The following is a 55,117-nucleotide window of genomic DNA, read 5'->3' as shown; positions in this document are numbered from 1 at the left end:
CGATAAATCCCTGTTGGACAATGAGACGCTGGCATTGTTCTGCGAACGCCTCCTGGTGCGATCGGACGGCTGCCGGACCGGCAAGCTGCAAGACTTCGGCCCCGACTTCGGGCTGACCGCGGCACTACTGGGGTTCACCCGATGAGCAATCGAATCGCCCGCGCCGCAATGCCTTTGGCGCTCACCGCCGCACTCACCGGATGTGCCGTCACCGTCGACAACGTACCGCTGCCCAAACCCGGGGTGGGCGGACCCAGCTACACCCTGCACGCGGTCTTCGACAATGCGCTGAACCTGCCCGAACGCGCACACGTGAAGATCGGCGGCACCGATGTCGGGATCGTCACCGCGATCGACACGCTCGACTACCGCGCGCTGGTGGATCTCCAGATCCGCAGTGATGTTCAGCTGCCGGACGGCACGCGCGCCGAGCTGCGACAGGGCACACCGCTCGGCGATATCTTCGTCGCCCTCACCCTGCCCGAAGATCACGGTGGCACAAAGACATTGGGCGATGGAGACACCATCTCGCGCGAGCACACCTCGGCCGGAGCCTCGGTGGAGGAGTTGATGTCCTCGATCGCCATGCTGCTCAACGGTGGTGCGCTGGAACAGGTCGCGCGCATCACCACCGAGATGAACTCCATGTTCGCCGGGCGCGGACCACAACTGTCGCACCTGCTGGTCGAGTTGACCTCCGCACTCGGCGCGCTCAACCAGCGCACCGACCAGCTGGACGGCGTCCTGCTCGGCCTGTCATCGCTGACCACCACCCTGAATCAGCGCAAGGCCGAACTCGGACAGGCCGCCGACACCTTCCCGCCGCTGATCGGTGTGCTGGCCGAAAACAACCAGGCCATAGCGGATCTCGCGGGCAAGGTCTCCACCGCCATGGCCGCGCTCGGCGACTTCGCCGACACCACCGGACCGCAATTCCTCGGTCTGTTCACCAGCGTGCAGCAACTCATGGACGGCTTCACCCGCATGGGTGACAACCTCGCCGGCACCCTCGACGGACTGCACACCCTGTATCCGTCGCTGCTGGCCACCACCGAGGGCACCAGTCTCGCGGTCGCCGCGAAGGTGTCCTATCTGAGTATCGGAGCCCTGACCGACCCGCAGGGCAGCCGGCTACCCGACGGGACCGATATTCCCGCGTTCATCGGAAGCCTCGCCGAGGTGCTCGCCCGGGTGATCGGCCGACTACAGGGCGGCAACAGATGACAGACAATCCCAAGTCCCCCTTGATTGTCCGCGGGTCCGAACGAGCAATGACGCTCCTGGACCGCGGCACCGCCCGGGCCGCCACCCTCGCCGTGCGCGGCGGCGAGTGGGCGGCCCGGCGGCGGCTTACCCTGGCGACCCTGGGCATGGTCCTGATGCTGCTGCTCGGCGGCGCGTACCTGGCCCTGGATATCGTCCGGGTGAATCCGCTGCACCGCACCTTCTCCGTCCGGGTGCTCATGCCCGTCTCCGGCGGTCTGCTGCCGGGCAACGACATCACCTTCCGCGGATCCCGGATCGGGATCGTGCGATCGGTCGACCTCGGTGACACCGGAGTGGTGGCCGTCGGCGATATCGACGCTGGAACGAAGATCTCGGCGGCGAGTAAGGTTGCGGTGCAGCGCCTTTCCGCCGCAGGTGAACAGTTCCTCGACTTCCGACCGGACACCGACGCCGGTCCGTATCTGGCCGAGGGGGCGGTGATCGACGCCGCGCGCGTCAGCACGCCGGTCAGCATCGAATCCTTCCTGTCCAATACCGGCGGGCTGATCGGCGGCCTCAATCCCGCACGGCTCACCGTCATAGTGGACGAACTGGATAAGGCCCTCGCGGGCGGACCGGATCAGCTGCGCGATGTCATCGGCGGACTCAGCCAGGCCATGGCGGGGCTGACCGGACTACTGCCGCAGACCCGGCAACTCATCGCCAATCTCCAGGTGATCGCGGAGACCACCGGTCACGCACAACCCGATCTGTCGACCCTGGTGCACGGGTCCGGTGAATTGTTCACCCAGCTGACCGCCGCCGACCAGGAGGTGCGGCGACTGCTCGAACAGGGACCGGGTCAGCTGGACACCCTCGGCGGCGTCATCGCCGAAACCTCCGACCCCATCACCAATCTGGTCACCAACTTCGTGGCCATCACCCGCGCCGCCCGCCTGCGCACCCCCGCCCTGATGGCGTTGTTCCCGGCATTGCGGACCGGCTCCGCCGCGATCGGCGTACCCGCACACGACGGCGCGTTCAACACCATGGTCGATATCTGGCCGCGCCCCACCTGCGAATACGAGACCATCCCGGTATCGCCCGCACAGGTCGCCGACGGCCGGGTCCGCCTCTACAACTACTGCGTCACCAGCGATCCCGGCCTACAGGTTCGCGGCTCGGCCAACGCCCCGCGCCCCGATACCCCGGCCAACGGCGCCGCCATGCCGCCGGGTGTCTCCGGCGACGAGTTGTCCGTACCCCTGCCCGGCCATTGACCCTCTCCCCTACCCCTGAACGGACCGGCACCATGACCGAAACAAGCGAACCACCCACCGATACAGCGACCACCGAGATCGCGGAATCCACTCCACCACAATCGAAATCGCGCCTACGACGCTATCTGCCGGTCGGCGTGGCAATTGCCGGGCTGGTCGTCGCGGCCGCCGTCGCAACGCATTCCACTCTCACCAGCCGGGACCTCACCGATCGTGAACATGCCCGCGCCGACGCACTGCGCGCGGCCTGTGACTACGCGCCCGTACTCGCCGACTACGACGCCAAGAACATCGACGCGTACTTCCGGCAGGTGCTGGCCGGAGCCACCGGCGCGTGGCAACAGGAATTCGACAGCACCAGTAAGGATTTGCGCGATGTCCTCATCCAAGGTCAAGTCACCTCGAAGGCCGGCGACATCCAGTGCGCCATCAAATCCTCCGGCCCCACCGACGCGCAGGCCTTGGTAGCCATCACTCAAACCATCACCAGCGCGGGCACTTCGGGACAACCGCACACCGGCCAGTTGACCATCGCACTGTCCCTCCAGCAGACCGGCGGCCGCTGGCTGGTGAACAAGGTCGACTCACCCCTGATCCCCCGCACCAGCGGCCCGGCCCGCTGACCGGCCCTGCGCCGGTGCACTATTGGATCTCCCTACCGGCTGGTTCCGAGCCAGGTCAGGGCCGCGGTGGTCATGGCGCTGACACCGGCGGTGATGGACGGTTCGACGACCGGTGCGTAACCGGCCGTGTGCGGGCCCGGAATCGTCGCGAGATCGACCTGCCCGCGCGCGATGTTCCCCAGGCCGCGCACCGGGTCCGGGTCGCCGAAAAGGGCCGGGTCGAGCACGCCGAACATCCAGTAGCAGATCGGAACTCGGGCAGCGGTGGCGAAAATGCCCGCGTCCTCACTGCCGGTGACCGGACCCGGGTCGAAAACCCGGTCATCACCCAGGGTTTCACGCAGCGCGGCGACCGTGCGGGAGAGGGCGTCCGGATCGTTGTTCAGCACCGGGAAGGTATCGATGACGGAGGTTTCCGGCGGCTCGGGCGCGCCCGCGGCTGCGGCCTCCGCCTTGACGATCCGGTCGACGGAGTCGAGCACTTTGGTTCGCACGCCCGGGTCGAAAGTCCTTATGTTGAGCCGCAATTCGGCATCATCGGGGATGATGTTGTCCTTCGTCCCGGCGCGCATCATGCCGACCGTGACCACGGCCGCGTCGGCGGCGGGAATCTCGCGGGACACGATGGTCTGCAGGCGCATGACGGTGGCCGCGGCCATCACCACCGGATCGATCGTCACCTCGGGGCGCGAGCCATGGCCGCCGCGGCCGTGCAGTACCACCCGCAATGCGTCGGTGGCCGCCATGGCCGGGCCGGGGTGGGCGCCCACGACGCCGACCGGCAGCGGCGCGGTGTGCTGGGCGAGCACGATATCGGGCGTGCCGAAACGGTCGTAGAGACCGTCCTCGACCATGGCCTGCGCGCCCTGACCGGTCTCCTCGGCGGGCTGGAAACACGCCATGACGGTGCCGGACCAGGACGCACGCGCGTCGGCGAGCAGTTTCAGCGCACCCATCAGGCAGGTGACATGCATATCGTGGCCGCAGGCGTGCATCACGCCCGGAGTCTGCGAGGAGTAGGGCAGACCGGTGGCCTCGGTAATGGGCAAGGCGTCGAAATCGGCGCGCAGCAACACCGTCGGCCCGTCGCCATTGGCGAGTATCGCCACCACGCCGGTGCCACCGACCCCGGCGGTGACCTGATATCCGAGCGCTTTCGCCCGGCGTGCGACCTCCTCCGAGGTGCGCTGCTCGGCCCGCGACAGTTCCGGGTGCGCGTGCAGATCGCGATAGAAGTCGGCCAGATCGTCACCGATCGCGGGTAATCCGGATAGTGCCGAGGTAATTGCGTTGGTTTTCGACGTCACATTCGCCTCCGTCATCAACGGGTTCGGTAGGACTGCATCCCAATCATGACAGCTAATAACCCGCTAATCTGTAACCGATCGGTTTCCGCCATCCCCGCCGAACTCAACGTGCTCTGCGCCATCGGCGACTTCAGCCCGCGAAGCGATCAGCCGCCGGTGGCCCGCTGTCCGGATTGGCGCTGGCCGACCTGCGTTGATCTCATGTCGCGCCGCCGCAACGCGGGAGTGCGGTCGTAATCTCAGGCGGTGACCGAAAAGGGGCCCCTGGCCACTGAATCCGGAGAACAACGGGTCTGGCGGGCATTGGGGTTCTTGGCGCGCCTCGCGGTCGCCATGCTCGAATCCGGTTATGCCACCGACTCGGTGCTGCGGACGACGCGAATCTGCGCCGCAGCGATGGGGTTCGCGAACGTCACCGTCGTCGGTACCGGCCGCACACTCACCGTGCAGTACGTCCGCGATGACGAGTATCCGCTGAGTCGTACCGAAGTCGCCGCCACGCTCGACAGTTTCGACTGCGACCGGATGAAGCGGTTGAAGAACCTCGCGCACGAGGTCGCTTCGGAGAGCTGTGACACCGCCGCCGCGACCGAACGGCTCCGGCGAGCGGACCGAGGGCCCGGGCCGTGGCCGTGGTGGGTGACGGGATTCGGCGGAGCCCTGCTGGCGCTGTGTATCGCCTTGCAGGTCGGCGGCACCGCGTTGGCGGCGCTCGGCGCGGCGGTGGTGCTGCTGCCGGTGTGGGCCCTCGGGCGCGGATTGGGTGTGGCCGGCGTGCCACGGCTCTATGCGGTCGCGGTGCAGACCACGGTCGCAGGAGCGCTGGGCGGCCTCGCGCATCTGGTGGGCGCGGTGACGGTCACCGATACGGCAGTGCTGATCGCGACGGTCTGGGTGCTGCTGGTGCCGATGCCCCAATTGATCTCCACCGCCACCGATGCGGTGAGCGCCGATACCGTGACCGCCACCGCCCGCGCGGCCTCCGCACTGCTCACGGTTGCGGGCATCGTACTCGGCGGGGCACTGGTTGTGACTGTGTCACAACGCATTTCCTTCGGCCCGTCGATCGATCCGCGGCTGCTGCCGCTCCCGATATGGCTGGCCTTGGGCTTCTCGGTTCTCGGTGCGATCGGCAATGCGGTCTTCAACGGCGGCGGCCCCGATCTGCTGCTACCCGCTGCGGGCGCCGGACTGCTCGCCGCCGCGACCAACCAATTCCTCATCCATACGGCGCACCTGTCGCCGGATTGGACCGGCTCTATCGCCGCCGTAGTACTCGGATTCGCCGCCGCGGCGGTCTCCGAACGCCTGCGCGTGCCGATGTCGGCCTTGATCCTCGTCGGCCTCACCGGCGCTCTACTCCCGGGCCTGGTGCTGTATCAAGGACTGGTCGTGGAGTTGTTCCACACCTCCGGCATCGGCTACTTCGTCCGCGCTTTCACCATCTGTGTGGGTCTGGGTGTCGGTGCGGCACTGGGGGTTCTGCTGTTCTACCTGACCCAGTCCTCGCGCCGCCGCGAGCGCTGACCTTCCGGCTAGTCGTCGGGAGAGGCGCGTCGATTGCGTTTGGTGACACCACGACGCTTCTTCGCGGCGATACGACGTTCCTTGGCTCCGCGAGAGGGCTTGGTAGCGCGGCGAACCGGCGGCGGCGCGGCGGCGGCATCACGCAGCAATGAGACCAGTCGCTCGCGGGCGGCCGCGCGATTCTGCAACTGGGCGCGATGCTCGGATGCGGCGATCGTGAGCACCCCGTCAACCAGCCGGTTGGCCAGACGGTCGAGCATTCGGCTGCGCAGCCGCTCCGGCACGGAGGGCGAATTGGCGAGGTCGAACGACAGCTCGACTCGGCTGTCCGCGGTGTTGACACCCTGCCCTCCCGGACCGGACGACCGTGAGAACCGCTCGCGCAACTCGGACGCGGGTATCACCAGCGCCCGACTCACAGTCAAGTCCTCGGCCATATTCACCCCCTGAACTCACTTCTCCACCGCACCCGCATCATCCTCGCCGCCGGAACCGCGCTCGACACGCGGGCCGGGATGGCGGGCGAAGTCACGGGTGATGGTCATGCCGCGTGATCGAGTTTCGCCGAGCCGCGTTGCTCGGCGATGCGGTGGCCGATCTCGGCCCAGGATTGGCGCCTCTCATCCGCCGCGGCGGTGAAGAACACGAAAGTCGCGTCCCGCATGACCTTTCGCTTGCGGGCCACGGTCGACCGGTGCGGCTCGGAACCCGCGTAGGCGTAGATCGCCGCTTTGTCGTCCCATACCGAGTAGGTCCAGAAGACGCCTTTCAGCATTTCCGCCGTCAGGGTCAGTCCGAGCACTCCCGGCGAGCGGCGAGCCTGCCACCACAGCGTCAAGGAAGCGATGAGGAAGCCCGGCGCTTGACGCAATGAATTGACCTCGAGACGAGCGGCCATGCATTGCACCTCGGGGGTGGTGGGGGTACGGACTGTCATCCACGGAATCGTTGGCATGCTCCAAGCGCCGGGTATTGATCAACGACGACTTGCGTATGATGCGGTTAGCCGCCGTGATTGATAGGAAGACCGCATTGGACCTGCGCGATCTGGATTTGCGCGATATCGAGATCTTCCTGGTGTTGTCAGCGGAGCTGCATTTCGGCCGGACCGCCGAACGATTGCACCTCTCACCGGCTCGGGTCAGCCAGGTGATCGGGAAACTGGAACGGCGCATCGGCGGCAAACTCTTCGAACGAACCAGTCGCACAGTGAATTTGACGCCGATCGGGCTACGGCTGCGGGACGATCTACAGACCAACTATCGCGATCTGCGGGCCAGCCTGGGCCGGGCGGCCCGCGCAGCCCGCTACGGCGACGCCGGAATACTCCGGCTCGGAATCACCAGCAGCAACCTCGACGATGTCCGACCGCTGCTGAACACCTTCCAATCCCAGCATCCCGACTGCACCGTGCACATCGAACACGTCCATTTCGGCAACCCCTTCGGTGCGTTGCGCGGCGACGATATCGACGCGCTGGTGAGCTGGCTGCCCATCGAGGAACCCGATCTGGTGGTGGGCCCGACCCTGTCCGAAGAACCCTTCATGCTGCTCGTCGGAGCGGAACACCCACTGGCACAACGGGAATCGGCCTCCTACGAGGATCTGGCCGACTACGGCGTCTTCGGCGTGCCCCCGACCGATCCGGTGAACTCACCCCCCGATTACTGGACCGCCGCCGCCGTCCCGTACTTCACCCCCAGCGGCCGTCACATCCCCCGCATCGCCCACGCCGCCAACTTCCAAGACCTCATATTGCTCGTGGCCGCGGGCAAGGCCATCACCCCGGTGCACGCGCACGCCGCCCGCTACTACTCCAGACCCGATGTCGCCTACATCCCCATGCCCGATGTCCCGCCCGCCCGCTGGGCCCTGATCTGGCGCCGCTCCGCCGAAACCGACCTCATCAAAGACCTTGCCGCGAATGCCAGCCGAGCGCTGCGTTAGCTAGCCAGGACGGCTGGAATTTGAAATGAACGAGGCGGCACCCTGGGACATATCGCCGTGCAAGGCGGCAGCAGCGCAGCGGGCGCCGGATCCGATGCCTTACATATCCGCACCGAGCCGCGGGGCCTGGACGCCATCGATGTGAAGGCCGTGCACGGAACCGCGGTCATCCGAACCGGATAGCCACTCGGGACATCGGCAATCGCCCGCAGCCCGAGAGCCGAATAGCCTGGGACGCCGGACATGTCGTCACACTGCTCGCGGCGATCGACCGAGTGCCCTGGGGTTCGGGCACTTAGGTCCCTACCCCTCGAGAGTCGCGCAGCGCAGGCTGAGGGGAAAGCTCCCCCGACCGAGGATGTGAGCGGACGTGAGTATCACACGACGTATCGCCCTGCTATTTCATGTGAAGGCAAACAAGCTGCTCGACCGCACTGAGAATCCACGCGAGGTCCTCGACTATTCGTATCGGCGTCAGCTCGAAATGCTCGCCCAGGTGCGACGCGGACTAGCCGATGTGGCCACCAGTCGTAAGCGAATCGAGTTGCAGGAGAATCAACTTCGGCAGTCCGCCGAACGACTGCAGGGCCAGGCCACCGATGCGGTGGGACAGGGGCGCGACGATCTGGCCCGCGAGGCGTTGACCCGGCGTGCCGCCGCGCTCGCCCAGCTCGACCAATTGCGGCCGCAGCACGACGAACTCGCCGCCCAGGAAGCCAAACTCACTACCGCCTCGCAGCGCCTGCAGGCGAAGGTGGAGGCGTTTCGCACTCGCAAGGAGACCATCAAGGCCACCTACACCGCCGCGGAGGCGCAGAGCAAGATCAGTGAGGCCGTGACGGGAATCTCCGAGGAGATGGGCGATGTCGGGCTGGCGATCCAGCGCGCGGAAGATAAGACCGCCCAGATGAGTTCGCGTTCCCAGGCTCTCGACGAGCTGATCGCCTCCGGTGCGCTCGAGGACGCGACCGCGCCCATCGGCCAGCGCGACGACATCCAGGCCGCGCTCGACGCCGGTCGAGACAGCAGCGTGGACGCTGAACTGGCGCAACTGAAAAGCAAGCTCGCCCCTGCGATCGAGGCACCCGCGCGGAAGGGGCCGCAGTCATGATCATCCGAATTCTCGGCGAAGGCCAATATGCCGTGGACGAGGCCGATATCGACAAGCTCAACCGGCTCGACGGACTGCTGCTGGAAGCGGCCGATGACAGTGACGACGAGGGTTTCGCGGAAATCCTCGGCCAGCTGCGCGAGGCCGTCCGCGACAACGGCCGCCCGCTCGCCGACGAGGATCTCGTCGCCTCCGATCTCGTATTGCCCTCGGCCGATACAGATCTCGTGGAAGTACAGGCAATGCTAGGCGACGACGGATTGATCCCGGGGTAGCGCCATGCGTACTCGATTCCGGCCGGATCACCAGCTCACGGCCCGCATGGCGCTGACCATGTTCCTGCTCGGACTGGTGTACGTCATATTCATCGCGGCACTGGTGGTGTTGCTGAAGTCGGTGTTCGCGATTGTGGCAATCGTGGGTGCGCTGCTTTTCGCGCAGTTCTGGTTCTCCGACCGAATCGCCCTGTACGCCATGCGCGCCCGCATCGTCACCCCCGAGGAAGCGCCGCAGCTGCACGGCATCGTCGACCGGCTGTGCGCGGCCGCCGACATGCCCAAACCCCGGGTGGCGATCGCCGATCTGGACATGCCCAATGCCTTCGCCACCGGTCGCAGCCCCGGCCGCGCGGTCCTGGCCGTCACCACCGGCCTGTTGCGGCGACTCGACACCGAGGAACTCGATGGCGTGCTCTCCCACGAGCTTTCACATATCGCGCATCGCGACGTCGTGGTGATGACCACCGCGTCGTTCCTCGGGGTGCTCGCCGGGCTGATCGCGCGTTTCACCCTCTATTCCACCATGTTCGGCGGCGGCCGCGACCGCCGCAACGGTGACCAGCTGTTCCTGATCGTGCTGGCTGTCATGGCGGTCTCCGCGGTCGTATACGCGGTCAGCTTCCTGCTCATCCGGGCGCTGTCGCGATACCGCGAGCTGGCCGCCGACCGCGCGGGAGCCATCCTCACCGGCCGACCGTCGGAACTGGCATCGGCCCTGACCAAGATCAGCGGTGACATCGCCCGCATCCCCAGCCGGGACCTGCGCGCCGAGCAGCCGTTCAACGCCTTCTTCTTCGCTCCCGCCTTCGGCGCGGGAGCGAGCCTGTCCACGCTGCTGTCCACGCACCCCAGCCTTGAGCAGCGGTTGGACCAGCTGGCCGAACTGGCCACCGAACTCGGCCAGCAGAGCTGAACGACCATGGGATTCCTCGACGCGCTGCTGGGTCGCACGAAACCCGTGCAGCCCAATCTCGATGTGCTGTTCGCGATTCCGCCCGCCGCCTACACCCTGCAGGCCGCGCTCGACACCCGGCCGACGGGGGCCGGTGCCGTGTGCTTCAAACACGCCGAGGGGGCCGGCGCTCGGCAGGCCGAGACCGAGTTCCTCGACCTGCTGCATCTGGACCCGAGCATCGCGGTGGCGGTCACGACCGACGAGTTCGGGTTCACCTGGATCACCTGCCGTCAGGAGGTCCCCGATCTGGCCGCGCTGGTGACCGCATTGCACGCGATCAATACCACCCTGTCCGAAAACGGATTCGGGCCCAGCCTGCTGTGTACCGTCATCGCCTTCGCCACCACCGGCGACCACGCGCCGCGGCGGCTGGGGCTGGTGTACCTGTTCAAACGCGGAACCTTCTACCCCTTCGCTCCAACTGGTGGACAGCGCCGCGACAGCGGCTTCGAATTGCAGTCCCGCGCAGCCCTTTCCGGCGAACTACCCATCGAGCCCGACCTGCAACGCTGGTTCCCCCTCTGGGACGCCCCGGTCCCGTGACCCGTCGGACTCGCGCACCAGCAGATGCCGAGGTCGTCAGCGCCCTCGTCTACCCGAGGCGGCGCCACCGCTCCCGGGGCCCCGTCGCGGACTTCGAACAGGATCCACCTCACGAGCACCGTCGATGCACCCTTCATATGACGCGCGTGCGAAGGGTGCACATTGAAGTATCAGCTTTTCAATTGGGACACGCGAGGCCTCGCTGCGCGGTTACCGTCGGAGCGGCACTCAGGTGCCGACAACGAAACTCCAACGGGAAAGTACAGATGAGGCAAATGAGTTGGGCCGCAGTCACAGTGGCCATGCTGGCGATACCGGTCGCCGCGGCGGCATCGGCGTCGGCCGCGGTCGACAACGTGAATCTGACACAGATCTACACCGGCATCGGCGGATGTGAGGGCGTAGGCAATACGTGCACGATCTTGGTGCTCACCAGCGGCGCGGACGCCCTGGCACCGGTCACGGTCACCTTGGCCGGGCAGAACGTCGGCACGTTCACCCCGCAAGCCGGATCCAAGCCCGGTACGGGGACCATCCAATACGTCTATCGCTCAAAGCTTCCCGAAGGCGTCTACAACCTCACCGCCACGCAGGGCTCGTCAACCAAGTCCATGACGATGCAGAACTGCGGCAACCAGCCAACCGGCAGCTCCAGCGCCTCGGCCCAATGCACCGGAAACGATATCCTCGGCGCGCTGCTGATGCCGCTGGCCATCCTGAGCGGATCCGGGCACACCCAACTCTGACCGATCAACCGGCACAGTGCGATATCGCACGAAAAACGGCCGGTCATCACGGGGATAGCGATAACCGGCCGTTTCATCGAGTCACCTACGGCAATTATCTTGTGTCGGTGAAGATCTCGGCTTGGACTCGACCTCAATTGTCGGCGTCGAGGTCCGGGTGGTGCTCGAATCACCTGTGCCCACTGCCTTTTCAGCACGGTGCGCCGCTTCCCGAAGGCGGCCGCTCCCGCATCGAGGCAAGCCCATTGCCCACTCCGTGCCGCGGCACCGGTAGGAGCACCACGAGGTGCCACTTGTCCCGGACAACCGAAACGTCTTCGCACGGCAAGTTTCCGGCAATCGTGCGGCTCATCCGCATTCTTCCCGGGAGCCCGGGGGCGAAATCAACAGTTTCTCGAAAACGCATCTAGAACACGTTTCACTCGAGGTAGCGTCTGCCCGCAAGATCGACGCGAGGTTCGCACGGCTGTGGGGCAGCCGGAGCCTGCGGATGGTCGTCAAGGGGAGTGACGAAGAGCCGCAAGGAGGTTCGATGTCGACGGTGGAAGAATTCGAGCGCCCGGAAACAACGGAGTTGTCCGGCACGCAGATACTGAGACGAAATTTCGGCGCGACGGTGCTGTCGAGCCTGGGGACGATGGGACGCTCGCTGCGCATCGGGTCCGATGCCTTGCGAGTCGGCAGCGGGGATATCCTGCGCATGCGGTTCCCGGTACATGAAACACTCACGCAGGCTTGGTTTCTCATTCGAGTCACCGCGCTGCCCAGTGTGCTGATGGCGATTCCGTTCGGCGTGATCGTATCCGCGCAGGTCGGCAATATCGTTTCGCAACTGGGCGCGGATTCGATGATCGGCGCGGCAGGCGGACTCGGAGTCATCAAACAGGGTGCGCCCTTGGCGACCGCCATGTTGCTCGGCGGGGCCGGTGCGGCCGCGATCGCCGCGGATCTGGGTGCGCGCACCATCCGCGAGGAGGTCGACGCCATGCGGGTGATGGGCGTGGATCCCGTTCAGCGCCTTGTTGTTCCACGCATCGCGGCCATGATGCTGGTCGCCCCGCTGCTCAATGTTCTGATCATCTTCATCGGCATCGCCTCCGGCTTCGCGGTCGCGGTCACAGCGCTCGGGGTGACGCCGGGTTCGTACTGGCAGTCGTTCGGATCGTTCACCGCGCCCATCGACATCTGGGTATCGCTGATCAAATCGTTGATCTTCGGATTCCTGGTGGTGGTCATCGCCTGTCAGCGCGGACTCGAGGCCAAGGGCGGACCGCGCGGAGTGGCAGACGGCGTCAATGCCGCCGTGGTGATGTCGATAGCGTCGGTCACGGTGCTGAACACCGCGATCACACAGGTGGTCACCATGTTCATCCCGGTTCGGATGGCATGATGGCGGCCCCCTACACCCCACCGGGGTGGCGACGCCTGCAACCGCTGGGACCGATCGAATCCCTGGGATTCGTCATAGGTTTCGCGTGGCAGGTGCTGTCCTCGGTGCCCTACACGCTCAGGCATTATCGCCGCCAGACCGCCGCGGTGATCACCGATATGACCTGGGGTCGCGGTTCGGTGATCATCGGCGGCGGCGTGGTGCCGCTCATGCTGCTGATGGGCGCGGCCATGGGCGCGTCGATCGGCATCGAGGCGTTCAGCGCGCTGAATCTGCTGTCGCTGGGCCAGCTCAGCGGTTTGATCTCGGCGTTCGGCGTGACCCGCGAACTGGCGCCGATCGCGGCGGGGATCGGTTTCGCCGCGCAGGCCGGATGCCGGATGACCGCCGAGATCGGATCCATGCGCATCTCCGAGGAGATCGACGCCCTGGAGTCACTGGGAATCCGCTCGGTGCCGTTCGTGGTGACGACCCGGGTGATCGCCGGAATCGTCGCGGTGGCACCGGCTTTCGTAGTGGCGCTGATTCTGAGCTACGCCTCCTGCGAGCTGATCGTGACCACCGTGCACGGCACGCCCTCGGGCACCTACGACCACTATTTCGATCAGTTCGTGGTCGCCTGGGATGTAGTGGCCGCGACCATCAAGGTGATGCTGTTCGCGGTGGCCGTCGTCCTGATTCATTGCTATCAGGGATTTTTCGCCACCGGTGGGCCCGAGGGCGTTGGCATCGGTTCGGGCCGGGCGATTCGCGCCAGCCTGGTCGCGATCATCGCCCTGGACATGCTGGCCACCATCGTACTGTGGGGCTTCCGCTCCCCGGTCTCGTTCACGGGGTGATGACATGCCCGAATATGCCCTGCCCGGAACCGAAGTGGGACCGCGCCGCGCGCGTGTACTCGGCGTGTGCGCACTGGTGCTGTCCCTGTTGACCGTGGTCGGCTGGCGAGCCTGGCCCGACACCACAGACCCCGATAACCTCCGCGTCGCCCTGCTGGTGGGCAATGTCGGCGCGGGCGTCGCGCCCGGCACCGATGTTCGACTGGACGGCGTACGCGTCGGCACGGTCGACGACATCGACGCCAGCAGTATCGGACGCGCCCGAATCACACTGAACCTCAACAGTTCACAGCTCTTCGGTCTCACCGATGCGCTGCGGCTGGACTACGCGCCCGGCAACCTCTTCGGCATCAGCTCGGTCGAATTACATCCGGACGCAGGCGGTTCGGCACTGGTCGACGGTGCGACAGTGGACCTCACCGGCAACTCCGACCGAGTCCGCGACGCCACCCTGGCCACTCTGCTGGCGTCGACCGGCACCCTCACGGATAAAGTCCTGACTCCGCAGCTGGTCGAGCTTTTACACCGATTCGCCCACGATCTGGACGGTTTCGTGCCGCTGCTCCAGGCCATCGGCGCGACCGCCCGGTCCTTCGCCGAAACGCAGCAGCTGCCGCCGTCACTGCTGTTCGACCGCTACGGAGCCGCGCTGGCCGGACTGCCGCCCATGCTGACGGGCGGGCTGGCGGTGCTGTGGGCGTCATACTCCAATGAACACCTCCAGACCGCCGAGCAGGTACAGCGCTACGGCGAGATGTTCGACCGGGTGAGTAGTGAACTGCTGCCGGTGGCTACCGGCATGCTCGGCACCGCGCAGCAACAATTCCAGGGATTGATGCCCATGGGCGGCATGATCCTGGACCGGATCAGCGCTTCGGTGAGCACACCCGAGCGTTCGGCGCTGCAACTCACCGACCTACTCACTCGCCTCGGCGCGGCCTTCCATGACACCCCGGACGGGCCGGTGCTCGACGCCGCGGTCGAGTTGGTTCCCGCACTGGCGCAACCACTTTCCACCCAGCTCGGCCTGGCCACGACGGAGGGTCCACGATGAGAACCCCTGCCCTGCTGCTCCGTGTCGGCACCGCGGTGGTGATCATGACGCTGGTACTGATCGGCGTGTTCCGGGTGGTGCAGCGCCCGGTCAGCGGTGAAACCGACACCTACACAGCGCTTTTCACCGACGCCAACGGGGTGCGCACCGGTGACGATGTGCGGCTGTACGGGGTCCAGGTCGGGAAGGTGGAGGCGGTGGGGTTGTCCGGCACACTGGCCCGGGTACGGTTCACCGTCAGCCGCGACCATCCGGTCTTCGCCAATACCAAGATCGCGGTGCGCTTCCAGAACCTCACCGGTTTCCGATATCTGGATCTGGAACAGCCCGCGCAGCCCACCGGCCGCCGCGCCCCGCGGGACACCTTCACCACCACCGAAACCGTGCCCGCCTTCGACATCACCACCCTGTTCAAGGGTCTGCAACCGGTGCTGGCGCAGATGGCGCCCGATGACCTCAACCAGTTCGCGACCTCGCTGCTGGCCCTCATCCAGGGTGACGGCACGGGCCTGGGGCCGGCGCTGGGCGGTATCGAGAAGCTCAGCCGCTACGCCACCGACCGGCAGGCGGTGCTGTCCACACTGGTCGCGAATCTGTCCCAGATCTCCGATCACATGGGCGACAAGTCGGGCAGCGCCATCAAACTGCTCACCAATATGACCGATCTGTTCGTCACCATCAGCGACAAACTGCCCGGTCTGATCACCTTCTCCGTCACCATTCCGCCTGTGCTGCAACCACTTCGGGACCTGCTCACCGTGCTCGGCCTCACCGGAACCCCCGACCGCGACCTGGACACCGTGCTGAAACAGGCGTTCCCGAACCCGCAGCAGGCGGTGGCCGTCTTCGACCACCTGCCGGGCCTGATCCAGGCCATGACCGCCGCGGTGCCGACCGGCGGCCCCGACACCGCACTCACCTGCTCGCACGGCCCGGCCACCGCGCCCGAGCCGCTGCGGCTGCTCATCGCCGGACAGGGGATCACGCTGTGCCAGAACTGAGACCGTGGCGGCGGCGCACCGACCGCCGTGAACCACGCGACGACATCCGCTGGGGGCTGGCCGGATTGGCCGCCGTCGTGCTGCTGGTCATCGCGATCGGCGCGGTGTACGTCACCGGAACAACCCCCGAACACACCTACCGCGCCGACCTGGCCCAAGCGGGCAGCATTCGCACCGGCGACGATGTGCGGGTCGCCGGAATCCCGGTGGGCAAGGTGAAATCGCTGACCCTGCTGGCCGACCGGGTCCGGATGGAGTTCACCGTCGACGCGGAGACCTTCGTCGGCGATCAGAGCACCCTCGACGTGCGCATGCTGACCGTGGTCGGCGGGTACTACCTGTCGCTGTCGCCCGCAGGCACGCAAGCGTTGGGCGACACCGTGATTCCGCAGCAGCGGGTGACGCTGCCCTACAGCCTGACCCGGGCCTTCCAGGACGCCGTCGAGCCGGTGGCCAAGATCGACGGCGATATGCTGCGCCAGGATATGGCCGCGGTGTCCCAATCGATCAGCGGCAGCCCGGATTCGGTGCACGCGGCCCTGAACGCGGCCGGCACTCTGGTCGGCATTCTCGACAAACAGAACGCCGATATCTCGCGCACCATGTCCATGACCGACGAGTATCTGTCCGCGCTCAATGCGAACTCCGATGTGCTGGCCCGGTTGCTGAACACCTTCGGCACCCTGGAGGAGCTCATCCGCCACAACAAGCTGGTGGTGTCGCAGGCGCTGCGCGATCTCGCGGCCGTGGCCACCGACTTCACTCCGCTGGGCCGGGCCTGGGACGCGGGCCTGAAGGATCGCGCGCGATCGCTGACCGATGCCAATCCGATATTGACCGAGCTCGGCGATCGGCTGGGCACACTGCTGGATTCGCTGCGCGGCCTGGAACAGAAGCTGCTGCCGCTGCTGCCCGCGGGCGGCGGCGTGCAGGTGGATCAGTCCGCCGCAACCGTTCCGGTGGCCCCGGTGTGCGTGCCCGTGCCGGTGCCCGAAGGAGGTTGCTGATGTTGAAACGAGTACTGGGTTCTCGCGGGTTCATGTCGATCACGGTGGTGCTGACGCTGGTGCTGGCGGCCGGAATCGGCCTGCGCCTGAGCAAACCCGAGGTCCCGACGCGTAGCTACTGCGCCGAAATGCCCGACACCATCGGCCTGTACCGGGGCAGTGCGGTCGCCATTCTCGGTATGCCGGTCGGACGGGTCACCGAGATCAGTGCCAACGGCCCCACGGCCCTGGTGCGATTCACCGTCCGCGCCGACCGCAAGCTGCCGCTCGATGTGGGCGCGGTGACGGTCAGCGACACCCTCGTCGCCGACCGCACCCTCACCCTGATCGGGGCCGAACCGACCGGACCCGCCTGGAATCCGGCCACCTGCATCACCAAAACCGTGACGCCCAAGAGCCTTTCGCAGACCTTCGCCGCACTCACCGGGCTGGTCGACCAATTGAACGGGGGCGGGGACGCCACCGCGCGCACCGCGCTGGCCAACGGTCTCGACGCCCTCGACACCGCTACCAGCGGCACCGGCGACGAGATCAACGCCCTCATCCGGCAACTGTCCACGGCGCTGACCGCACCCGACGCCGCCATCGGACATCTCGGGCGGCTACTGGACGCGCTCACCGAACTCGCCCACCGCGCCCGCAATGGCTGGCCACATATGCGGGAAGTGGCGACCGGTCTGCCACAGGCGTTCGCCGATATCGTCAATCTGGCCTTCCCGCCCATCATCGATCTGGTGGCAGCGCTGACCAATGTGCTGCCGCAGGCCAATGACGCGATCATGATGCTGGCCGCACCGGTACTGAAGAATCTCGACGGCGCGAATCTCTCGCGACTGATCGCCGCGGGAGTCGGTTCGCTCACCGAGGTCATCCGGATGACCCCGGCCGTGGCGACCGGTTTCGCCACCGCGCTCGACCCCGACACCGGGCAGTTCACCGTCGCATACGCGCCACCGAAAATCGCGCTCGCGCAAGCTGATTCGGACCGATACTGTGCGGCCGTGCAGGCTCTGACCGGGACGGGCTGCCAGAGCGGCGACGGCGTCGTCACCGTTCCCGCGATGCCCGCGCTGCTGGCGGCGGTGAGCGCGCGATGACCACATGGCGGCGCACCCGCGCGTACGCAATCACCTGTCTCACAGCACTTTTCGCCGTCAGTGGCTGCGATATGCAACCCGGTGACATCCCCGTCCCGGGCGCGGGTGTCTCGGGGCCCACCTACACCCTGCGCATCGAGTTCGCCAATGTGCTCAACCTGCCGCAGGGCGCCAAGGTGATCGCCGACGGCGTGCGGGTCGGTCAGCTCACCCACGTCACCCTGGTGGACCCCTCGCCCGCGAACGGTGACCAGCCCGCCCGGGCCGGTTACGCCATCGCCGACATCGCGGTGCGGACCTCGATGCGGCTGCCACTGGGCACCACCGCCGAACTACGTCAGGACACCCCGCTCGGCGACGTCCACATCGCACTGGCCGGACCGGCGAATTCCGGTGCGGGACAGCTGCAACCGGGCGCCACGATCCCGCTCGCGAACACCACCCGGTCACCCTCGATCGAAGACGTACTGGCCGGGCTGTCGACCTTCATCGGCAGCGGCGCGATCGCGGACTTCCAGGACATCGTGCGCAAGGCGAACGGGGTGATGCCGCGCGATCCGGCCGATACCGCGCGCATCGCCGGGGTGCTGGGGGCGGACCTCACCGATCTGGGCGAGCACCTCGCCTCCGCCGACACCCTGCTGGACGGGATCCAGGCCACCGTGAACGAGGGGCTGATCAAGAACGAGCCCATGCTCGACGGCCTGCTCACCCCATACGGCGTGCAGCACACCACCGACGCCGTCAACGCCGAGATCGGCGTCATCTTCGTACTCACCGCACTCGGGCCGCTGGGTCCGGCCGCCGCCTGGCTCGGCCCGCTGGTCGGCTCGCTGGACGGCGCGGCGCGCGCGGTGGTGCCGATGCTGTTCGGCAGCCATCCGCTCGACAGCGATTCACCGTCGAACATGAAGCTGCTGACCGATCTCATTCAGAACAAACTGATTCCGTTCGCCGAACGCGGACCCAAGGTGAACCTGGTCGGGGTGCAAGTCGCGGGCCTGTCGGCGACCGACCGCACCGACCGGATCGTTGAGACCCTGCGCATGATCGGAGCGGTGCGATGAATCCGCGTACGCTGCTGTCGTTCTCGGCCATCGCGGCGGTGCTGCTGCTGGGCATCGCCTATATGACCATCGGTGTCCTGCACCTGGACCCGCGGCGCGACTACCTCACCACCGAACTGCGCCTGGACAATTCGGGTGGACTCGGGCCGAATTCGCCGATCCTGTTGACCGGCATCCAGATCGGTCGCATCGAATCGGTCGACAAACAGGCCCACGGGGTGCGGGTGCGGCTGCGTATCGACGACACCTACCGCGTCCCCGCCACCAGCGATGTGCGCATCGAGCAGCTCTCGGCGCTCGGCGAGCCGTACCTCGAGTTCGCACCGAGATCGGCGGCCGGGCCGTATCTGGTTGACGGTCAGGTCATTTCGGCCGATCGGGTGCACGCCCCGGCCACCGTGACCGATCTCGCGGCACGGGTGGTGGATCTGATGAACCAATTGCATCCCGAATCCATCGGCCGCCTGGTCGGTACCTTCGACCGCGCCCTGGCCGGTACCGACGACGCCGTGGCGGTGCTGCAACGCTCCACCAGCCTGCTGGCCGCCACCCTGCTCAGCCGCACCGCCGCCATCCGGCAGCTCTTCACCGACCTGCAAGCCATGGGCGGCGATATGGACTGGCTCGGGCCGTCCCTCGCCGCCGCGGGGCCCCAGCTCGGCCAGTTCGGCGTCACCCTCAACGACATCGTCGCCAACGGTGCCGCGCTGACCGAAAGTCGGCCGGTGGACTCGTATTTCACCGGCGACGGCCTGGTTCCGTTCCTGAAGTCGCTGGACTCGCTGATGGCCCAGATCGGTCCCAGCCTGGCCCCGCTGGGACCGGCGCTGGAACCGGTGGTGCGGGACGCGGTACAGCGCACCCCCGCCCTCGATATCAGCGCGCTCATCGATCAGGCACTGCGCGGCGTCGGCGACGACGGCGCGGTGCACTTCCGAGTCGGCCTCAAATAGCCACTCCCCCAGCCGATTCGGCGAAAGGACAACTATGACCACCACCACGGAGCCAGTCGAGGACGTCGCACAGGAGTCGTCCGACACCGCCGCGCCCCTGTCTCACCCCACTCCCACTGCGGCGAAAGAGCCACGCGCCGTGTCGATTCGACTCTCCACCGTCCTGGTCGCCGCCGGGATCGCGGCATTGCTGGCTCTGTCGGTCACCTTCGGCGTGCTCTACGCCTCGGCGTCCTCGGAACTGTCGGACCGCGATGCGACCGCCGCCGACGACCGCCACGCCGAACAGATCGCCACCGACTACGCACTCGGCGCGTCCACCATCGACTACCACGATGTGAAGGCCTGGCTCGGCCGCCTGCAAGCAGGCACCACCCCCCAACTCTCGGCCAAATTCGAAGCCACCGCACCCCAGCTCGAACAAATCCTGCTGCCACTGCAATGGACCTCCAAGGCCACCTCCCTATCGGCGGCGGTGACCTCTGAATCCGGCGGCATCTACAAGGTCAACGCCTACCTCAACGTCACCTCGACAAGCGCGCAGACCCCGAACGGCGCCCAGAGCACAATCACCTATTCGATGACCATCGACCGCAATTCCGGATGGAAGATCACCGAGGTCGGCGGGATGCAGAACGCGTTGCCTATCAAATAGATCGACACCGGAACAATCCGAACGCGATACCCGCGACGAATGAGCCTCCGCTACTTCCTAGATACGAGGGAAAGCCATCACTGCGTTCCGCGTGCCGACCGTGACGTACACGGAATTGGATGGTTCGTCGACCAAGAGTCCATATAGATAGTTCCCATCGATCGGAATAGTCTGGCTGATCTTGTTCGTTCGGGTATCGACCGCAGTGACGACATCGGTGGGCGCCTTCCACACAGGTTCCGTCGCGCAGTAGAGGATGTGCCGAGCACCATCGAGCGCCAAGGCGCCCACCGTCCGATCGAATTCGATTGACGCGATGACCTTTCGGGCCACGGTATCGATCACCGACACAGTCTTGCCGTGCCCGTCCGTCACGTACAGGCGATGTCCGGCGGCATCGAGAATGAGCAGGCCAGGATCTTCGGTTCCTGGAATCGTCGTAGTAATAGAGTTTATGGCGAGATCAACGACAGCGATCGTATCTCCACTGCTCACATAGACAATTCGCTGATCAAGGTCCGCCACCATGGCACCGGAGCTGTCCGGGATCGGGAGGGTGCCGATGACTTTCCGCGTCACGGTGTCGATGGTGGCCAGAAAGGACTTCCGTCCTTCCAGTGCAACATAGAGCCGATTGTTGTCTGGGTCGACGGATACCGAAGCAGGCGAGGCTGTGAGCGAATCCGCATCGAAGGTGAATCGTTGTGTCACCGTGCGTGTCTCGGTATCGATAGCGATCAGACGAGGGCCCTTCTCATGCGTGATCAGGTACAGCGTGTCCGTCTTGGGGTTCACCGCCATCTGGGCCGGGTAATAGCCGACCGCCAAGGTGGCGATCACCTGCCTGGTCGCGATATCGACCCATGACACCGTCTCCTCGTCGAAGTCCGTGACGAAAAGTATTCGAGTTGCGCGATTCAGGGCTAGATCGCGGGGACTCTCTCCCACCGCGATCGCGTTCACCAACGGCGCGTAAGAGGTGGTGATGGGGTTCGTGCTGCGAAGCACGCGTGTGTAGCTCGACACCGAGATCGAAGCGTCGTTGCCCGCCTCGTCGTCGCTTTGGCCGCACGCCGAAGCAGCGACCAGCGCCGCCGCCAGTATCCCGAACAATCCCCGGCCCCACAATTCAGCTCCCCCTCTTGATCTTTCCATCCGACCAGATGTACGGCGTGGAAGCCAACTCCTGCATCGGCGCGGTGGCGAAAGGCTGGCCATTGTTGTCAATTCGCCGCGTCACAGGCTTCCCTGCGACCTCCATTACCAGTTCCAGATGCCATTCCACATACGACTTGCTGGTCGACGCCGCCATATAGATACGGTCGGCCTTGCCCGGTTCGATGAGGAGAGAGAAGGGGTAGGCCGCAGTCTTGGAGGAAGGATCATTCGGATCCTTGGGGCTGGTGAGTTCGGCCTTGCGCTCATCGAGGTCGATGGTCAGGATCTGGTCGGCGATCGGTCCGCCCTCGGCACAACTGAGCAGATCGACCGCACGCGGCATGGGCACAACCCTGTCGATGACGATTCGTCCGGTATCTACGATGACGGTTTTGGATTGAGCGGCAATTATGAACGCGGCCACCGTGTTTCCGACATCGACACCGCCGTTCTTGTGCGCCCACTCGTAGGCACCATCACAATCTTTTTCCGGCGCTCCGGAAATCGTCGCGAGTGTCCCTGCGGGGAAAATGTAGTCGAGCCCCGTGACGTAGTTTCGCCCAAACTGGGCATCTGCCGGATTTGTGAACACTCGGATCGTGTATCCCGATCCACTGTCCTTGGCCGAGTTGATAGCCATGGGTATCAAAACGGCGATGAGTGCTCCGATAACACCGAATACACTGACTACCATCGCCACTACTGCAGCTAGCTGCTCACCTGGCCTGGCCCTGCCCCACCAGCGCTTGAAGCGTTCTCGACGGTTCGAGGGAACTGGCGGCGGGTGACGGCGACTGGCGGCGGACACGGCCCACTCCTAGTTGCGTAACACATCAAACTGATAATAGTTCTCGGACCGCAAACCCCGATGCGTCACACAATCCTATCGCCGAATAGTCGAACCCACACCAAGATTCGGGAGTGCGCAACTTCTAAACCAGTTGGTTTGCAACGGATTGCGTCACCATGCGAACAAAATCGCGCTCGGGCAAGGCGATCTGGCCCTCTACGGCACCCCTGACAACGTCCACCACGTCGGCCTCTACCTCGGCGACAGCAAACAGATCACCGTCTGCATGACCTGGTCGTCCACCAACGCCGTGCCCACCGAGCGCGAATACCAACCGACCGGTGAAACCGCAGGTTGCACAGCCGGCGAGAAATCCGTCTTCGGCAGACCGAGTACTGAGCCTCTCGACACCAGCGGATGTCCATACACAACGCAAAACAGTCAGTGCACCTTAGGTGTACCGACTGTTCCAGTGGTCCCAGCTGGACGTTATTCAAACCGCTGGCGCCCATGATGACTGATCCCCGCTGGAAACGGTTCGCGACGTAAGACCTGAACGCCCTCCGCAACTGGTCCGGAGGCGGCCAAGGACCCTGCCACCTCTACCTGCGGGATTCTGAAACCGACGCTCGGTGATACAGCTGCCCCAACGCCCGTGGGCTTCATACGTCGAGGAACCAGCGCTCGACCATTCCTGGCGGCCTACCAGGTTCGATGTAAAATTCCGCGCCGAATACCGCAGCGAAAATTTCCGGCGGCATCGCCATGAAGGACCCGATGTCGGTCGCCTGACTGGCGTGCGCCTGCATCGCAGCGCGTCGCTGAGCGATGAAATCGGAGACGTCCACCTGCCAGTGAATGTCGGCTTCCGGTGTGCCCAAAGGGTTTCCGTCATCCATCGGGCCGTCCGGATCGAACCCGGGGTCCTGGCCGGCTGCGACGACGAGGGTGTACCACTGACGCATCCGGTCGCGATTCATCGTCGCCTCCAGCAGGCGTGGCGGTCGGGCCGCGAGTTCGGCGGCTCGATGCGCGACATGGTGCACCTTGATGTGGTCAGGGTGGCCGTACCCGCCGTGCCAGTCGTAGCCGACCAAAATATCCGCGTTCTCCTCATCGAGAATTCGGACCAGACGCAAGGCCGCCTCGTCGAGATCGGCCCGGTGAAAGGACTCGGGGTCGTCGTTCTGCTGCCATCCGGTCATACCGGAATCGGCGTAGCCCAGCCAAGCGACGCGCTCGGTGCCGGTTGCCTCGGCCGACGTGTCGGCTTCCTTGCGGCGGCGGTCGATCAGCGTCTCACCGGGCGCCAGATCGTCGGGGATTTCGCCATGGTCGCCGTTGGTCCCGTAGACGACTACCACGCGATGACCCTCCTTGGCGGCGCGGGCCATCGATCCGGAGGTCTGAGAACTCTCGTCGTCGGGGTGAGCGTGGAGGAAGACGATTGTCAGCACCCGTCCATCTTGCCTGAATGCCGTTACCTCTCAGTCCGGCTATTGAAGGCCATGCGAGCCGGCCAGTTACCGGCAACTGAAGGCACCCAGCCGCCGCAATGCTGGCCCTGAAGCACGCCGTCTCCTGAACGAGACCTTCTACAGCGACGACCACCAGGACTCGATCAAGCTGCGGATGGCCGACGAGAAGGGTTCGGTATTTGCGGATCTCCCTCAGGCCGGTCGGGCTGCACGGCCGCTCATATCGCAGGAAGCCGAAAGGGGCTTACCCAGATCAGCGAGCGAACGCTGGTTTGAATAAGCCCCTCATGGTGGTCCCAGCTGGGATCGAACCAGCGACCCCTCGCGTGTGAGGCGAGTGCTCTCCCGCTGAGCTATGAGACCGTGCGGGTGTTTGACCCGGCGTTTTCGTGCCGGTCCGAACGAGAAAGAACATTAACACGCACCACCCGTGACACACCAAATCGCGTGGACAACGGCGTAAAAACGCCGTGCGACGGGGGGATCGGCGTGGGGGTGGAGTGGCGGCGGCCGAAGGAAGAGTGGCGAGTGTGCACTCAGGGCGGCGACACGCCCAGGGAGGCCGCCGTGGGTGCACGCTCGCGGATCGAGGGGAGGGCGGGGAGCGGGAATCCGGGGCGCACGCTGCTGAACGTTCACCGGGTGGTTCCGAACTACAGGGGTGTAGTTCATATTTACCCCTGTTAACCAGGCGATTTGTTACCTGCACGGATGGTCGGCTAATGTTCTCTCTCGTCAGCCGGACGCCCTGCAGGGCCCCGGGAGACAGAATGCGGATGTAGCGCAGCTGGTAGCGCATCACCTTGCCAAGGTGAGGGTCGCGGGTTCGAATCCCGTCATCCGCTCGAGAGGCCAACACGGCCTGCTTGGCGGTGTGGCCGAGTGGTGAGGCAACGGCCTGCAAAGCCGTGCACACGGGTTCGATTCCCGTCGCCGCCTCTTCTTTATTGAAGAGACAAAAGACCCGCGCGATTAGCTCAGCGGGAGAGCGCTTCCCTGACACGGAAGAGGTCACTGGTTCAATCCCAGTATCGCGCACCAACGTTCGACCAGATCAGGCCCGGTTTCCGCCGGGCCTTTCTGCTGTTCTGACCTACTTGTGACCTGACCGGTTGATCAAGGGTCCACGCCGAACACACCTCCGCATCCCTCGCAGAGGATCGGCGGCCCTTGATAGACAGTGCGCGACACGCGGATCTTCCGGCCGCAGTCGCATTCCGCCGACAGGCCATTGTTGCTGGACTTGCGTCCGCCGCGTCGGTCCGGCTCTCGGCGCCGGTACGCCACCAAGGCGAAGGCCAACTCATTCAGCTCATCTCGGTACTGGTCTCGCGTCGAGTCCGGCACCGTCGTGACCGACCATCCGATCTTCGGGTGCTGTGCGAGGAGGAGCCCTAGTTCCTCGCCGAGGGTGCGGTATCGCTCGTTGTGCCAGCGGCCCTGGCGGCTGGTGTCTTTGATTCCGCGCGTGACCGCGGTGCCGTGGGCGGCCTCGTGCAGCAGTGTCCCGAGTACATCGATTGCGCCCCGCTGGAGTCCCTCACCGCCGATGAACAGCTCATGGAGTTCGTACTCACCGCGGACCCATCGATCCGGGGCGAAGTGCCCGAGCGTGAGCTCACTACCGCCGACCGATCCGGACCCCACGGTAAGCACCACGTTGGGGACATCGGGATGGTGTGAACGGATTGCCGCCCACGCGTTTTCGAGGGCGGTGACGAGTAGTCCGGTGATGGTGTCGGAGTCGGTCATGCTCTCCGGTCCTTCCGCAGTGTCTTTGACACGTACGTGTCAACCTGCCGCGCAACAGCTTTGACACGTACGTGTCAACGGTGTGGAGTCCCGACCGAGCGTGGATTCCCTGGGCGCGCGCCGCGCTCTGTCGGGGCAGGCCCTGCGCCTGCCCTCACCGCCTGCCGGGGGCGTCGCAGAGGCTCCGGGCCGAGGAGGAATTTCCCGTCGACACTCCGCCACTGAAATCACGGACCGGACGGGGAAATTCGTCCTCGGGCGGGAGGGGCGGCGCCCGTACAATGCGGCGCGCACCCAGGGAATCCCCCGCAGCGCAACGCACTCCGGCCCACTCGCCGGACTATCGCCCGCGACTATCTGCACCGGGCACAGCCACCCCCGCGCAACCGGCCCCTCCGGACGTCACCACCGCGCCAGCGTGCCGGACGCCACCACGCACTCAACCGCCACGTACGCACCCCTCGTTACCGAACGCAACCACGCACCCAACTGCAACGCTCATTACCCAACTCAACTTACTTACTTCTCTTACTGAATCTTCTTCTTTCTCTTCTTCTTTCCCCCGCCCCGCCTCCTTCTGAAAATTAACTATGGCTCTCACAGATCACCAAATACACATTGATGGGTGTATTTGGTGATCTGTGAGAGCCAACCCCGAAACCGCAGGTCAGGAGGCGGGGCGGGGGTTCAAACGTGGGTAGAACGTGGATACTGATCTCTCGCGTTTTACCCACGTTTTTTCTCGATGTCGTGAGTTTCACCCGCGTTTCGTCGCTCACGTATCGAGTTCCACACACGTTTTATGCGAGTTTCATCCCCGTTTTTCGATTGCTGGAGTTTGGCCGATCCCGGTGTCCGGCACAGGTTTCGAGGGCCTGTCACGTCCGGGGTGGGGTGGGGCGCGTGATGGTATCCGGCGCCGCCCCTCTTCACCGAGGACGAATTTCCCCGTCCGGCCCGCGGTCGCTGTGACGGCCCGGGGATCGGGAAATTCCTCCTCGGCTCGAGATTCTGCGGCGCCGACGCGGGCAGCTGGTGCCGGGCAGGCGGGGCCTGCCCGCACTCTCCACGCGCCCCACCCCGCTACCGTGCTAATCGCTGGCGTTCGCTGCAAGGCTGAGCTTGCGACTGGTCTGTTGAACGGTTCATCGATCCGGCATCGGATCGATGATGCATCCGCCTGAAGCTCACGTAACCGACGGTGGGCTCGACACCGCTACTAGCCACGGCCCCACCTCCATTCATTTGTCACAATAGGCCCTACCAGGGGAAAGCCGAGACGAGTACCGTCATCGACTACGCAGGCGGCCGACGCAGGACGACGCCTGGTATCGATGGGAAATATTCACATGCGCAGATGCGCTCTTTTCGCGCTCGCCATCCTGACGGCCGCAGTGGTGATCACCGGATGCGGCAAATCGCCAGAACCGACTAGCACTGTCACGACAAGCGCCGCGACGCCGGAGCCTTCTCGTCAGGCAATGAACACGATCGCGCAGCGATATATCAGGCAGCACGCGACCGACCGAGGGATGTCTATCATTCAATACGGACCGCCGCTTTATCCAAACGACCTCGTGGTGGTTATGTGGGCCGAGGTCATCAATTCCGGGAAGAACTCCCGCCTCTGGTTCCGGACCAGCTTCGCGGCCGCCGGAACCAGTCTGACCGTGCTGGAATCCAAAGCGTTCCTCACCGCGGAGGAAGCGCTGGCGTGACCAGCCAGCTCGTTGCCGGGCTCGTTGCCGTTGCTCCACCAGCGCATTCGCGTTCTTCTCAAGCTGGATGAGGTTCTGCGGTTTCGCCACTTCCAGTTTCGGATAGATCAGTTTGAACACCTTGGGCCGTGTCCTTGCCGCCGCTGCGCTGTCAGTTCGCGCTCGGCATGGCGAGCTGGAAGGTGTACCGGCCAAGCTCACACCTGCTGCCGCTACGCCAATCTGTGGGCAAAGGCTGGTAGAACAATAGGGCGGAGCCCGTGCCTGCTAGTGACAGGCGCGGACTCCGCTTTCTCTTGATATTCAGTTGTGGGTGATGGTCAGCCGAACAAGGTCAACTGATTCAGGTGGGCTCTCCGATCACAGTCGTCCCGATAGAGCTTGGCCAGCTTCTTCGCCTTCCACTGCGACAAGTCGTAGTCGGTGGCGATCACCGCCCAGCTTGCACCCCGGTCGTACTGTTCCTGGATTTCCCGCCCGAGCCTCAGTTGCGTGCGCTGGCTCATCGGTTTCTTAGCGGTCGGCATGGTCGGCACCTCGACTCATGTCGTAGGCGTCTTCCCGCTGGCATTCCCCTTCTCCGATCTCGCACCCTGCCTCTTCGCAGAGCTCGCACAGGGTCAGGGCGTTCACTGTTCCGACCGCGATGTCGAAGCAGTCCCGACATCCACACCATTGGTATTCCGATCGGATACTCATGATCGGTCCTCCCGCGGCGGGTTGCCGTCGGTGTCGGTCACCTCGGGTTCGTCCTCGTCGACATCCCACGGTTCGTAGTGGCCGCAACAGCAGCAATACAACAGGAACTCCACACCGAGTGCCTGATCCTGCTGCGGGGCAGGGATTTTCGACGTGAGCATGTCACAGCAGATGAGACGGTGATTACTCATGACGCCTCCTCCGGCCGTTCGGTGCACAGGTCGTGCCGGGCCTGGAGCGCGTTCAGATCCCATTGCAGGCACTGCACCTGATCGAGCAGTCCTTTGCACTGGACCCGGAAATTGTCACGCTCGCGGATCAGCTCGGCGATATACACCGCGACCGCGGTGGCATCACGTACCGCCAGGGTGGAGTCCTGGCGATGCTTGCCGACCTTCAACGCCTCGGAGATGGCGACCAAAAGGTCTCCGGCCTCGGTGCGTGAAGGTTCGACCGTGATCACCCGCATCCGGCCGTCCGCGGTGTACAGGAACGTGAAGCGGAACACCTCACGCGTCTGCATGACCACAATCAGCTGATCGGTGTCGGGAGTAAGGGGGTTAAGTGCGGTCATTACTTCACCCCTTCCGGTCCGGTTGTCCCGGAATGGTTTTCCCGGGAATCGACGCGTTCGGAACGCGACGGGAACCCGTGCTTGAGCGCCTGTCGGACCCATTCCGGCGCGGGCCAGGAAACACCGTCGTCGTTGACGGGCTCCTGGTCCTCGACCTCGTTGTCGATGCCGGTGAATTCGCCCAGGAGCACGGTCAGCTGGCGATGCAGCAGCCGCGCTTCCTGGACCGTAAGGCATGCGGAGATGCCTTCGCAGTTGTGGTCCCACCGGATTTCCAGGTCACCGCGGGTGTCCTGTGCGCTGACCGTGGTGACCACCGTTTCCCCGCAGTTCCAGAAGAGCGTCACATGCCCGCTCCCTTTGGTTCCGACGGGTTCCACGCTGAGGCGGGTGTGTAGGAACGACATGGCTAGACCGTCCCTTCCCCTGCCGCGACGGCGTCGCCGATGGCGGCACCGATCACGTCCTGCACGCTGACCGCGTCCCAGAGCGAGAGCTCCAAGACCGAGCCGTCTGCGCTGTCCCCGGCTTGTAGTGCGATCACGATGTGATCCACGGACGCGTCGTAGTACGCGGAGAACATCAGCCGCGTCGGCACCCGCCGCACGTCATCGACGCGCGGACGCAGGTGCCGCCGGAATGGGTTGCCGATCATGCCGCACCCCGCTCACTACGCAGCGCTACAGCCGCTTCCGGAGTCAGGAACGTTGTGGGCGACAGCCACACGCCTTCACCGGATTTCACGGCCTGAGCGAGCATGGCATCGAGCAGGCCCTCACGCAGGCCGGTGAGCAGTTGCTCGGTTGCTTCGGCGTCCATGAACAGCCGACCCTCCCCGACCGTGATCACGATCTTGTTGATGTTCTCGGAGTACTTGACCTCGAAAACCGGATCGACACCCGGGCGGCTGATCGACATGATGTTCATCCATGCCTCACTCATGATCACGCCACCTCTTCCGGATCACTCTGGATCTGGGTGTACGGGTCGTCGCTGGCCACACTCGAACCGCCACCGTGGCCCGCGCCCGCCTGCGCCCGACTGTTGCGGCCGTTGCTGGCCGAACGTCGGATCGGTTTGGCGACCGCGTATTTCAGCGACGCCCCGACTTCATCGGCGACGAGTTCGATCACCTGGCGTTTGACGCCCTCGCGATCGGTGTACTCGCGCTGCTGAAGTTTGCCGACCACCACGACCCGCGCGCCTTTGACGAGCGAGTCGGCGATGTTGTCCGCGGCATCGCGGAACATGGTGCACCGCATGAACAGCGGCGCCCCGTCCTTCCACTGGTTGGCTTGCCGGTCGAACACCCGAGGGGTCGACGCGACGGTGAAGTTGACCACCGAATCGTTGGTCTTCGGAATGGTCCGAATCACCGGGTCCGAGGTCAGGTTGCCGATAACGGTCAAAGTGGTTTCACCGGACATTGTTCTCACTACTCCAATTCGATATGGGTTGTGTCCGTTAGAGATTGGTTGTCCGAAACAGATTCGGATCAGTTGGTGAAGCGTGAATAGTGTTGGGGTGTCAGCTAATTCGGCTGATTGTTGCGGTCGTAGCGGTGGTCTCCTTTCTGATGTTGTTGTTGTAAAACCTGTGGGGCATGGCCGAACCGGTCACGCCTCGGCCTGCATCTGCGCCGTCGAATCCATCCGCCATTGCGTGGCGTTCTCGGCCTCGGGCGCGGGGTGCTCCTGGTCGGCGTGCGGGGTCTCCTGCTGCTCGGCGTCGGCTTCGGCGTGCGCGGTCCCGCCCGAATCCGACTCGGCGTCCGCCTGCGCGAAATGGGGGTGCGCGGCCGAATGCTGCTGGTCGGTCTGCTGGGTCGCTCGGGGTTTGGCCTGGCCGTTCGAACCCGCAGTGGCCGTGACATCGTGCCGGGGCACGAGTTCCTCGATCGCGGCTTCCAGGCGCGCGATCCGGTGCCCGAGTTCATCGAACCGGCGCGTACTCTCGCGCTGCCACTCGCTGGCCTCGGCACCGCCGGTCGGCGCGGTGTCGGCCGCGGTCAACTGCCCGCGATGCTGGGCCAACCGGTATTCACTGGCCGCCGCCTCATACCGGGCACGGGCGGCGCCTTCGCCCTCGACCTGCTCGAACATGTTGCGAGGCACCGGTTTCGAGGCGTCATGATCGACCGCATCCAGGGCCTGGACCACCTGGCCGCGTTGTTCGGGGGTAAGGGTGGTGTCGTGGATGGTGTGTTCGATGCTGGCCCGTAGCCCCTTGAGGTAGGCGGCGGACTGGGTTTGCTCCTGCGGGCTGGCTCCGGCCGTGACGCGTGCGGCGGCGGCTTTGGCTTCGCGCTGATAGTCCTGGGTGCGGACCTGATACCACGCCCGGGTGGTCTGGGCCTGGTAATCATAGATTTTCTGGGCGTCGCGGGCCTCGGTGACGAGTTGGGCGCGCTGCTGGCGGGTCAGTTTCACCGACCCGTCGGCCGTGGCCTTCTGAAGCTGCTGCATCACCTGCAACAGCAGCGCCATCATCTGCGGCCAACTGCGGGCGACCTCATCGGATTCTCTCCCCGAGGTGGGGATGTGGTCGTTACTGAAGATGGCGGATCGTTCTTTGCCGGGCATTAGATTTCGGTCCTTTCGGGGGGGTTAAGCGGTCGTGGGGACGGTGTCGTCGCGGTCGCGGACGGCTTTCCAGGCACGCCAGCGCGCACGGACCGGGCGAGAGTGCGCGAACGCGAATCGGGACACGGATTGGCTTGTGGCCATGGCGAATTCGCGTGTGGTGTGGAATGCGGTGGACCAGTCGGGGCGACCCAGGCTGATCCAGAGGCCGTAGCCGATCCAGCCCATCAGCCATATCCGCAACGGCACCGTCGCCGCGGCCGGGGCGCCCGACGCGGCGGTCAGCCACATCAGCAGCCCGACGATCAGCAGCGCGGCCATGCCAGCGCGGGCCCGCAGCACGGTGCGACGCACGCGAACGATCCACGTGGGTCGGGTCATCTGGGTGGGATCGATACCGGAGGACTCCATGAGCGCCTGAAGCTCACCGTCCCAATCGATTCCGCGGCCGTTGTCGTTCATGCGTGCACTCCGTTCGAGTTGTTGTGGTGATGGGTGTCCAGGGCGGCCAACCACTCGGCGGCCACGGTGTCCGCGCGGTCATCGCCCGCCGGGTCGGTGTCCTCACCGGTGGCCAGGTAGCGGCGGACAGTGCGTTTGCTTACCCCGAGCTCGATCGCGATGCGGCCATGGGTCCAGTTCTGGGCGTGCAACTCCTGGGCGCGCTGGCGGCGGGTGTCCACCTCCTGCGTGGGGGTGTCCGCTTGTGTGGCAACACCTTCGGAGTCCTGTCCGGACACCCCGGACACCGTGCTGGCGGCGCGGACACGCTGGGGTGCGGCGGGTTCCACCTGGATCGCGAGCGGAACCTCACGGGCACCCACCGATTTCGGTTCACCGGTGCGCACCGACCTCGCGGGAACGGCACGAGCGGGAACAGCGCGGTCGCTGTCGGTGCTCATCGACATCAGCGCGAACCCGCACACCACCATCAGCCCGTCCAGGGTCAGTGGCCCGAATTCGGCGGCCGGATGCCCATATCCCCAGGCCATGAGCACATCTCGCACATGGCTGTAGGAAATGACGGCTGACCCGAAGGCCACTGCCCCGGCGCCGCCGTAGCGGGCTACGCCCCACATCCGCCCGCCCCGCCACTGCGCGCGGGAGAGCACCTCGACGCTGAGGAGTAGGCCGATCGGCCATACCGCGGCACCGATTTGGGGGGCGATGCCGGGTGTCCACCCCGGGGGCATGTGTGCGGCGGGTAGCCAGGTGTGTAGGACATTGGCCGCGATCGAGGTCAACGATCCGAAGACGAATCCGGTCCAGGAGACCAGCCGTCCGCGCGCTGCGGGGGTAGTGGTGCTCATCGTGTCCACCCCTTGTCCTCGGCGCTGTCCGCGTGAATGGCGGTGTCCGCCTTGCTGTCCGGGGTGTCCGTCCGCTGGGCGGCCGGTTGTCCGGGGCGGTCACCGGTGGGTTGACGGTGTCCGCTTTGGCTGGCCACGTAGGCCGCGATCGGGCGTAGATAGTCGGTCATGCCGCTTCACCGCCCTCGTCCTCGGTAAGACCCAGGTCCGCGCGGCGTGCCCGCCCGGAGTCCAGATCCCGCACCCGGGTCAGCGGCACCCGGGGCGCGGTGCTGGCGGCCCAGCGCTGCGCGTACGGGTCCGCGGGCAGTTCGGTGACCTCGTCCAGGTCGACCGGGATCACGTGTCCCCATTGGGCTTTGAGTGCGTGCACCCACACCACGTCGCCGGTTTTGAACTCCGCGAGCCGGTTCGGGTCGATGAAGAAGGTTTCGCGGTTGCCCAGGGTGCCTTCGTCGCCGACCTTGCCGCCCTTGGAATGGCGACTGTTCTCGGTGACCGGGCGTGACCCGAACACCTCGGACACCTTGCCGCCGCCTTCCAGGGCCATCAGCAGCGCACCCGACGGGCACGACTCCAGTAGTCGGCGGCGCTCATCGGGGGTTTGCCCGAGGCCGTATTGGTTTTGTGCGGCGAAGAACGCGACCACGCCCATGCCCAACAGCCGTTCGGCGATGGTGAATTGGTTGATACCGCCGGTCTTGTCCGCGACCGCGGACATCTCATCGATGATCAAAATGATTTGCCGGTCGTGCTCTCCACACGCGAACTGGGAGATGAGCGTGGTCAGGGCCGCGACCTGGGCGCGGGCGTTCTCCCCGCGGACCGTGCCTGGCACGGTGGCGTAGATGACATCGAACGAGTCCAGGGGTCGGCCGCCGTCGAAGCCCTCACCGATCGCGGCGAAGATGTTGCGGAACTTGCCCGAGACATCCCCGATCGCGGGCGGCTTGTTCAACTCCAACGCATCGATCTCGGCAAGGATCGAATCGTGGCCTGCCCACTTGGCTTTGAGATTGTCTACCGTGAGCGAGTCCAGGAACTCGGCCTTCGATTTGGGCTTGCCGCCCGGTGCGGTGACCGCCAGTTTGGTCACCCGGATGCGGTTCTGTTTGAAATGCTCCGAGCTCGCCTCGGTCGCTTGCACCGGGTTGATCATCGCTTCCAAGGTGGCGCACATGTCGTCGGTGTCCATCGACCACAAATCCAGGCGATTGGTCACCGGCCACAACGCGATCCGCTTCGGATTCACCCCCATCCGGGCCGCGATCTTCACTACCTGACGGCCGGTCGCCAGACCTGGTTTGCCGCCCTTGCAGTCCACGAGGATCAACAGCGGACGTTTCTCCCCGGTCCGCACATATCGGTGCCAGTACGCGCTGTACAGGCCCGTGCCCAACCGGACCAGCAGGGTGGTCTTGCCCGCCTTCTGGGACTTGCCCAGCACCACCATGTGCCCGAGACCCTCGATCGGGATATCGAACTTCGCGCCGCGCTTCTCCACCAACTGCGTGATGGTCGAGGGCTGGGTCGCGTCGGTGCGCTCGGACAATGACCCGAGCACCACCTTGGCCTTGAGCCAACCCGTCACCAACGGCGCCCCGTACTTGGCGGCGCGGCGCGCGGCGGCGGCCTTACCCAACTGCTGGCGGCGCTGCAAACGCCGTGTCTTCCACGGTGAACCAATGCCCTCTGTACCCAGCCGGGACAAATACCGTGCCCGATAGACCGCGGCACCGAACCAGGCCAAGGGCAAAGCGCCGGCGGTCATCGCCACCACCGCCCCGAACCCTGGCCCGTGCACCAGCACGGTGGTGCCCTGCCACCACAAGCTCACCGGCGCGAACCACGAATTCGCGACCCACATCGCCCCGAGGGTCAGCACCAGCGACCCGAACGCGTAGTTGCGGACTTGCCGGGCTTCCCAACGCCGTTTGTCCGCAACCAGATTCAGGGCGATCAGCAGCGCGATCACGAACACGATGCCCACCAGCGCGGTACCCACCACCGCGAGCACTTCGCCCACGCTGGAGACGTGCAGACTCCAGTTCGGGGCATGCCAGCCATCGGGCAAGCTCGGATTCTCGAACCGCTCCGACGACGGCGTCTGTGTCGGCCCCGGGTTGGCCGGAACAGCCGAAGACGGCAGTACCTCGGGAACCGGTGTCGGTGCCAGCGTCGGCGCGGGCACGGGCGTGGGTCCGCAATCCTGGGGAGTGATCAATGGAGTGCATCCACTCATCAGCGATCCACCTCCCCCGGTGACCGCTCCGGATTCAGCATGGTGTCCAACACCGCGCAGAGTTCCGGCGCGGACATCGTCCACAGATCCAGCGGAGTTCTCTTGCCCCACCGCGCAATTCGATCCGGGCTCGCCCCGAATTGATCGAGGGCTTCGATCGACTGATCGACGTCCAGGCGGCATTCGCCGCCCGCGGAGTCGATAACCCAGAGCACAGGACGCTTGTCCTCGGCCATGTCACCTCACCCCTTTCCGCGCCAAAGTGGCGTCCAAGTCATGGATTTCGAGATTCGACAAGCTGTCGACACCGCGCTTATTGGCCAGGCGTGCCGCGGTGCCCTCGACCGCACGCCGCAGGCCCTCACCGCGCACGAAGTACAGAACCCCGGCCAGGTCGTGCCGTTCGGCGGTCTCCAGCGCGGAGGTCATCACCTTCAGCAGGCGGCCGTCACCGAACTTGCGGGACAACTCCACCTCGATCGCCCACACCTTGTCCGGATCGGTGAAATCCCGGAACCACGCGTCATGGATACGGTCGGTCGGCTGCCCGGGCACGGTTTTGATCTGGCGCCGCAATAGGCGTTCGCTGGTCCACACCTGCGGGTTGGTGTCCAGCCCGGTCAGCGCGAGCCGCAACTCCGAAACTGCGGTCAGATGCGCCGCCGTGGACGGCTTCGGGGTCCACTCACCCGGATCGAATTCCAGATAGGCCCAAGCGATCTCACGCGTCGGATAGATCCACAACGGACCATGCGGCACCGTGTCGGGCTCATCGAAGTCACTCGAATGCCGCCACGGACCCGACGATCCGAAGTCCACACGGATCACGTGCGCCCGCCCGGCCTTCTTGAACCGGCCCGCGGTTTTGTACGCAGCCTGCACACCCTTACCCGCGGCATGCGCTGCCTTGACCAAGGTCTCGGACGACAGCCCGTACTGCTGGCAGGTGAGTTCCTCGATCCGGGTTTCCCACGGCTGCAACCGAATCTCGCTCACGGCGCCACCGCCTCACGCGGGCAGTCCGAGGGCCACAGCGCCACATTCGCAGTACCCGGAGCCGGGCACACCACCACCGTGGACGGCAACGCGGAACGACTGCCGAACAGCAGCACCCCGAGGTACACGCCCACCGCGAACACGAACGCCAGCAGAATCAGGGCCGCGAACATCGGCGAGGACATCGGCACAGCCGTCCGGCCGCGCGCATCACTCACGAAGTACTCGTTCATCGCCGACCACCTCGCCGACGACGCTGGAACGGGGACGCGGAGCTCCATACAAGACCCGCGGCACCGAGAAGCAGCAGGGCCACCAGGAGCAGACCCGCCAACTGGGGTGCGACAACCCCCAAAATGGCCATTGCAGTGAACAGCAGAAGCAGGGTCCGGATCATGCGGCACCCCCGACCGTGGGGATGGGGCGCGGCAAGGCCAGAACCTCGTCACGTCGTACCCGAATTGTGTTCGGCCCGACCATGTAACCGGTGAGTCGACCGTTGGAGATCCAGCGCCGAATGGTCGCCTCGTGTACTCCGAAAAGTTCGGCCACCTCCTGCAACGCCATATATGCACTGGTGGTACCGGCTTTTCGGCCCCTTCGAAGATTCTTGGAATCCGTCAAGGCAATCGCTCCTTTCTGTGCTCAGCGGGATGAAATCCGTTGAGATACAGCAAAACTCGCGACTACATGGGTGTAGTAGAGAGCACAGGAGGCATCAGGGGTGTGCACCCCCGATGCCGTGCACCCCGTGCACCCCCGATGAACCGCCGCCGCGTCGCACGAGGTGGGCGGTATGTTGGTGCGCGTGGAACATCTGCTACCGCACGCAACATCCGCCGACGTACAGGCGCAGAAACCCACCGTCGCCGTGCTACCGATCGGGAGTTTCGAGCAACATGGCGCCTTCCACCCGCTGGTCACGGATACGGTGATCGCCTGTGCCATCGCGAAACGGATCGCTGAGGACTACGCACTCTTCCTATTGCCGCCGGTCACGATGTCTCTCTCCCATGAGCACGCCGGTTTTCCCGGCTCGGTGAGCATTCGCGCCACAACCTTGGTCGCGATAGTCAGCGACGTCGTGGAGTCGTTGCGTTCGTCCGGAATTCGCCATGTGGTTCTCGTTAATGGCCACGGCGGCAACTACGTCTTACAGAACGTCGTGCAGGAAGCGAATGTGGCAGACCGGCAAATGACCTTGTTTCCTCTGCCTGTCGACTGGAACCGAGCACGCGCAGACTCCAGCATGGAAACAGACAGCCATGAGGACATGCATGCTGGTGAACTCGAAACTTCAATCCTTCTCCACGTCGCACCCGAACTTCTTCGAGCCGGTTACGACAACACGGATTGGCGCGCAGATGATAGAAAGTTCCTGCTCATGAAGGGTATGAGCGAATACACGCAAAGCGGGGTTATTGGCTTTCCTTCGCTCGGCACTGCCGAAAAAGGAAAGCGGACATTGGAATCGCTGTCAGAGTCGTTCAAACACCATCTGGAAGCTTTGATCGGCTAGCATCCCGATAGAGATCAAACTATTTGCTCCAGTGTGGCTTTCAATTCGCAGACAGCATCACCGCGAATTGTGTTAGCCCGCTTGGAAACATCTTGCAGGACAGCGAGCGAACGAGCAGACGGAGCCAACCGGAACAGCTTCGTAGCCTGGACTGCCATCCGTGTTGCTTCTTCGAATTGACCTGCCCCCAGGCATGCCGCCGCCATCCGGGCCGAACAGAGTCCTTGATCTCGTCGCTGGCTGGCTGGCCAATCCGCAAGCCCCGATGCATAGGTTTCGATAGCTCGTCCTGGCTGTCCCAGCCGAACCCAGCTATGTGCGGCCTCCATCTCGATGTAGGACGGTGTGCAGTACTTAGCCAGGTTCCCTGGCCTGTCGGGGTAAATTTCGAGTGCTTGCACCATGGCGGAATCAAGTGCCCTGCGGCAATCGTCAACCTCCCCGGTCATCGCGTGCGCGTTCGCCAGCTGCCGGAGGGCGACAGCACGCAACTCCGGCGTGATGTCGTCCCAGCGACGAAGGGCGGCATTCGCGAGTCCCAGCCCTTTTGCGGCATACCCGCGGTCAGTCGCAATGTTGCTCTTCCGCATGAGCACGTAGGACGTGAGATGGGTGTCCCCCAGCTCCTCGGCATAGTCCATCGCCTGATTGGTCCAATACATCGCGGCTTTCAAATCACCAGAGTCCTGGAACAGCCAACCAGCAAACTCGCTGAATCTCGCGCCAACTTTCAATAGTGGTTCCCGCAGGTTGCCCCTCGCCTTGCCGCAGAGCTCCTCAACCACTGTCAATTCACCGCGAAGAGCGTCGAGGATGTATCGAGGGCCGGTAAGTGCATCCATGCGGACGTGCTCGGCCAGCAGGAACTGGAGGTGCTCGACAAATGCTGGGTCGATCTCGTCTGATGCGAGTGGAATGATTCCCGACCGAACTATAGTCAGACCACTATGAGTCTCCTCAGACTCGATAGTCTCGGAATCTTGTGACGAATAACCGATTTCGTCCACCGTCACAGTTCGCCCGGCCAACTCGCTGAGGGCCTGCGCAAGCACTTCCGCGCTGCGGGCATTGGGGCGATGTACGCCCGCCCGATACCGGCCGATGGTGCCACCACCCGGGTTGACTGGCTCTCCGCCGTCTCCCTGACTGCATTCGATCATCTTGCGAGCGATGGTCTTGTTGGGCAACCTTAGCCTGGCGATCAGTTGGTCCAGGTGCTCGTTGGGCCGTGTCAGCTGTTGTCTGGTCGCATTCATCGATGCCTCCCCTTGCCGCACCAGTACAGCACGGCCCACCGACGTATTCTCAAGATTCCCAACACATTTCCGCCTTCATATCCGCGGCCTTCTTCTCGATGTCGTACCGATCGGCCGCGACCGGCGAGACTGGACAGCTTTCGCCCGAGTGTTGCTGTTCGTCGCGTTGCCACTCTCCTGCTCCGTGAATTTGGAGAGTGCAACTGCGATTGCCGTATCCCGGTCCTGAGCTGCGTGCTGATAGCGCATAGCGGCACCAGGCGTCGAATGCCCGAGACGATCCATGAGCTCCTTGAGCGTCGCGCCGGTAAGAGCGGCTAGCACCGCACCGGTATGCCGAAGGTCGTGCAAAGTCAGATCTGCTCTACCCTCATCCCGCGGATCGACGGTGTCAGCTTCAGCCCAGCGACCAGCCACCCGGCACGCGCGGTACCAGTGGCGCGTAAACGTTGACGGCGCCAGGTGTCCCCCATGAGATGCGGGGAATAGCAGAGCATTCGGTCCGGCGTCCACATGGTCGCGGAGGTGATTCTCAATCACCGATACCAAGTGCGGAGGTATCGACACTTCTCGGATTCCGGCCTCAGACTTCGGTGCCTTGACCTTCCGAACCGCGACGCCTTTCTCCTCACTCTTGAGGCGGACGACACCCCGCTCGACATAAACCCTCCGGCGGCCTAGGTCAATGTCCTTGCGGCGCAACTCTGTTAACTCACCGAACCGCAACGCGCACCAAGTAGCCAGCAAGGCCATCAGGCGGAACCGCTTCGGCAGAGTGGAGACGATCGTCTCGAGCTCCCCCAAGGTGGCTGGCCGGATGATCCTCGCGCGCTTCACCGTGCCTGCTCCCTTGATCCGGCACGGGTTCCGCTTCAAGGGAACTTTGGGATCATCGACCGCGGTGTTGAAGATCGTGGAGCAAAGGCCATATACGCGGGCACGAAGGGTCGGGGTATCCGGGTTCAGCTTTGCGAACCATCGTTTGATGTCGTCTTCGTCGATAGAGGCGATCGGGTATTCACCGAGTGCCGGAAGAATATGTGCGTCAAGCCAATCCCGGTAGTCGCCACGAGTCCGTTCTTCGAGCTCGCGCTCCTTGATCCATCTCTCCGCGTAGTCTCCGAACAGCAGTCGGGTGTCCGGTGGCACTTCGATGTCAGGCGGTTGCCACCGCTTGCGGATGATGTCCGACTGGACAGTCGATAGCCAGGCACGGGCGTCCTGCTGGGTGAGGAAATAGGTCGGTGCCGAGTACCGGCGCCCGTTCGGTCCGTAGTACCGCGCCCGAATCCGTCCAGTCGGCAACTCATCGACCGAGCCGAACGTCCCGGCCTTTCGGTGCTTCCTGCCCTCACCACGGACCATGAAATTCTCCCGGCTTCCTGCCGCTACTGACCTGAGTCTGACCTCATCTGACCTAGACCTGACCTGCGCTGCTGACCTAGATCTGACCTGAGAGAAGTGTATCGATGTTCACCGATGCCAACTAGAGTCTCGGCCGAACCAGCGAAAACTACCTGATGACAGTACATTTCGGCTGATCAAGCCTACTTCACTAACCTGTAGCGTCACTGGTTCAATCCCAGTATCGCGCACCAGAGTAATACCAGGTCAGGCCCCCTTTCGAGGGGGCCTTTCTTGTGTGTTGCCGCAAGAGATCAGCCCGGTTTCGAAGACACTGCGCGCGACTCGAATCTTCCAGCCGCTAGCGAGTCGATGTTGACGATCGCTGTCGAAGGTGCTCGGCAAGCGCGTACCAGAGGTGATAGTTCGCGATGAGCGGAATGGGGCTGTAGGCGACGGGCTTTCGCTTGCCTCCGGATTTCCCGGCGACGACCCTGACGTTTCCGTTGTCGATCTCTATCGCGAGAATCTCGGACCATGGTGTCAGCCGTTTGCCCTGAGCGAGGTATTGCGCAGACACTCGGATCGGTCCGAAGTCGAGCTCAAGCCCCTGATCCAGGTCGGCCAGGGCGGTGGCGAACCGGCGCGCGACAATCCCGCGGCCGATGGCCGCACCCCACTCCGGTCCGCCCGCGTAGCCGCCCGGAATCCACATATGGGTTCCGGACAGATCGGCGAGGGTGAGTTCTCGCCCTGCCGTATCGGTCAGCCGGTAGCGGTATCGGGAGTACTCGGTTTCTCCGGTCGTCATCCAAACGACGCTCCGGATTGTGACGAAGACCGTTGTGTCGCTGTACTGAACGACCCTGCTGGCGGTACCGGCACCGATCGCGATCAGTCCGTTCTCATACAGTTCGAGCCGAGATCCGGCACGCACGTGCCGAACACGAGCGCGTGCCCGGAGGGCGATAGGCCCCACCAACACCAGCACGCAAAGTCCCGTCGCGATCGCGCCCGTCAGCGGGCCCACCGCGAACAACAACGCCGTGACAACTCCCAGCGACACCGCGCCGACCAGGTACCTGCTCCAAGGCAGTCGCAGTGTTGTCCACAAGTAGGTGCCGACATGGGCGCCGAGACCTTCGGACTCGGCCAATGCCGCAATCCGCTCCGTCGCGTGCGGGTCGTCGTCCACGGGGGAAGTCCGTTCGGGCATCCTCGGCTCCTGTCATCGGTACGAACTCGATCTCCGCCTGGACTCGATTCGTACACAGGAGAATTCGCGCGTCACACGATGCGCCCGTCAACTCACCTACCTGGCGTGCGCGCCGGACGTTACCAGCGGACACCTGTATATGTCCGCACAATCTGCCGCGGTGCGGGCCGCCGCGCGGCGGTCGCCTCGATCGTCCAGCCCTGCGCTCCATCTCAGCTGGACCACAAGCCGCGATAATCCCGAGGTTGGTCGATCACAGTACCGTGCACCGTAATCGGCGACATGGCTGTCAAAATGTCGGCATGACGGTTCCGGTGCACGGCAACAACCCGCAGGGGCGCTATCCCCAACCGCCGAGGCGGCCCAAGCGCGGTCCGATCAAGGTGTCGTGGTGGTGGATGCTGTTGTTGATCGCGGGCGCGCTGGTACTGCTTCCGCTGGCACTGCTGGCGGGGATCGCGCTCACCGGGTCGCATCATGATCCGGCGTCCACCGTTGCGCCGGTTCGGGTTTCGAACACGGAACCGGCGACTCTCACGCCGGTGAAGCCCTGTTATCCGTTCCAGTTGGATTGCACGCCGGGATAATTCGAGTCAGCGCTCGGCGTCGACCCACTCTTCCGGCGGTAGTTCGCGCAGGTAGCGTTCGAGTGCCTCGTGCGAGAAGCGGTAGACCGCACCGGACTGGCGGAACATATGCCGGCGGTGCGCTTCCTCCAGGAACGGCAGTAGGTCGCCGGGCAGATCGCCGGTCAGCCGTAACCAGCCGCGGGTCAGCAGTGCCCACCGGCCGTAGGCGTTGTTCGCGACACCGCTGCCGATACCCGCGACGGCTCCGTACGTGAACGCGCCCAGTACGCCGATGATCGTCAGCCCGGTCACGAATGTCGTCGACGCCGCGTAGGTCGCGAAGATGGCGGCGGTGTAGTAGCGGAAGTGTCGGCGGCTGTTCTCGACCATCTCGATCGGTGTGGCGAGTTCGTTCGCGTCGATGGGGGCCTGGGGGCCGTATACGAAGGCGAGTAGGACGCCGTAGACGATCGCGGCGGCAATCCATATCCAGAAGGAACCCGCGGGGCGGTCGAGTATCGCGCCGATCAATGCCAGCACGAAACAGGTCAAAGCGCCACCGCTGGCGGCGATCTGGATCTCCTTGCCGAGTCCCTTACGACCGGGCTGCTTCGCCCAGTGCTGCACCAGGGAAGGCGGAACCGCAGCCACGAGACCGCCGATCGTGAACAGAAACCAACCCACCCGACCGAACGAGTGCAGGCCGAGGACCACCAGGGGGTAGCCGACGCATACGGCGGTGAGACCGTAGAGCGGCGCTTTGACCAATTCATAGCGGAGGTTCCGCCGGGCGGCCGGACTGAACAATTGCACCTGGATCGGCCGCTCGCCCTCATAGATCCAGCCGTACGCGGCTCCCGCGACCGCACCCAGGACAAGTCCAACCCCGGTACCGCCGAGAGGTGGATGGATGCCGAGCAGCGTGACACGGCCCGCGATGGCCAATCCCGCGGCCGCGCCCATCAGGGCGGCGCAAAGTCCGAAGACCAGCAGGCGTAACGCGCGTGGTGCGCCGTTTCCCAGTCTCCACCACTGTATTTCGCCGTCCTGTACCTGTCCGGCGATGAAGTGCAGCCAGCGCTTGGCATCCGAGCGATCGTAGTGCCGTGCGGGCCGCTCGCCTTCCTCGTAGCCGGGAGGCGTGTCGTTCACCGACTTCGGATACAGGGTGTTGACGAATCCCGCGCAGAGGTGACGCTCGAGTTCCCGTGTACTCAGCCAGGATTCGTCGATCAACTCCCGCGGATTCTGGTGCGCGGCAGCCGATCCGTACATGACGTGCGCCAGCGAAACCATCAGCGGACTGTCGAGTACTTTCCGGAGTACGTCGGTGTCCGACTCTGCGGCCGTCATGCGGGCGAGGACTTGATTCCAGAGCGCGCGCCCTTCCTCCGAATGCGCCTTGGCGGGCAGGAATTCGCGGACGTCGTCCAGCGTGAGCGGTTCGAGCACGATCGCCCAGGCTCGACGCAGCGGACGGCTGTGCTCGACGGTTTCGCGGTACTCGTCTCGACGGCATGCCACGACGAGCGGGATATCCACGCCGCTCAACGCTTCGAGCGCGTAGGTGCGCCGCGGAACCTTCTTGTACTCGTCCAAACCGTCCAGCATCGGCAGGATTCGATTGCCTGCCAATAGCCGTCCGGCATCCTCGATGCTGATGCCCGGATGATCGCGATTGATCACCGACGCCATCCATTTGTACGCGCCGACTTTTCGCGCATTCCAGGATGCGAGGTTGAAGATGACCGGTACCGGGCTGGCCGGATCGCGCGTGGTCTCCTCCCCAAGCATGGCGAGCGCCAGGAAGTTCACCAAGGTTGTTTTGCCCGAACCGATCTTGCCGAGCACGACCAATCGGCCCGAGGGGATCTCCTGGTACATCTGCGCGATGTCCTGGAATACGCCGTGTCGCAGCGCATGCTCCTCACGCCCGACCGGGATCTCCTCCCACGGAACGACCAGCCCGGTGTCGGCGGCCTGCCAGCGCACGCCGAGAATCGGCGGGTAGTCCACCCGCCAGCGGCGGACTTCTTCTTTGAGCTCGCGCCGGACGACATTCGCGAGCTTGTCCGCCAGATCGTCCAGCGTGCGATTGACCGCGAGCAGGCGATCCCGCGGAATATCCCGTCGCCGGGTCGGGGGCCAGTTGTCCGCGATCGCCGAGAGTGCCGCCGGGACGGCGGGATCCTCGGCGTCGAACGATGTCTCCAAGCCCCTGGTCAATGCCTGGTAGCCCAGACCTTCGTGTTTGATGCACACTTCGGCCAGCCGCCGGAGATCGAGCACGGGTGGGTGATCGGGGCTGAAGGTCATGCGGCTCTTGATGTATTCCGGCATGCCACCCGCGAAGGAGTACCGCCCGCTGTAGCCTGCCAGCGCGTTGATCCGCGCCAGCGCCCTGGCTATGACCAGCGCGGGCGGTTCGGGCGGGGTGCTCGTCATGAGGCGGGCCAGCACTCGCGGACCGTGGCCAGGGCCCGGCCGACCGCGGGGTCATCTTGTTCCAGGAGTTCGGTCATTGCCGCCATCAGGTCCTCGCGCCCCCGCTCCTCGTATCTGAGGCAGACATCGACGACCTGACGGAGGTCGAGCATCGGCGAGTTGTCCGGGCTCAGCACCACGTAGTTCTTTATCCGCGAGGGCATTCCGCCGACGAACGCGTGGCGGCCGCTGTGCCGACCGAGCGAATCGATATCGGCCAGTGCCCGCGTGATCGCGGTGCGGCGGTCCTTCGGAGCCGCGGGTGATCCGCCGGCAATCGGGCTTGCCGATGCCTCGATTTCACTCAGCAGTCTCGCTCGGAGAATCCGATAGACCTCTGATTCCCGGGAATCCGGCCGAATGATCGACGAGTGGTCCCCGGGAAGTGAACCAGTGTAAGGGAATACGAATGTCGCCGACGTGAACTTGACTACGTTGTCCGACAATCCGGCGTACGCCTCGAACGGGATCGGCACGGTCGTATCGGACGCCGATTTGGCATGCACAACGCGCTCGAAGAGCTTGCGTTGCGTATCGGTGACATGTTCGGCAATCGGTTTGAGTTCCGCCTCTTGGGCATTGGGGACGACTCGGCCGGCCAGACTCCGGAGCATCGACGCGTAGTTCGAGCCCGAGTTGGGCGTCGCGAACAGCAGCACCCGTTTCACTCGCCGCAGGTCCTCACCGCGGCCCAGGTCGAGCTGCTGCACCAGATACCGCTGGACGACAAGGCCGCCTTGGCTGTGGGCCGCGAAAATGATCGGAAGCTGGGGCGGCACACTCTCTTTCACCGTCGTCGCCAGGGCGGTGGCGATCGCCGAAATACTGGGGAATGTTCGATTCGGCCGCAATTCGATCTTTCCGGTTGCGTACTCGAAGTTGACAATTGAGACATTCTGCCCCAGCGTTGGGTCGCCTTCGAGGAGATCGATCATCGGTTCCCAGGCATGACCGTCGGAATTGATGCCGTGAATCAGCACCAGCACAACCTTCGCCATGCGCAACTTCTCCCCATCGCTTCAAATCCAGTGCGGCACAACTTCAAATAAATTCTAGCCGCAATGACGCTGAAGAAATCGGTGAATATTGCACGGGGTTAACCGACCATCCGGTCCCCTCGAAATCGCTCTCGATAGCAAACCGGGGGCCGACTTCACCCCCGATGCGCTCCCACGCAACCCTCAGCTCGGGTCAGCGAGGCGAAGGTGGTGTCGTAGGTGAGGCGGTCGATGGCGACGCAGGTGGTCTTGGCGCCGGGCATCCCGAGGCGGCAAGTACCGACCACACAACCAACAAATTACGCATTTCGGACATGCTACGAGATGTGCGCGGCGCTTCAGGGTCGGCTGAGTTCGCGATATGTTCTAGCGATGACCGGTACACCCGCAAACGCGCAGCACCTGCGTGACCTGGCCAGATTGCGCCGGGTGCGCGATCGCATCGATCGGGAGTACGCGCAGCCGCTGGATGTCATGGCACTGGCGCGGGACGCGCATATGTCGGCCGGGCATTTGAGTCGGCAGTTCAAGCTCGCGTATGGCGAAGCGCCGTACAGCTATCTGATGACCCGTCGGATCGAGCGGGCCATGACGCTGCTGCGACGTGGGGATATGAGTGTCACCGAGGTGTGTTTCGCGGTGGGCTGTTCGTCGCTGGGCACCTTCAGCACGCGGTTCACCGAATTGGTGGGGGTACCGCCGAGCACCTACGCCAAGCAGGAGGCCGAGGCGACGGTCGGCATTCCGGCGTGTGTGGCCAAGCAGGTCACCAGACCGGTCAGGAATCGAGAAGCGTCGGCTTCGGATCAGTAAATAGGCTGATCACAGCAAGACCGGAACATTCGAGCCGGGCCGTGTATCGCGGTCGGACGGCCCGCCGCGCAACCCTGTGGACCCGACACAGATGGAGAGAACATGAGCACCCCCGCGAAGACGAAACAGCCCGCACCGCATGCCGCGGACAGCCACGAGTGGATCCGCGTGTACGGCGCGCGGGTGAACAATCTCAAGGATGTCAGCATCGCGATTCCCAAGCGGCGGCTGACGGTCTTCACCGGCGTCTCGGGTTCGGGTAAGAGTTCGCTGGTGTTCGGCACCATCGCCGCGGAGTCGCAGCGGTTGATCAATGAGACGTACAGCAGTTTCGTGCAGGGGTTCATGCCGTCGCAGGCACGGCCCGAGGTGGATGTGCTGGAGGGTTTGACCACCGCGATCCTGGTGGATCAGCAGCGGATGGGGTCGGATCCGCGCTCCACGGTCGGTACCGCCACCGACGCCAATGCCATGCTGCGGATTCTGTTCAGTCGGCTCGGTAAGCCGCATATCGGTTCGCCGCAGGCGTTTTCGTTCAATGTGGCGTCGGTGAGCGGCGCTGGTGCGGTCACGGTGGAGAAGGCCGGGCGGCAGATTCGGGAGAAGCGGACGTTCAGCATTACCGGCGGTATGTGCCCGCGGTGTGAGGGGCGGGGCGCGGTCAATGACATCGATCTGACGCAGCTGTATGACGAGAACAAGTCGCTCAACGAGGGCGCGCTGACGATTCCCGGGTACAGCATGGACGGCTGGTTCGGTCGAATCTTCACCGGCTGTGGATATTTCGATCCGGATAAGCCGATCAAGAAGTACAACAAGCGTGAGTTGAACGATCTGCTCTACAAGGAGCCGACGAAGATCAAGGTCGACGGCATCAACCTCACGTATGAAGGGTTGATCCCGCGTATTCAGAAGTCGATGCTGTCCAAGGATGTGGACGCGTTGCAGCCGCATATCCGGGCGTTCGTGGAGCGGGCGGTCACCTTCAGCGTCTGCCCGGAATGCCACGGGACGCGGCTGAGTTCGGAGGCACGATCCTCGAAGATCAAGAAGATCAGCATCGCGGACGCGTGCGCCATGCAGATCAGTGATCTGGCGGAGTGGGTCAAGGGGCTCGATGAACCCGCGGTGGGGCCGCTGCTGGAATCGCTGGGGCAGACCTTGGATTCGTTCGTGGAGATCGGGCTCGGGTATCTGAGCCTGGATCGCGCCTCGGGGACGCTGTCGGGCGGAGAGGCGCAGCGCGTCAAGATGATTCGGCATCTGGGATCGTCGCTGACCGATGTCACCTACGTATTCGACGAGCCGACGGTCGGCCTGCATCCGCATGACATCCAGCGGATGAACGATCTGCTGCTTCGCCTGCGGGACAAGGGAAATACGGTGCTCGTGGTCGAGCACAAGCCGGAGACGATCGCGATCGCCGATCATGTGGTCGATCTCGGGCCGGGCGCGGGTTCGGGGGGTGGCACGGTGTGTTTCGAAGGCACCGTGGAGGGGCTGCGCAAGAGCGACACCATTACCGGACGGCATTTCGACGATCGCGCCGCGGTCAAGGACGCGGTGCGAAAGAGCAAGGGCGCGCTGAAGATCCGCGGCGCCAAGACGCATAACCTGCAGAACGTGAATGTGGATGTGCCGCTGGGGATTCTGACCGTGGTGACCGGCGTCGCGGGCTCGGGCAAGAGCTCGCTGGTGCACGGGTCCATTCCGCGCGGTGCGGACGTCGTCTCCATCGATCAGGCGCCGATCAAGGGTTCGCGACGCAGCAATCCCGCCACCTACACCGGCCTGCTGGAGCCGATCCGTAAGGCGTTCGCCAAGGCCAATGGCGTGAAACCCGCGCTGTTCAGCGCGAATTCGGAGGGCGCGTGCCCGGTCTGCAATGGCAACGGGGTCATCTACACCGATCTCGCGGTCATGGCCGGTGTCGCCACCACCTGTGAGGAGTGCGGCGGTAAGCGTTTCCAGGCGGCGGTGCTCGAATACCACTTGGGCGGTAGGAATATCGCCGAGGTGCTGGCCATGTCGGTCTCCGAGGCCGAGGAGTTCTTCGGCGCTGGCGAATCGAAACTGCCTGCGGCACACAAGATCCTGGAACAGCTGGCAGCCGTGGGACTCGGCTATCTGACCATCGGGCAGCCGCTGACCACCCTGTCCGGCGGTGAACGACAGCGTTTGAAGCTGGCCACGCATATGGGCGAGAAGGGCGGCATCTACGTCCTGGACGAGCCGACGGCGGGCCTGCACCTGGCCGATGTCGAGCAGCTGCTCGGTCTCCTCGACCACCTCGTCGATTCCGGCAAGTCGGTCATCGTGGTGGAGCATCACCAGGCCGTCATGGCGCATGCCGACTGGATCATCGACCTCGGCCCCGGCGCGGGTCACGACGGCGGCAAGGTCGTCTTCGAAGGCACGCCCGAAGCGCTGGTGTCCGCGCAATCCACGCTGACCGGCGAACATCTCGCCCAATATGTGGGCCGATCAGGAATCAAGAAGCGCGCTGCCCGGGCGCGCGGATAGCGTTTGCGTCATGGACCTATCGATTCTCAATACCTTCCTCCCGATGGACGATCCGGAGGCTTCGCTGGCGTTCTACCGCGACACTCTCGGTTTCGAGGTTCGCAATGACGTCAAGTACGGGCCGATGCGCTGGATCACCGTCGGACCGGTCGGACAGCCGGGGGTATCCATCGTGCTGCACCCGCCGGGCGCGGATCCGGGTGTCACCGATGAGGAGCGGCGCGTGATCACCGAGATGATGGCCAAGGGCACGTTCGCCACCATCGTGTTGACCACCTCGGATGTCAATGGCGTCTTCGACAAGGTCCAGGCCACCGGCGCGGAGGTCGTACAGGAGCCGATGGATCAGCCGTATGGATTGCGGGACTGCGCCTTCCGCGATCCGGCCGGTAATCACGTGCGAATCAATCAGGCGCTCTGAGCCTGCGGCCAGGGCAGGGTGGCTCGCAGTGTGAAGCCGCCCTGCGGCCGGGCGCCGAAGGCGAGGGTGCCGCCGACCAATTCGGCGCGTTCGGTGAGGCCGAGCAGGCCGTAGCCCGAGCGCGGAGCGGGTTCGGTCGCGCCGGGCGCTCCGGAGTCGCTCACGGACACGGTGAGGCCCTCCCCCGGCGCGCCGTCGAGCAGGATCCAGACCGTCGCGCCGGGGGCGTGTTTGCCGACATTGGTGAGGCCCTCCTGGACGATGCGGTACGCGGTGCGCGCGCTCGTCACGGGCGGGTCCGCCTCGGTCTTGTCGGTGAGGGTCACGGCCAGTCCGGAGTCGCGGGCGTCGGCCACCAGGGTCGGCAGCGCGGCCAGGGAGGGCTGCGGCGGTTCGGGCGGGTCGGTGGCGTGCAGTTCGTCGGCGCGCAGGACGCCCAGGACGTCGCGGAGTTCTTCCAGAGCCTGCCGGGAATTCTCGGCGATGGTTTGGGCGATCGAACCGACCTGTTCCGAACTGAGATCGGGGCGATAGGTGAGTACGCCCGCCTGCATGGCGACCAGTGAGATCCGGTGCGCGAGTACATCATGCATTTCGCGGGCGATTCTGTGCCGCTCCAGGATTCGCGCCTCGGTGGCGCGTGCGACCTGTTCGCGTTCGGCGATCTCGGTGCGCTGTTGCAGGGACCAGATCACCTCGCGGCGGGAACCCACCGCGACGCCGACAGCGACTATCGCGCCCATGGCGACAACCAGGAAAGCGAGGGTGTACCAGCCGGAGCCGGGCAGTTCGTTCTGCGCGTTGAACTCCGGATAGACCCGCGTCATCATCATGCCGGCGAGGACCCCGACGACCGCGATCGGCAGGATCTCCCGCAGCCGCCGCCGGGTCGCCAGCGAACACAGTGCCAGTATCGAAGGCCCGCTGGCCGTGGTCGACACCGCCGACACAGCGGTTGTCACCGCGGCGACCGCCACCGGCCAGCGCCGCCGGAAAAGCACCAGCACCAGGCAGCAGACGCCGAGAATCGGGTCCACCACGCACAGCCAGATCAGCAGCAGCGAGGGAACGCCCGCGTCCATGCCCTGTTTGGCGATGATCCAGGACAGCACGGCGAACAAGATCACTACCAGCTGCCGCCAGCCCTCCTGCCACCACCGCAGCGGTGCGGGCCCCGGGCGCACGGCCAGACTGGTTTGGGTCATCCAACCAGCATTGCCGGTCTCCCCCACCCTCGCGCATCGGCCTGGGGTCGCGATCGGCAGCGACCCAGGTATGACCTTGTCCGATCGGGGCTAGGGGTATGGCCACATATGCGAAAAAGCCCAGGGCGATTCGGCTTACGGTTATGCTCGCTAACGATCCCGTTCCGTGGGGAGGTTGGGGCCCTGGACCAGCTGTGGAGCTTTCTCGTCGACCATCGTCGTCAGCTGATAACCGATAGCTATCTGCATGTTTCGGCCGTGGTGCAGTCGGTGGCGATTGCCACGGTGGTGGCCGTGCTCGTCGCCGTCGCGGTCTATCGGAGTCCACTGGGAGCCGCGGCGGCCACCGCAACGGCCAGCATTATTTTGACTGTTCCGTCATTCGCACTGTTGGGGTTGCTGATTCCGTTCATGGGTTTGGGTGTGCGGCCGACGATTACCGCGCTGGTGCTGTACGCGCTGCTACCGATTCTGCGCAATTCGATTGTCGGATTGGCGGCTGTCGATCCGGCGGTGTCGGATGCCGCGCGGGGTGTGGGGATGAATCGGCTGCGGGTGCTGACCCGGATCGAGTTGCCGCTGGCGTGGCCCGCCATTCTCGCGGGAATGCGGATCAGTACGCAGATGCTCATGGGCATTCTCGCTATTGCCGCCTATGCCAAGGGGCCGGGGCTGGGGAATCTCATTTTCGCGGGGTTGTCGCGGCTGGGCAGTCCCAATGCGGTGCCGCAGGCACTGACCGGCACGGTGCTGATAGTGGTGCTGGCGCTGCTGCTCGATGCGATTCTCGTACTCATCGGCCGATTCACCACACCGGGGAGAGTTCGTGACTGAAACCCTTGCGACGCAGGAGATTTCCGGTGTCGAGATCGTGCTGTCGGAGGTCACCAAACGCTATCCGGGGCAGGCGGATCCGGCGGTGGACAAGGTGTCCATGACCATTCCGGCCGGGGAGATCGTGGTGTTGGTCGGACCGTCGGGGTGCGGTAAGACCACGACCATGCGGATGATCAATCGGCTGATCGAACCCACCTCGGGGGCGATTACGATCGGTGGCCGCGAGGTGCTGGGCATGAATCCGGATACGCTACGGCGCGGCATCGGGTATTCGATTCAACAGGCCGGGCTGTTTCCGCATATGACGGTCGCCAAGAATGTCGCCACGGTGCCCGGATTGATCGGCTGGGATCGCCACCGGATCAATGATCGCGTGGATGAGATGCTCGGCTTGGTGGGTCTGGACCCCGAGACCTTCCGAAATCGATTCCCGCGCCAGCTCTCCGGTGGGCAACAGCAGCGCGTCGGGGTGGCGCGGGCGCTGGCCGCGGATCCGCCGGTCTTGCTGATGGATGAGCCGTTCGGCGCGGTCGATCCCATTACCCGCGGGCTGCTGCAGGATGAGTTGCTGCGCTTGCAGGCCGAGCTGCGCAAGACGATTGTCTTCGTCACGCATGATTTCAATGAGGCGGTCAAGCTCGGCGATCGAATCGCTGTGCTGGGCAATCGGTCTCGGATTCTGCAGTACGACACTCCGGCGGCGGTGCTGGCCGAACCCGCCGATGAGACGGTGGCCGGGTTCGTGGGTGCCGATGCCGGGCTGAAACAGCTGACGCTCACGCGGGTGCGGGAGGTGCCGCGCGGGGAGTGCGCGGTCGCGCGGGAATCCGAAGCGGTGGAACCGTTCCGGAAGGCGATCAGCGACAGCGGCCGGGAGTGGGGGCTGGTGCTGGACGATCAGGGCCGGCCGTTGCGGTGGGTGACGCTGACGCAACTCGCACAGGCGGATTCGCTGCGCGCGGCGGGAACCGCGGTGGGCGGCATGGTTTCGCTGGACTCCACGCTCCAGGGGGCGCTGGAAACCCTGCTCGCGGAGAGTAATGCCAATGCCGTTGTCACCGGGCGGCGTGGTGAGTACGTCGGTCTGATCACCATCGACACTCTCGTCGCGCATCTGTCCCACATGCGAAATACGCACGCGCACAAAGGTTCCGACGGGGATGGCGGGCGATGACCGCGCCGACCCCGCAGACCGAGCGGCGGGCGGAGCGGATTCGGCTGCTCGCCCAGCCGGTGCTGGCCGTCGCGCTCGGTGCCGGAGTGCTGGTGTGGGCCTTCGCCCGCGATCTCACCGTCACCCAGCAGGCCAGTTTGAGCGCGAGCAATATCACCACCGTCGTCTGGCAGCACGTGCGGATAACGGTGACCGTGGTGGCGATCGTCGTGCTGATCGCGGTTCCCCTGGGCACCCTGCTGACCCGGGCCCGATTTCGCCGTCTCGCACCGCTTTTCGTCGGACTCGCCAATATCGGCGCGGCCGCGCCCGCCATCGGTTTGATCGTGCTGTTCTACCTGCTCACCCGGACCACCGGATTCTGGATCGGCGTCGCGCCGATCGTGCTGTTGTCACTGCTACCGGTGCTGCGCAATACGATTCTCGGCTACAAGCAGGTCGATCCGATGCTCGTCGACTCCGGGCGCGGACAGGGCATGTCCGCTCTGATGGTGTTGCGCCGCATAGAGTTTCCGCTCGCCGTCCCCTACATTCTCGCCGGTTTACGCACCTCGCTGGTGCTGGCCGTCGGCACCGCGACATTGTCATTCCTGGTGAGCGCGGGCGGTTTGGGGATTCTCATCGATACCGGCTACAAGCTGCGCGATAACGTCACGCTGTGGGTGGGTGCGCTGCTCGCGGTCGCGCTGGCCCTGCTCATCGATTGGCTGGGCGCGCTCGCCGAACGGTATCTCGGACCCCGGGGGCTGCGGTGAGAACTCGAATCCGACGGGGTTGTACGGCTTTCGCGGCAGTCCTGGCGCTACTGCTGGTCGCGGCCTGCGGGCTGGAGTCGGGTAGCGCGGTCCCGCTGCGGGTGGGTCCGGGCAGCATTCGGCCGATTCCGGAATTGGATGGGGTGCGGATCACGGTGGGCTCCAAGGACTTCACCGAGCAGAATATCCTCGGCTATCTCATCGAATTCGCCTTGAGCGCGGCCGGGGCCGAGGTGCGGGATCTGACCGATATCGTCGGCTCGAACAGTCTGCGCGATGCCCAGCTGCACGGGCAGATCGATATCGCCTACGACTACACCGGCACCGGCTGGATCAATTATCTGGGCAAGGAGAATCCCGTCCCCGGCTCGGACGAACAATTCGCCGCCGTCCGCGACGCCGACCTCGCCGCGCACGGAATGGTTTGGGCCGCAATGGCTCCCATGAACAATACCTACGCCATGGTCGCCAATCCCGGCACGGCCGCCGACAAATCGATCACGTCGTTGTCGGACTACGCCAACCTGGTCAACACCGATCCCGACGCGGCGGCCACCTGCGTCGGCACCGAATTCAATGTGCGCCAGGACGGCTTCCCCGGTATGGCCCGCAAATACGGCATCGACACCGGCAGGGTTCACAAACAGATAGTCCAGGACTCCCTGGTCTTCCAGGCCACCGCCGACGGGAATCAATGCCGCTTCGGCTCGGTAGCCGCCACCGACGGCCGCATTCCCGCCCTGAACCTGAAACTGCTCACCGACGACCGCGCCTTCTTCCCCAAATACAATGCCGCCCTTGTCATGCGCAAATCCTTCGCCGACGCCCACCCCCGGATCGTCACCGTCATGGAGCCGATCTCCCGCCTGCTCACCAACGAGACCATCACCGAACTCAACCGCAAGGTCGATATCGAGGGCCGCGAACCCGCCGCCGTAGCCCGCACCTGGCTCATCGACCAAGGCTTCGTAACCGCCCCCTGAACCCCCCGCCACCAGCCGATTTGCTTTCCACCCCGGTTTGTCCCTAAAGTTCTGTCCCGCAAGCCGATCGGCCCACAAGGCCCCGGCGAGCAAGCGGATGTAGCGCAGCTGGTAGCGCATCACCTTGCCAAGGTGAGGGTCGCGAGTTCGAATCTCGTCATCCGCTCAAAGACTCGTCAAGCGCGATTAGCTCAGCGGGAGAGCGCTTCCCTGACACGGAAGAGGTCACTGGTTCAATCCCAGTATCGCGCACCATAGTCAAGATCACGGGACCTGTCGGTGGCCGCTGCCACACTCTGGGGATGACGGTTCGAGTCCGCCGCTACATCCACCGCTGGTGGCTGATGAGGATGCGGCACGGCATGGGGTCAACTCGGGTGGCGGCGGACCTACCAGGCCAGAACGGGTTTGATGATGTGCCCCGCGCGATGATCGGCGAGGGCGGAATTGATTTCGGTGTGCGGATAGACCCGCACGAGTCGATCCAGTGGCAACCGGCCCGCGGCATACATATCGAGCAGTTCGGGAATGAACCGGCGCGGCACCGCATCACCTTCGAGGCAGCCGCGAATCGTCTTGCCCGACAACACGATATCCCGCAGATCGAGCGGCGGGTCGCCTGTTCCCAAGCCGAGCGCGAGGGCGAGATCCCTTCGGTACGAGGAGGGTTCGACCAGAACGGCTTCGCTCTGCGTGCGGGCACCGTGACCACCGAGCCCGCCGCCGCGCGGGTGCGCGACTTCGAGGTTGCCGGAAAGACCCGGACCGGCGTCTCGGTCCCCGGATCCGAGCACTTCGCGCTCCCCCGCTCGCACCCGAACCTGCGGACGGTCGATGTCTTCCTCGGCCTGCCTCCGGTCGCGGCGCGTGGGCTACAGATCGGATCGAGGCTGGCCGGAGCAGCCGGACAGTTCGGACCGCTGCGACACGGGCTCGAGGCTGTGCTGGCTCGGACCGTCAAAGGCTCCACGGGCGGACCCGATGCCCGGGCACGGGCTCGCACCCGCGGCTGAGTGGTCGCCGAAGCCTTCGACGCCTCCGATCGCCTGGTCGCCACGGTCACGCCGAGCGGCGGCGACCCGTACGACTTCACCGCGACCATGCTGGCGTGGGCCGCGCATACGGTGCTGGCGGG

General features: G+C 64.8%; 62 protein-coding genes and 6 tRNA genes (2 of these 68 only partly in view). 37 read left to right on the top strand and 31 right to left on the bottom strand.

Going from position 1 to position 55,117, the window contains the following annotated elements; genetic code table 11:
• The 4 genes in view from OHB26_RS24925 to OHB26_RS24910 are tightly spaced (at most 47 nt apart) and all read left to right on the top strand, a layout consistent with a single transcriptional unit that may run on beyond the window.
• A protein-coding gene (locus OHB26_RS24925; RefSeq protein ID WP_330179673.1) for an MCE family protein crosses the window boundary here: on the top strand, positions 1 to 145 show its final stretch. 956 nt of this gene lie to the left of the window's left edge; the window shows 145 of its 1,101 coding nt (coding positions 957-1,101); the start codon falls outside the window, past its left edge; the stop codon is at positions 143 to 145.
• A complete protein-coding gene (locus OHB26_RS24920) occupies positions 142 to 1,224 on the top strand; it encodes an MCE family protein (protein ID WP_330179672.1) in 1,083 nt (360 codons plus the stop codon). The genes OHB26_RS24925 and OHB26_RS24920 overlap by 4 nt, the downstream gene beginning before the upstream one ends.
• A gap of 47 nt (positions 1,225 to 1,271) precedes the next feature.
• Complete coding sequence (locus tag OHB26_RS24915) at positions 1,272 to 2,486, top strand: MCE family protein (RefSeq protein ID WP_330179671.1); 1,215 nt, start codon at positions 1,272 to 1,274, stop codon at positions 2,484 to 2,486.
• Between the two features lie 32 nt (positions 2,487 to 2,518).
• A complete protein-coding gene (locus tag OHB26_RS24910) occupies positions 2,519 to 3,109 on the top strand; it encodes a hypothetical protein (RefSeq protein WP_330179670.1) in 591 nt (196 codons plus the stop codon).
• 32 nt (positions 3,110 to 3,141) lie between these two features.
• On the opposite strand, the gene OHB26_RS24905 is transcribed toward OHB26_RS24910, so the two are convergent.
• Positions 3,142 to 4,416, bottom strand: a complete 1,275-nt coding sequence (locus OHB26_RS24905) for an amidohydrolase (protein WP_442942714.1) — start codon at positions 4,414 to 4,416, stop codon at positions 3,142 to 3,144.
• 246 nt (positions 4,417 to 4,662) lie between these two features.
• Here OHB26_RS24905 and OHB26_RS24900 point away from each other — a divergent pair, with 246 nt between their 5' ends.
• Entirely contained in the window at positions 4,663 to 5,943 is a 1,281-nt protein-coding gene (locus OHB26_RS24900) for a threonine/serine exporter family protein (RefSeq protein WP_330179669.1), read from the top strand.
• An 8-nt stretch (positions 5,944 to 5,951) separates the two neighbouring features.
• Here the strand turns inward: OHB26_RS24900 and arfB are convergent, their stop codons facing one another.
• Both arfB and OHB26_RS24890 read right to left on the bottom strand, forming a co-directional pair.
• Positions 5,952 to 6,380 carry an alternative ribosome rescue aminoacyl-tRNA hydrolase ArfB gene (gene arfB / locus OHB26_RS24895; RefSeq protein WP_330179668.1) on the bottom strand — a complete coding sequence of 143 codons (429 nt, stop codon included), beginning with the start codon at positions 6,378 to 6,380 and terminating at the stop codon, positions 5,952 to 5,954.
• Positions 6,381 to 6,484: 104 nt separating this feature from the next.
• Entirely contained in the window at positions 6,485 to 6,880 is a 396-nt protein-coding gene (locus OHB26_RS24890; RefSeq protein WP_330179667.1) for a hypothetical protein, read from the bottom strand.
• Positions 6,881 to 6,954: 74 nt separating this feature from the next.
• Here OHB26_RS24890 and OHB26_RS24885 point away from each other — a divergent pair, with 74 nt between their 5' ends.
• The 15 genes from OHB26_RS24885 (at position 6,955) to OHB26_RS24815 (ending at position 20,586) form a co-directional block, all read left to right on the top strand.
• Complete coding sequence (locus OHB26_RS24885) at positions 6,955 to 7,890, top strand: LysR family transcriptional regulator (RefSeq protein ID WP_330179666.1); 936 nt, start codon at positions 6,955 to 6,957, stop codon at positions 7,888 to 7,890.
• Positions 7,891 to 8,260: 370 nt separating this feature from the next.
• Positions 8,261 to 9,001: a PspA/IM30 family protein gene (locus tag OHB26_RS24880; protein WP_330179665.1), complete on the top strand. Its 741-nt coding sequence runs from the start codon at positions 8,261 to 8,263 to the stop codon at positions 8,999 to 9,001.
• Positions 8,998 to 9,276 carry a PspA-associated protein PspAA gene (pspAA, locus tag OHB26_RS24875; protein WP_330179664.1) on the top strand — a complete coding sequence of 93 codons (279 nt, stop codon included), beginning with the start codon at positions 8,998 to 9,000 and terminating at the stop codon, positions 9,274 to 9,276. The genes OHB26_RS24880 and pspAA overlap by 4 nt, the downstream gene beginning before the upstream one ends.
• A gap of 4 nt (positions 9,277 to 9,280) precedes the next feature.
• Positions 9,281 to 10,192 (top strand): zinc metalloprotease HtpX, encoded by a 912-nt coding sequence (gene htpX / locus OHB26_RS24870; RefSeq protein WP_330179663.1) that lies wholly within the window; start codon positions 9,281 to 9,283, stop codon positions 10,190 to 10,192.
• Between the two features lie 6 nt (positions 10,193 to 10,198).
• On the top strand, positions 10,199 to 10,777 hold the full coding sequence (pspAB, locus tag OHB26_RS24865; RefSeq protein WP_330179662.1) for a PspA-associated protein PspAB: 579 nt from the start codon (positions 10,199 to 10,201) through the stop codon (positions 10,775 to 10,777).
• Between the two features lie 275 nt (positions 10,778 to 11,052).
• Positions 11,053 to 11,523 (top strand): hypothetical protein, encoded by a 471-nt coding sequence (locus OHB26_RS24860; RefSeq protein ID WP_330179661.1) that lies wholly within the window; start codon positions 11,053 to 11,055, stop codon positions 11,521 to 11,523.
• 532 nt (positions 11,524 to 12,055) lie between these two features.
• Entirely contained in the window at positions 12,056 to 12,913 is an 858-nt protein-coding gene (locus OHB26_RS24855) for an MlaE family ABC transporter permease (protein ID WP_330179660.1), read from the top strand.
• Complete coding sequence (locus tag OHB26_RS24850) at positions 12,910 to 13,752, top strand: ABC transporter permease (RefSeq protein WP_330179659.1); 843 nt, start codon at positions 12,910 to 12,912, stop codon at positions 13,750 to 13,752. The genes OHB26_RS24855 and OHB26_RS24850 overlap by 4 nt, the downstream gene beginning before the upstream one ends.
• Before the next feature lie 4 nt (positions 13,753 to 13,756).
• On the top strand, positions 13,757 to 14,806 hold the full coding sequence (locus tag OHB26_RS24845; protein WP_330179658.1) for an MlaD family protein: 1,050 nt from the start codon (positions 13,757 to 13,759) through the stop codon (positions 14,804 to 14,806).
• Positions 14,803 to 15,807, top strand: a complete 1,005-nt coding sequence (locus OHB26_RS24840) for an MlaD family protein (RefSeq protein ID WP_330179657.1) — start codon at positions 14,803 to 14,805, stop codon at positions 15,805 to 15,807. The genes OHB26_RS24845 and OHB26_RS24840 overlap by 4 nt, the downstream gene beginning before the upstream one ends.
• Positions 15,795 to 16,814, top strand: a complete 1,020-nt coding sequence (locus OHB26_RS24835) for an MlaD family protein (RefSeq protein WP_330179656.1) — start codon at positions 15,795 to 15,797, stop codon at positions 16,812 to 16,814. Before OHB26_RS24840 ends, OHB26_RS24835 begins: the two co-directional genes overlap by 13 nt.
• Positions 16,814 to 17,911 carry an MlaD family protein gene (locus OHB26_RS24830; RefSeq protein WP_330179655.1) on the top strand — a complete coding sequence of 366 codons (1,098 nt, stop codon included), beginning with the start codon at positions 16,814 to 16,816 and terminating at the stop codon, positions 17,909 to 17,911. Before OHB26_RS24835 ends, OHB26_RS24830 begins: the two co-directional genes overlap by 1 nt.
• Positions 17,908 to 18,978 carry an MlaD family protein gene (locus tag OHB26_RS24825; RefSeq protein ID WP_330179654.1) on the top strand — a complete coding sequence of 357 codons (1,071 nt, stop codon included), beginning with the start codon at positions 17,908 to 17,910 and terminating at the stop codon, positions 18,976 to 18,978. The genes OHB26_RS24830 and OHB26_RS24825 overlap by 4 nt, the downstream gene beginning before the upstream one ends.
• Positions 18,975 to 19,931 (top strand): MlaD family protein, encoded by a 957-nt coding sequence (locus OHB26_RS24820; protein ID WP_330179653.1) that lies wholly within the window; start codon positions 18,975 to 18,977, stop codon positions 19,929 to 19,931. The genes OHB26_RS24825 and OHB26_RS24820 overlap by 4 nt, the downstream gene beginning before the upstream one ends.
• 34 nt (positions 19,932 to 19,965) lie before the next feature.
• Positions 19,966 to 20,586, top strand: a complete 621-nt coding sequence (locus OHB26_RS24815; RefSeq protein ID WP_330179652.1) for a hypothetical protein — start codon at positions 19,966 to 19,968, stop codon at positions 20,584 to 20,586.
• 57 nt (positions 20,587 to 20,643) lie between these two features.
• Here the strand turns inward: OHB26_RS24815 and OHB26_RS24810 are convergent, their stop codons facing one another.
• From OHB26_RS24810 to OHB26_RS24795, 4 genes are all read right to left on the bottom strand, one after another.
• Positions 20,644 to 21,699: a YncE family protein gene (locus tag OHB26_RS24810; RefSeq protein WP_330179651.1), complete on the bottom strand. Its 1,056-nt coding sequence runs from the start codon at positions 21,697 to 21,699 to the stop codon at positions 20,644 to 20,646.
• Between the two features lie 16 nt (positions 21,700 to 21,715).
• Positions 21,716 to 22,552 (bottom strand): hypothetical protein, encoded by an 837-nt coding sequence (locus OHB26_RS24805; protein WP_330179650.1) that lies wholly within the window; start codon positions 22,550 to 22,552, stop codon positions 21,716 to 21,718.
• Positions 22,553 to 23,196: 644 nt separating this feature from the next.
• The gene (locus OHB26_RS24800; RefSeq protein ID WP_330179649.1) at positions 23,197 to 23,991 is read right to left on the bottom strand and encodes a PIG-L family deacetylase; all 795 of its coding nucleotides are present in this window, start codon (positions 23,989 to 23,991) and stop codon (positions 23,197 to 23,199) included.
• Between the two features lie 309 nt (positions 23,992 to 24,300).
• Positions 24,301 to 24,375, bottom strand: a tRNA-Val gene (locus tag OHB26_RS24795).
• Positions 24,376 to 24,784: 409 nt separating this feature from the next.
• Here OHB26_RS24795 and OHB26_RS24790 point away from each other — a divergent pair.
• From OHB26_RS24790 to OHB26_RS24780, 3 genes are all read left to right on the top strand, one after another.
• Positions 24,785 to 24,857, top strand: a tRNA-Gly gene (locus tag OHB26_RS24790).
• A gap of 23 nt (positions 24,858 to 24,880) precedes the next feature.
• A tRNA-Cys gene (locus OHB26_RS24785) sits at positions 24,881 to 24,951 on the top strand.
• A 27-nt stretch (positions 24,952 to 24,978) separates the two neighbouring features.
• Positions 24,979 to 25,053 (top strand) — tRNA-Val (locus tag OHB26_RS24780).
• 75 nt (positions 25,054 to 25,128) lie between these two features.
• On the opposite strand, the gene OHB26_RS24775 is transcribed toward OHB26_RS24780, so the two are convergent.
• Positions 25,129 to 25,764 (bottom strand): hypothetical protein, encoded by a 636-nt coding sequence (locus OHB26_RS24775; protein ID WP_330179648.1) that lies wholly within the window; start codon positions 25,762 to 25,764, stop codon positions 25,129 to 25,131.
• Between the two features lie 1,334 nt (positions 25,765 to 27,098).
• On the opposite strand from OHB26_RS24775, the gene OHB26_RS24770 reads away from it, so the two are divergent.
• Positions 27,099 to 27,482, top strand: coding sequence for a hypothetical protein (locus OHB26_RS24770; protein ID WP_330179647.1), 384 nt, complete (start codon positions 27,099 to 27,101; stop codon positions 27,480 to 27,482).
• A gap of 320 nt (positions 27,483 to 27,802) precedes the next feature.
• On the opposite strand, the gene OHB26_RS24765 is transcribed toward OHB26_RS24770, so the two are convergent.
• From OHB26_RS24765 to OHB26_RS24690, 16 genes are all read right to left on the bottom strand, one after another.
• A complete protein-coding gene (locus tag OHB26_RS24765; protein ID WP_330179646.1) occupies positions 27,803 to 28,009 on the bottom strand; it encodes a hypothetical protein in 207 nt (68 codons plus the stop codon).
• Positions 28,010 to 28,177: 168 nt separating this feature from the next.
• Positions 28,178 to 28,372: a hypothetical protein gene (locus OHB26_RS24760; RefSeq protein ID WP_330179645.1), complete on the bottom strand. Its 195-nt coding sequence runs from the start codon at positions 28,370 to 28,372 to the stop codon at positions 28,178 to 28,180.
• The gene (locus OHB26_RS24755) at positions 28,369 to 28,755 is read right to left on the bottom strand and encodes a hypothetical protein (RefSeq protein WP_330179644.1); all 387 of its coding nucleotides are present in this window, start codon (positions 28,753 to 28,755) and stop codon (positions 28,369 to 28,371) included. The genes OHB26_RS24760 and OHB26_RS24755 overlap by 4 nt, the downstream gene beginning before the upstream one ends.
• Positions 28,755 to 29,072 (bottom strand): hypothetical protein, encoded by a 318-nt coding sequence (locus OHB26_RS24750; protein ID WP_330179643.1) that lies wholly within the window; start codon positions 29,070 to 29,072, stop codon positions 28,755 to 28,757. Before OHB26_RS24750 ends, OHB26_RS24755 begins: the two co-directional genes overlap by 1 nt.
• Positions 29,073 to 29,164: 92 nt before the next feature.
• Positions 29,165 to 29,410, bottom strand: a complete 246-nt coding sequence (locus tag OHB26_RS24745; RefSeq protein WP_330179642.1) for a hypothetical protein — start codon at positions 29,408 to 29,410, stop codon at positions 29,165 to 29,167.
• A complete protein-coding gene (locus tag OHB26_RS24740; protein ID WP_330179641.1) occupies positions 29,407 to 29,697 on the bottom strand; it encodes a hypothetical protein in 291 nt (96 codons plus the stop codon). The genes OHB26_RS24745 and OHB26_RS24740 overlap by 4 nt, the downstream gene beginning before the upstream one ends.
• 2 nt (positions 29,698 to 29,699) lie before the next feature.
• Positions 29,700 to 30,182 (bottom strand): single-stranded DNA-binding protein, encoded by a 483-nt coding sequence (gene ssb / locus OHB26_RS24735; protein WP_330179640.1) that lies wholly within the window; start codon positions 30,180 to 30,182, stop codon positions 29,700 to 29,702.
• A 189-nt stretch (positions 30,183 to 30,371) separates the two neighbouring features.
• Entirely contained in the window at positions 30,372 to 31,244 is an 873-nt protein-coding gene (locus OHB26_RS24730) for a hypothetical protein (RefSeq protein WP_330179639.1), read from the bottom strand.
• A gap of 117 nt (positions 31,245 to 31,361) precedes the next feature.
• A complete protein-coding gene (locus OHB26_RS24725; protein ID WP_330179638.1) occupies positions 31,362 to 31,799 on the bottom strand; it encodes a hypothetical protein in 438 nt (145 codons plus the stop codon).
• Positions 31,796 to 32,647 (bottom strand): helix-turn-helix domain-containing protein, encoded by an 852-nt coding sequence (locus OHB26_RS24720; RefSeq protein ID WP_330179637.1) that lies wholly within the window; start codon positions 32,645 to 32,647, stop codon positions 31,796 to 31,798. Before OHB26_RS24720 ends, OHB26_RS24725 begins: the two co-directional genes overlap by 4 nt.
• Entirely contained in the window at positions 32,644 to 32,817 is a 174-nt protein-coding gene (locus tag OHB26_RS24715) for a hypothetical protein (protein ID WP_330179636.1), read from the bottom strand. The genes OHB26_RS24720 and OHB26_RS24715 overlap by 4 nt, the downstream gene beginning before the upstream one ends.
• Entirely contained in the window at positions 32,814 to 34,889 is a 2,076-nt protein-coding gene (locus OHB26_RS24710) for a hypothetical protein (RefSeq protein WP_330179635.1), read from the bottom strand. The genes OHB26_RS24715 and OHB26_RS24710 overlap by 4 nt, the downstream gene beginning before the upstream one ends.
• Positions 34,889 to 35,125, bottom strand: coding sequence for a hypothetical protein (locus tag OHB26_RS24705; protein ID WP_330179634.1), 237 nt, complete (start codon positions 35,123 to 35,125; stop codon positions 34,889 to 34,891). The genes OHB26_RS24710 and OHB26_RS24705 overlap by 1 nt, the downstream gene beginning before the upstream one ends.
• Position 35,126: 1 nt before the next feature.
• Positions 35,127 to 35,885, bottom strand: a complete 759-nt coding sequence (locus OHB26_RS24700; protein ID WP_330179633.1) for a hypothetical protein — start codon at positions 35,883 to 35,885, stop codon at positions 35,127 to 35,129.
• Positions 35,882 to 36,118, bottom strand: a complete 237-nt coding sequence (locus OHB26_RS24695) for a hypothetical protein (RefSeq protein WP_330179632.1) — start codon at positions 36,116 to 36,118, stop codon at positions 35,882 to 35,884. Before OHB26_RS24695 ends, OHB26_RS24700 begins: the two co-directional genes overlap by 4 nt.
• 160 nt (positions 36,119 to 36,278) lie before the next feature.
• Positions 36,279 to 36,452: a helix-turn-helix domain-containing protein gene (locus OHB26_RS24690; RefSeq protein ID WP_330179631.1), complete on the bottom strand. Its 174-nt coding sequence runs from the start codon at positions 36,450 to 36,452 to the stop codon at positions 36,279 to 36,281.
• 229 nt (positions 36,453 to 36,681) lie between these two features.
• Here OHB26_RS24690 and OHB26_RS24685 point away from each other — a divergent pair, with 229 nt between their 5' ends.
• Positions 36,682 to 37,404 (top strand): creatininase family protein, encoded by a 723-nt coding sequence (locus OHB26_RS24685; protein ID WP_330179630.1) that lies wholly within the window; start codon positions 36,682 to 36,684, stop codon positions 37,402 to 37,404.
• Positions 37,405 to 37,418: 14 nt separating this feature from the next.
• Here the strand turns inward: OHB26_RS24685 and OHB26_RS24680 are convergent, their stop codons facing one another.
• From OHB26_RS24680 to OHB26_RS24670, 3 genes are all read right to left on the bottom strand, one after another.
• The gene (locus OHB26_RS24680) at positions 37,419 to 38,660 is read right to left on the bottom strand and encodes a hypothetical protein (RefSeq protein WP_330179629.1); all 1,242 of its coding nucleotides are present in this window, start codon (positions 38,658 to 38,660) and stop codon (positions 37,419 to 37,421) included.
• 75 nt (positions 38,661 to 38,735) lie between these two features.
• Positions 38,736 to 40,025, bottom strand: coding sequence for a tyrosine-type recombinase/integrase (locus OHB26_RS24675; RefSeq protein WP_330179628.1), 1,290 nt, complete (start codon positions 40,023 to 40,025; stop codon positions 38,736 to 38,738).
• 340 nt (positions 40,026 to 40,365) lie between these two features.
• A complete protein-coding gene (locus OHB26_RS24670; RefSeq protein WP_330179627.1) occupies positions 40,366 to 41,220 on the bottom strand; it encodes a DUF6585 family protein in 855 nt (284 codons plus the stop codon).
• A 302-nt stretch (positions 41,221 to 41,522) separates the two neighbouring features.
• Between OHB26_RS24670 and OHB26_RS24665 the strand changes: the two genes are divergently transcribed.
• Entirely contained in the window at positions 41,523 to 41,807 is a 285-nt protein-coding gene (locus OHB26_RS24665) for a hypothetical protein (RefSeq protein WP_330179626.1), read from the top strand.
• 6 nt (positions 41,808 to 41,813) lie between these two features.
• On the opposite strand, the gene OHB26_RS24660 is transcribed toward OHB26_RS24665, so the two are convergent.
• From OHB26_RS24660 to OHB26_RS24650, 3 genes are all read right to left on the bottom strand, one after another.
• Complete coding sequence (locus OHB26_RS24660) at positions 41,814 to 44,249, bottom strand: hypothetical protein (RefSeq protein ID WP_330179625.1); 2,436 nt, start codon at positions 44,247 to 44,249, stop codon at positions 41,814 to 41,816.
• Positions 44,231 to 45,271 (bottom strand): alpha/beta fold hydrolase, encoded by a 1,041-nt coding sequence (locus OHB26_RS24655; protein ID WP_330179624.1) that lies wholly within the window; start codon positions 45,269 to 45,271, stop codon positions 44,231 to 44,233. The genes OHB26_RS24660 and OHB26_RS24655 overlap by 19 nt, the downstream gene beginning before the upstream one ends.
• 155 nt (positions 45,272 to 45,426) lie before the next feature.
• Positions 45,427 to 45,558, bottom strand: a complete 132-nt coding sequence (locus OHB26_RS24650; RefSeq protein WP_330179623.1) for a hypothetical protein — start codon at positions 45,556 to 45,558, stop codon at positions 45,427 to 45,429.
• A gap of 85 nt (positions 45,559 to 45,643) precedes the next feature.
• Here OHB26_RS24650 and OHB26_RS24645 point away from each other — a divergent pair, with 85 nt between their 5' ends.
• From OHB26_RS24645 to OHB26_RS24635, 3 genes are all read left to right on the top strand, one after another.
• The gene (locus tag OHB26_RS24645; protein WP_330179622.1) at positions 45,644 to 46,084 is read left to right on the top strand and encodes a helix-turn-helix transcriptional regulator; all 441 of its coding nucleotides are present in this window, start codon (positions 45,644 to 45,646) and stop codon (positions 46,082 to 46,084) included.
• Between the two features lie 102 nt (positions 46,085 to 46,186).
• Entirely contained in the window at positions 46,187 to 48,607 is a 2,421-nt protein-coding gene (locus OHB26_RS24640) for an excinuclease ABC subunit UvrA (RefSeq protein WP_330179621.1), read from the top strand.
• Positions 48,608 to 48,617: 10 nt separating this feature from the next.
• A complete protein-coding gene (locus OHB26_RS24635; RefSeq protein ID WP_330179620.1) occupies positions 48,618 to 49,028 on the top strand; it encodes a VOC family protein in 411 nt (136 codons plus the stop codon).
• Here the strand turns inward: OHB26_RS24635 and OHB26_RS24630 are convergent.
• On the bottom strand, positions 49,016 to 50,233 hold the full coding sequence (locus OHB26_RS24630; RefSeq protein WP_330179619.1) for a sensor histidine kinase: 1,218 nt from the start codon (positions 50,231 to 50,233) through the stop codon (positions 49,016 to 49,018). The genes OHB26_RS24635 and OHB26_RS24630 overlap by 13 nt on opposite strands.
• Before the next feature lie 183 nt (positions 50,234 to 50,416).
• Between OHB26_RS24630 and OHB26_RS24625 the strand changes: the two genes are divergently transcribed.
• From OHB26_RS24625 to OHB26_RS24590, 8 genes are all read left to right on the top strand, one after another.
• A complete protein-coding gene (locus OHB26_RS24625; RefSeq protein WP_330185773.1) occupies positions 50,417 to 51,067 on the top strand; it encodes an ABC transporter permease in 651 nt (216 codons plus the stop codon).
• On the top strand, positions 51,060 to 52,244 hold the full coding sequence (locus tag OHB26_RS24620; RefSeq protein ID WP_330179618.1) for an ABC transporter ATP-binding protein: 1,185 nt from the start codon (positions 51,060 to 51,062) through the stop codon (positions 52,242 to 52,244). The genes OHB26_RS24625 and OHB26_RS24620 overlap by 8 nt, the downstream gene beginning before the upstream one ends.
• The gene (locus OHB26_RS24615) at positions 52,241 to 52,999 is read left to right on the top strand and encodes an ABC transporter permease (RefSeq protein WP_330179617.1); all 759 of its coding nucleotides are present in this window, start codon (positions 52,241 to 52,243) and stop codon (positions 52,997 to 52,999) included. Before OHB26_RS24620 ends, OHB26_RS24615 begins: the two co-directional genes overlap by 4 nt.
• Positions 52,996 to 53,982, top strand: a complete 987-nt coding sequence (locus OHB26_RS24610) for a glycine betaine ABC transporter substrate-binding protein (RefSeq protein WP_442942713.1) — start codon at positions 52,996 to 52,998, stop codon at positions 53,980 to 53,982. The genes OHB26_RS24615 and OHB26_RS24610 overlap by 4 nt, the downstream gene beginning before the upstream one ends.
• A gap of 93 nt (positions 53,983 to 54,075) precedes the next feature.
• Positions 54,076 to 54,148 (top strand) — tRNA-Gly (locus OHB26_RS24605).
• A gap of 14 nt (positions 54,149 to 54,162) precedes the next feature.
• A tRNA-Val gene (locus tag OHB26_RS24600) sits at positions 54,163 to 54,237 on the top strand.
• Between the two features lie 47 nt (positions 54,238 to 54,284).
• Positions 54,285 to 54,995, top strand: a complete 711-nt coding sequence (locus OHB26_RS24595) for a hypothetical protein (RefSeq protein WP_330179616.1) — start codon at positions 54,285 to 54,287, stop codon at positions 54,993 to 54,995.
• On the top strand, positions 54,996 to 55,117 hold the 5' portion of the coding sequence (locus OHB26_RS24590; protein WP_330179615.1) for a hypothetical protein. Its footprint extends 106 nt past the window's final position; only the first 122 of its 228 coding nucleotides appear in the window; it begins with the start codon at positions 54,996 to 54,998; its stop codon lies off the right edge, out of view.

The organism is Nocardia sp. NBC_01503, assembly GCF_036327755.1.
Lineage (GTDB): Bacteria > Actinomycetota > Actinomycetes > Mycobacteriales > Mycobacteriaceae > Nocardia.
This window is presented reverse-complemented; position numbering and strand designations above follow the sequence as displayed.

Excerpts from the sequence above, each read along its gene's own strand:
- OHB26_RS24920 (WP_330179672.1), top strand. The coding sequence starts at position 142 with ATGAGCAATCGAATCGCCCGCGCCGCAATGCCTTTGGCGCTCACCGCC.
- OHB26_RS24915 (WP_330179671.1), top strand. The coding sequence starts at position 1,272 with ATGACGCTCCTGGACCGCGGCACCGCCCGGGCCGCCACCCTCGCCGTG.
- OHB26_RS24910 (WP_330179670.1), top strand. The coding sequence starts at position 2,519 with ATGACCGAAACAAGCGAACCACCCACCGATACAGCGACCACCGAGATC.
- arfB (WP_330179668.1), bottom strand. The coding sequence starts at position 6,380 with ATGGCCGAGGACTTGACTGTGAGTCGGGCGCTGGTGATACCCGCGTCC.
- OHB26_RS24890 (WP_330179667.1), bottom strand. The coding sequence starts at position 6,880 with ATGACAGTCCGTACCCCCACCACCCCCGAGGTGCAATGCATGGCCGCT.
- pspAA (WP_330179664.1), top strand. The coding sequence starts at position 8,998 with ATGATCATCCGAATTCTCGGCGAAGGCCAATATGCCGTGGACGAGGCC.
- htpX (WP_330179663.1), top strand. The coding sequence starts at position 9,281 with ATGCGTACTCGATTCCGGCCGGATCACCAGCTCACGGCCCGCATGGCG.
- pspAB (WP_330179662.1), top strand. The coding sequence starts at position 10,199 with ATGGGATTCCTCGACGCGCTGCTGGGTCGCACGAAACCCGTGCAGCCC.
- OHB26_RS24860 (WP_330179661.1), top strand. The coding sequence starts at position 11,053 with ATGAGTTGGGCCGCAGTCACAGTGGCCATGCTGGCGATACCGGTCGCC.
- OHB26_RS24855 (WP_330179660.1), top strand. The coding sequence starts at position 12,056 with ATGTCGACGGTGGAAGAATTCGAGCGCCCGGAAACAACGGAGTTGTCC.
- OHB26_RS24850 (WP_330179659.1), top strand. The coding sequence starts at position 12,910 with ATGATGGCGGCCCCCTACACCCCACCGGGGTGGCGACGCCTGCAACCG.
- OHB26_RS24845 (WP_330179658.1), top strand. The coding sequence starts at position 13,757 with ATGCCCGAATATGCCCTGCCCGGAACCGAAGTGGGACCGCGCCGCGCG.
- OHB26_RS24840 (WP_330179657.1), top strand. The coding sequence starts at position 14,803 with ATGAGAACCCCTGCCCTGCTGCTCCGTGTCGGCACCGCGGTGGTGATC.
- OHB26_RS24830 (WP_330179655.1), top strand. The coding sequence starts at position 16,814 with ATGTTGAAACGAGTACTGGGTTCTCGCGGGTTCATGTCGATCACGGTG.
- OHB26_RS24825 (WP_330179654.1), top strand. The coding sequence starts at position 17,908 with ATGACCACATGGCGGCGCACCCGCGCGTACGCAATCACCTGTCTCACA.
- OHB26_RS24820 (WP_330179653.1), top strand. The coding sequence starts at position 18,975 with ATGAATCCGCGTACGCTGCTGTCGTTCTCGGCCATCGCGGCGGTGCTG.
- OHB26_RS24815 (WP_330179652.1), top strand. The coding sequence starts at position 19,966 with ATGACCACCACCACGGAGCCAGTCGAGGACGTCGCACAGGAGTCGTCC.
- OHB26_RS24775 (WP_330179648.1), bottom strand. The coding sequence starts at position 25,764 with ATGACCGACTCCGACACCATCACCGGACTACTCGTCACCGCCCTCGAA.
- OHB26_RS24770 (WP_330179647.1), top strand. The coding sequence starts at position 27,099 with ATGGGAAATATTCACATGCGCAGATGCGCTCTTTTCGCGCTCGCCATC.
- OHB26_RS24765 (WP_330179646.1), bottom strand. The coding sequence starts at position 28,009 with ATGCCGACCGCTAAGAAACCGATGAGCCAGCGCACGCAACTGAGGCTC.
- OHB26_RS24760 (WP_330179645.1), bottom strand. The coding sequence starts at position 28,372 with ATGAGTAATCACCGTCTCATCTGCTGTGACATGCTCACGTCGAAAATC.
- OHB26_RS24755 (WP_330179644.1), bottom strand. The coding sequence starts at position 28,755 with ATGACCGCACTTAACCCCCTTACTCCCGACACCGATCAGCTGATTGTG.
- OHB26_RS24745 (WP_330179642.1), bottom strand. The coding sequence starts at position 29,410 with ATGATCGGCAACCCATTCCGGCGGCACCTGCGTCCGCGCGTCGATGAC.
- OHB26_RS24740 (WP_330179641.1), bottom strand. The coding sequence starts at position 29,697 with ATGAGTGAGGCATGGATGAACATCATGTCGATCAGCCGCCCGGGTGTC.
- ssb (WP_330179640.1), bottom strand. The coding sequence starts at position 30,182 with ATGTCCGGTGAAACCACTTTGACCGTTATCGGCAACCTGACCTCGGAC.
- OHB26_RS24730 (WP_330179639.1), bottom strand. The coding sequence starts at position 31,244 with ATGATGGCGCTGCTGTTGCAGGTGATGCAGCAGCTTCAGAAGGCCACG.
- OHB26_RS24725 (WP_330179638.1), bottom strand. The coding sequence starts at position 31,799 with ATGAACGACAACGGCCGCGGAATCGATTGGGACGGTGAGCTTCAGGCG.
- OHB26_RS24720 (WP_330179637.1), bottom strand. The coding sequence starts at position 32,647 with ATGAGCACCACTACCCCCGCAGCGCGCGGACGGCTGGTCTCCTGGACC.
- OHB26_RS24715 (WP_330179636.1), bottom strand. The coding sequence starts at position 32,817 with ATGACCGACTATCTACGCCCGATCGCGGCCTACGTGGCCAGCCAAAGC.
- OHB26_RS24710 (WP_330179635.1), bottom strand. The coding sequence starts at position 34,889 with ATGAGTGGATGCACTCCATTGATCACTCCCCAGGATTGCGGACCCACG.
- OHB26_RS24705 (WP_330179634.1), bottom strand. The coding sequence starts at position 35,125 with ATGGCCGAGGACAAGCGTCCTGTGCTCTGGGTTATCGACTCCGCGGGC.
- OHB26_RS24695 (WP_330179632.1), bottom strand. The coding sequence starts at position 36,118 with ATGAACGAGTACTTCGTGAGTGATGCGCGCGGCCGGACGGCTGTGCCG.
- OHB26_RS24690 (WP_330179631.1), bottom strand. The coding sequence starts at position 36,452 with ATGGCGTTGCAGGAGGTGGCCGAACTTTTCGGAGTACACGAGGCGACC.
- OHB26_RS24685 (WP_330179630.1), top strand. The coding sequence starts at position 36,682 with ATGTTGGTGCGCGTGGAACATCTGCTACCGCACGCAACATCCGCCGAC.
- OHB26_RS24680 (WP_330179629.1), bottom strand. The coding sequence starts at position 38,660 with ATGAATGCGACCAGACAACAGCTGACACGGCCCAACGAGCACCTGGAC.
- OHB26_RS24675 (WP_330179628.1), bottom strand. The coding sequence starts at position 40,025 with ATGGTCCGTGGTGAGGGCAGGAAGCACCGAAAGGCCGGGACGTTCGGC.
- OHB26_RS24670 (WP_330179627.1), bottom strand. The coding sequence starts at position 41,220 with ATGCCCGAACGGACTTCCCCCGTGGACGACGACCCGCACGCGACGGAG.
- OHB26_RS24665 (WP_330179626.1), top strand. The coding sequence starts at position 41,523 with ATGACGGTTCCGGTGCACGGCAACAACCCGCAGGGGCGCTATCCCCAA.
- OHB26_RS24655 (WP_330179624.1), bottom strand. The coding sequence starts at position 45,271 with ATGGCGAAGGTTGTGCTGGTGCTGATTCACGGCATCAATTCCGACGGT.
- OHB26_RS24645 (WP_330179622.1), top strand. The coding sequence starts at position 45,644 with ATGACCGGTACACCCGCAAACGCGCAGCACCTGCGTGACCTGGCCAGA.
- OHB26_RS24640 (WP_330179621.1), top strand. The coding sequence starts at position 46,187 with ATGAGCACCCCCGCGAAGACGAAACAGCCCGCACCGCATGCCGCGGAC.
- OHB26_RS24635 (WP_330179620.1), top strand. The coding sequence starts at position 48,618 with ATGGACCTATCGATTCTCAATACCTTCCTCCCGATGGACGATCCGGAG.
- OHB26_RS24630 (WP_330179619.1), bottom strand. The coding sequence starts at position 50,233 with ATGACCCAAACCAGTCTGGCCGTGCGCCCGGGGCCCGCACCGCTGCGG.
- OHB26_RS24615 (WP_330179617.1), top strand. The coding sequence starts at position 52,241 with ATGACCGCGCCGACCCCGCAGACCGAGCGGCGGGCGGAGCGGATTCGG.
- OHB26_RS24595 (WP_330179616.1), top strand. The coding sequence starts at position 54,285 with ATGACGGTTCGAGTCCGCCGCTACATCCACCGCTGGTGGCTGATGAGG.